We start from the raw sequence: 52,121 nt of genomic DNA, 5'->3' as shown, positions 1-52,121 counted from the left end.
TTCTATTTATGTTTCTTTAAAGATAAAATTATTAAAACACCCCTAAAGTCCCCTCAAGGGGACAGGTTCTTAACACGTTTATTTATAATGTCCCCCTGAGGGGACTTTAGGGGTGCCAATTTAAAAGCTGTTTAATCTATAGAATTCCTCGACGTGCTATGTCGGGGTAGTTCATTAGTTTTCGATATGTTTTGCTTTGTTTCGACTGCGCTCAACATGACACAAAACACTCGAACTGACATCTTGAGTGTAATTTTATTTCATATTTAAAATAGATTTTTTCATATGCATTGTTACCAACATGTTTGGTAGATCTACTACTTCGGCGATTTGTAAGTCTCCTGCTAATGAGCAAAGCGCATAAGCTTCTTCAGTAGTTAAATCGTGATTAGCTTCTAAATAATTAACCATGTATAAAGTTGCTTTTTTAGCAGCTTCATCTAACGTAGGCGCAAAGCCTGTCGTAGCGTAATACTCATCGGTTTCGTATTGAGGTTCTTTAATGGATTTGTCTTTAAGTAATTCAATTTCATAAACGATTCGAAGCGATGTTTCAATAGCAGTGCCACAAACTTCTCCTAAGCCTTGAACCGCATGTCCGTCACCAATAGAAAATAAACCTCCTTCTACAAATACTGGAAAATACATCACTGTGCCTTCACTCATATTAGGATCATCCATATTACCACCATTTGCACGTGGAGGAATAGTACTTAATAATTCGTCAGTATCTGGTGCCACTCCCATAACACCTGGAAAAGGATTTAATTGCAATTTGATGTCATTTTTAAAGGTGACTTCGGTTTTATCTTTTTCTAATTCATATAACTTTAAATATTTAACATTAATGTCGTCTACTAAAAATCCAAAACCTGGTAAAATAGCATTCCAACCCCAATCACCTAATTCAATGGTGTGAAGTGTCACTTTTAGTACATCACCGGGTTGTGCGTCTTCTACATATACTGGTCCTGTTAGTGGATGAATAGGCTCAAAGTCTAAAGCGTCTAGAGCTTCAATCGTAGAATTTAGGTTGAATTGTCCATCACTAGCTTCTTTGGTAAAGGCTTCAATCACAGCACCAGATTTTACTGTTAATACAGGTGGAATAGAGTTACTAAATTTGTTATGTGTTTGTTCTGTGGTTAATGTGTGTTGTATTTGAGGTTTAGATGAAGTAACGACTTCAACTTCGGGTTCAATTGTAGTTTCTTTTGGTTGCTCTTTACAGCTATGTAGTCCGATGAAGATAGCTAAGCTCGGAATTAAAATTGTTTTTTTCATAATATACAGGTTGATTTTATAGAAGTTATTTATTTGACTTAGTGGTTTTTGAAAAACTTAAAGGTATAAAAAAAGCGCTTCAATATGTTGAAACGCTTTTTTATTTAAGCTGTAACTTTTTCTTTTATAGAAACATCTATTTCAATTTGATTGTTTAAGATATCTTCAAAAGTTTCACGTTTTCTTATTAGATGCGCTTCACCATTGAGTATAAGTACTTCAGCAGGTCTGTATCGCGAGTTATAATTGCTCGCCATTGAGTAACAATAAGCACCTGCATTTTTAAAAGCTAGGATATCTCCTTCATTGATTTCGTTAATACGTCTATTGTTTGCAAACGTATCGGTTTCACAGATATAACCAACCACAGAATAAAAACGTTCTCTACCTTTAGGATTTGAAATGTTTACAATTTCGTGTTGAGAGCCATATAACATTGGGCGAATTAAATGATTAAATCCCGAATCGACTTGTGCAAAAACAGTTGAGGTAGTTTGTTTTACCACGTTAACATTAACTAAAAATACACCAGACTCACTAACTAAAAATTTACCAGGTTCAAAGGCCAATGTTAATTGTCTTCCATAGGTTTTACAAAATTCGTTAAAGCGGGTACCTAGTTTTTCTCCTAGTTCTTCAATATTAGTTTCAATATCTCCGGTATTGTATGGTACTTTAAAACCTGATCCAAAATCGATAAACTCTAAATCTTTAAAATTTTTAGCGGTTTCAAATAAAATCTCGCTAGCGTACAAGAAGACATCGATATCTAAAATATCACTACCTGTATGCATATGAATACCATTAATATTCATATTTGTGTTCTCTACAATACGTAATAAAAGTGGCATTTGGTGAATAGAAATCCCAAATTTACTATCAATATGGCCTACAGAAATATTGGTATTTCCACCAGCCATAACATGAGGATTTATACGTATGCACACAGGAATGTTTGGATGTTTTGTTCCAAATTGTTCTAGTATAGAAAGGTTATCGATATTAATTTGCACTCCAAGTTTTGCAACGTTCTCAATCTCTTCGAGCGATACTCCATTTGGTGTGAAGATTATCTTTTCTGGCTTAAAACCCGCTTTAAGGCCTAGTTGTACTTCTTGTATAGATACCGTATCTATACCAGAGTCTAAGCTGTTAAATAATTTTAATATAGATATATTGGATAAAGCTTTAGCAGCATAATTGAGTTTTAATTGTTTAACCTTACTAAACGCTGATGTTAAACGATTGTATTGTCTAACAATAGTATCAGCATTATATACATAAACAGGACTGCCGAAGTCTTTAGCTATTTTTAATAGTTGAGTATTACGCATGAATAATTTTTTTACAAATGTATTTTTTTAATGATACTTAATAAAGAAATAGAATAGATTCTTGCACATTTTAAACATATTGTTAATTATTTAACAGCAATAAATTAATCATGTAATGAATTTTTTGAAAACCAGACAAATACTAAAGTTAATATAAAAAGCATTATTCTAATTTAAAAAGTATTTGAGATACGCTTTAGGATGCTTATTTTTGCAACATTAAAATTTTAAGCATAATATAGACGCTTAAAATGATCATATTAAATTTCAATTCATAATGAATTTACACGAATATCAAGGAAAAGAATTATTAAGTAGTTTTGGTGTACGTATCCAACGTGGTATTGTTGCTCAAAATGCAGATGAAGCAGTTGCAGCTGCTGAAAAATTAACAGAAGAAACAGGTACTGGATGGCATGTGATTAAAGCGCAAGTTCATGCTGGTGGTCGTGGAAAAGGAGGTGGAGTTAAACTCGCTAAGAATTTAGAAGAAGTTAAATCTATATCGGATCAAATTATTGGTATGGATTTGGTAACACCACAAACTTCGGCAGAAGGAAAACGTGTACATCAAGTATTAGTAGCTGAAGACGTATATTATCCAGGAGAAACTGAAACGAGTGAGTTTTATATGTCTGTATTACTAAATCGTGCTAATGGTCGTAATATGATAATGTACTCTACAGAAGGTGGTATGGATATTGAAACTGTTGCTGAAGAAACTCCACATTTAATATTTACTGAAGAGATCGATCCTGCTAGTGGTCTTTTAGGGTTTCAGGCACGTAAAATCGCTTTTAACTTAGGATTATCTGGAGCTGCATTTAAAGATATGACAAAATTTGTGTCGGCATTGTATAGAGCCTATGTAGAATCAGATTCTTCATTGTTTGAAATTAACCCTGTATTAAAGACAAGTGATAATAAAATAATGGCGGTTGATGCTAAAGTTACCTTAGATGATAACGCATTATATAGACATAAAGATTTGGCTGAAATGCGCGATTTGCGTGAAGAAAACCAAATTGAAGTAGAAGCTGGAGCTTTAGGTTTAAATTATGTAGACCTAGACGGTAATGTTGGTTGTATGGTTAATGGAGCAGGTTTGGCTATGGCTACTATGGATTTAATTAAGCAAGCCGGTGGTGAACCAGCTAACTTTTTAGATGTTGGTGGTACAGCAGATGCAGCTAGAGTAGAAGCGGCATTTAAAATTATATTAAAAGATCCAGCAGTTAAAGCTATTTTGATTAATATTTTTGGTGGTATTGTACGTTGTGATCGTGTGGCACAAGGTGTTATAGATGCTTATAAAAACATGGGTAATATTGATGTGCCTATTATAGTACGCTTACAAGGAACCAATGCAGATATTGCAAAAGAGCTGATAGATAATTCTGGTTTAGATGTTATGAGTGCAACAGAATTTCAAGAAGCTGCAGATAAAGTACAAACTGTATTAGCATAAGTATTTTTATTATATAAATAGAGAAAAGCTCCTAAATTTTAGGGGCTTTTTTTTGAGTATTTCATATCACTATCAAAATCATGATTTTTAAATTCTAGATAAATTAACAACATATAATTGAGTGGTATAGTTTTTGATGTATCTTTAATGAAATCAATTATTTATTAACTTTATTAAATAGAAATATTTAATCTAATACTTGTTACTATGAAATTCTATACATTTATTTTCTCTTTTTTTTTAACTGTTAATTTTAGTTATGCACAACTGTCTTACAGTAGGGGATTTTCAAATGCAAACGAGACATCGGGGCCATCGCCAAGTGTAAGATATGAAAATAGACTTGTAAAAGCAATCGAAGCATCAGACGATTTAAAATGGCAACAAGCGGATTTATCTATTAATGGGAGTGTAAAACCTGTTACAGCAAGATATAATGTCTTTGAAGGTATTATAGAGATAAAAGCTAATGACAAAATTTATCGGCTTAAGAGAGATGGTGATTTAAGTATTAGATTTATAGATTCTGACCTTACTTACCAAGCTAAATCTTATATTGGTGACGATGGAAATACGTACACTTCATATTTTATAATTGATGATTACACCTATAATTATAATATTCTAACTAGAAGTAATTATGAATTGACACCTATCAAAAAAAGAAAAAAATATCATAATACTTTATTATCTCGGGAGATTAAATTAGAAAAAAATAAAGTTTATTACCTGTTAGATAATGATAAGTTATTTCTATTAACAACAAAGAATAGAGCAATAAAGAAAATGTTTCCAAAAGAAGCTTCTCAAATTAAAACTTTTATAAAAGAAAATAAGTTGAGTAATGAAAGCTTAGAGGATTTAACAATTTTGGCTAATTATATAACAGATTTAAGGTCTAAAAATAATATTTAAGACTTAGTATAATTTATTAATAATAAAAAAAGCTCCTGAATTTTAGGAGCTTTTTTATGTTTTTGAATCTTTTTTAGTTTGAGGCTTCTGCTCTTTTTTAGGTAATGGACCACGTAAATGAATAACTAGTCCATTTAAGAAATTTCTTAAAATTTGGTCTCCGCATTCTACATATTTGGGATGGTTTTCATTTCTAAAAAATGAATTAATTTCACTTTTAGAAATTCTAAAATCAACCAAAGCCAATATATCTACAATATCAGTATCTCTTAATTTATGCGCAACACGTAGTTTTTTAAAAATATCGTTATTAGTTAATCCCATACAAATATGATTTGATTGCGAAAGTAGGAAACTTATTTTTTAAAATTTGAATTTTTAATAAATGTTAATTTCTTTTGGTAAAAATCTATGACTAAAACAGCTTTTTTGATTCATATGAAAACAAAAAATAAAATTTAAAGTTCTTGTAATCAGTTGATTAATAATTTATATATTATTTATGATAAATAAATTTAATAATTAAAAAACGATGTTTTCATTTAACAAAATGATTTTTAGAGACTAAAAAACCCGATAAAATACGCTCTATTTTTCGATGAGTTACATTATAACTACGATTATTTTTAAACACATCTTTTTAACTTTGAGGTAATTAATTAATCCCTTATTCTGAAGATGATAAATCGTGTAGAGAAACTTAGTTTACTTTCTGAAATGATTGCTTTTGCTCAGATAGATGAAAGTATAAAATCTATTGAATATAATTTTTTATTAGGAGTAGCAAAGCAATTAGAAATATCTCAAGAAGATTTTGATTATCTATTTCAACACCCTGTAACTTATGTTCACCTAAAATCATTTAGTGAGCGTATTGTACAATTTCATCGTTTAGTTTTATTAATGAATATTGGAGAAAATATGAATGGTAAGCAATTGGCTAAAATTCATAATTTTGGATTACGCATGGGCTTAAGTCATGAATCTATAAGTCGTGTTTTAGATTTAATGGAGAGTTTTCCTAATAAAATTGTACCACCAGATTTTTTAATAGATATCTTTAAAGTTCAGTATAATTAGTTTTGTTTAGATGTTTAGATGTTTAGATGTTTAGATGAGTTATACTTTTGTATTTTTTTACCAACAGCCAACAGCCAACAGCCAACAGCCAACAGCCAACAATTATTTCACTTTTAATTTTTCAAGCTTAGTTTGATAAGCAGTTATTTCATCTCTGTATTTTGCAGCTTCCATAAAATCTAATGCTTTGGCAGCAGTTTCCATAAGTTTTCGTTTTTCACGAATTTTGACTTCTAACTGACTCTTGGTTAAATATTCGCTTTCAGGTTCTGCAGCAATTTTGGCATCTAATTCTGTCCTATATGTGCTCACCGAATTTTTAGCTAATGCACTATCTAAACTTTTATTTAATGCTTTAGGTACAATATTGTGTTCTGTATTATATGCAATTTGTTTTTCACGTCGGTAATTGGTTTCATCAATAGTTTTTTGCATGCTTTTAGTAATTTTATCGGCATACATTATGGCTTTTCCATTGAGGTTTCTAGCCGCTCTACCTACGGTTTGCGTTAAAGAACGTGTTGAACGTAGAAAGCCTTCTTTGTCTGCATCTAATATTGCTACTAAGGATACTTCGGGTAAATCTAAACCTTCACGTAGTAAATTGACACCTACTAGTACATCAAAAATACCTTTTCGTAAATCTTGCATAATTTCAACCCGTTCAAGTGTATCAACATCACTATGGATGTAACGACAACGAATAGAAATGCGAGTTAAATATTTTACTAACTCTTCGGCCATTCTTTTGGTTAAAGTGGTTACAAGTGTACGTTCGTCTTTTTCAACTCTAATTTGTATTTCTTCAATTAAATCATCTATTTGATTTAGACTAGGTCTGACCTCAATAATCGGATCTAATAACCCTGTAGGTCTAATCACTTGCTCTACATAAATACCATCTGTTTTTTGCATTTCGTAATCGGCAGGAGTTGCAGAAACATAAATCACTTGATTTTGGAGGGCTTCAAACTCTTCAAACTTTAAGGGTCTATTATCCATAGCAGCTGGCAAACGAAAACCGTATTCTACCAAGTTCTCTTTTCTGCTTCTATCTCCGCCGTACATGGCATGTACTTGAGAAATTGTAACATGACTTTCATCGACGACCATTAAATAATCATCAGGAAAATAATCTAGCAAACAGAAAGGACGTGTGCCTGGAGCTCTACCATCTAAATATCTAGAATAGTTTTCTATACCAGAACAATACCCTAACTCGCGTATCATCTCTAAATCAAATTCAGTACGTTCTTTTAAGCGTTTAGCCTCAAGGTGTTTGCCTATTTCTTTGAAATAATCATGTTGTTTTACCAAGTCATCTTGAATGCCTTTAATAGCATTATTTAAGATATCAGGCGAGGTGACAAACATATTTGCCGGATAGATATTTAAACGGTCATAAGTTTCAATAATCTCATTGGTCTGAGCATCAAAAGCTTCAATGGCTTCGATCTCATCTCCAAAAAAATGAATCCTAAAGGCGTTATCTGCATAACCAGGAAATATATCTACAGTATCTCCTTTAATTCTAAAATTTCCGTTTTTAAATTCAGCTTCAGTACGCGCATATAAACTCTGTACAAGCTGATGTAACAATTTTGTTCTTGAAATTTGCTGATCGCGTTTAAGTGTAATTACATTTTTTTGAAACTCAGCAGGATTACCAATACCATACAAACAAGATACAGAAGCAACCACTAATACATCTCTACGACCAGAAAGTAGGGAAGAAGTAGTGCTTAAGCGCATCTTCTCAATTTCTTCATTAATAGATAAATCTTTTTCTATATAAACCCCGGAAACTGGTATGTAAGCTTCGGGCTGGTAATAATCATAATAAGAAACAAAGTACTCTACAGCATTGTCAGGAAAAAACTGTTTAAACTCAGAATACAATTGAGCAGCTAAAGTTTTGTTGTGTGCTAAAACAAGTGTTGGCCGTTGTACTTCTTTAATGACATTAGCTATGGTAAAGGTTTTACCAGAACCTGTAACGCCTAATAAAGTCTGGTAAGCTTCATTATTAGTAATGCCATCTGCTAATTGTGCAATGGCTTGTGGTTGATCACCAGTAGGTTTAAACTCGGACTCAATATTAAATTGCATTTAGCAAATTTACGACAAAGAAAAACGTAATAAAAGCTTTAAAAATTAACGTCTTAATGCAAAATGACCTTTAACTGTAAAAGCGATGTCACCTCGCCGCACATCAGCTGAGAACCAATAATCTGTAGCTGGCATTAGGCTACCATTGTACATACCATTCCAACCTCTAGAGTTAAATGAGAGTTGTTTTAGTAATTTCCCGTAACGATCAAAAATATTGACAATGGTACCAGGTAGAGTTTCTACGCCAACAATATGCCAAGTGTCAAAATCTCCATCATTATTTGGTGTGAAGAATTTTGGCGCGTCAATAACTAAAATTTCTCTGGTTACTGAAGCACAACCATTAACATCTATTATGGTTAGCGTATGAAATCCTAAACCAACATTTTCAAAGAAATTAGACTCCTGAGGTTCAAAATCATCAAGTTGATAGATGTAATCTCCAATACCAGTAACAGTTATTGTTACATTATTTGGGTCAGAAAAATCAACGACTTCAACTACATCTATATTTGCAGGTTCAGATTCTATAACATTAAATATACTTGTTACTGAGCATCCACTAATGGTTGTTACGGTGACATCGTAAGTGCCAATTTCTGTAATTTCAATTTCAGGAGTTGTTTCACCTGTTGACCATAAATAAGTATCATCAGTAAAGCCAGTTTCAGCACTAACTACTAATGGGAAATTCTCCGGGCAAATCGTTTGATCTGGTATATCCGTTAGAGGTAATGGGTTAATAATAGTATTGAATGATGTGGTACTAAAGCATGAGGTTTGTGTATTTGTCACTCTAGCATATATGGTTTCATTATCACTAGTTGTATATGGACTAGATAAAGCATCATTAGATGCATTGGCATCATCTAGACTATTATGATAGGTGACCGCAAAAATAGCATTACTCTGTGTGCCTAAAATAGCAGCAGTTTGTTCTTCTAAATCAATATCTAAAAAGCCGTCAAAATTGTCATCACAGAACACAATATCATTTGGAGTATTAGCGATTGGTAATGGATTTACAACTAATTGAAAAGGATAAATAAATACACAACCTGTAACCGTATTTTCAATTCTAATATGAATGGTGTCGTTAGTAGTTTGATAGGTGTAATTTGTATCTAAAACATTGGTTTGATTCGTTGCATCTTGAAGTGTTGAGAAATAACTAATAGTTCTATCTTGTGTGTTATCAACAATAACATCGTTTATAATATTTAAGTCGAAACTGTTACCACTATTATCACAGATCTCATAACTAGAAAAATCATTAAAGCTTGGCGGTAAATTAATAATGAGCTCAATAGGAAGGACTACAGGACAATTAGAGATTGTATTGATTACTTTTATATATACGGTCTGAGGATTAGAAAAATTCTCAAAATTTTCAGGATCAGCAATTGGATTTGCATCTAATTCTGCCTCTTCTAGTGTTTCAAAATAGGAAACAGAAATATTTTCTTGTCTTACATCTAAAATATTAACTTCAGAGTCTGTTAAATCCCAATTTACTCTACCATCAAAGTTAACATCACATTGTTCAAATGGTTCAGGATCAGTAACCATTGGCACAGGAATTACATTGATAATAAAAGATGTAATCGATGTACAATTACTACCATTACTAATCTGTACAAATACTTCTTGTGGATTAGAAGTATTGGTGAACTCAGAGGATACTGCATTTGTACTTGCTTCGGCATCTTCTAATGTGGTATAAAATGTTACCTCCAAGCTTTCAGTAATACCATCAGTTACCTGAGTAGCTATAGTATCTAAATCGATAGTTTCAAAAGTATCATTAGACATGTCATCACAGATAAAAAGATCCGTAGGTTCATTAAAAGGTGGATTAGTTCCTACTTCTAATAAAAATGAAGATACGCCAAAACAATCAGGGTCAGTATCATTCTCGACACGTACAAATATCTCTTGTGGATTAGATGTGTTTTGAAAACTTGAAAACTTATCTATAGGATTATTGCCATTATTTGCATCATTTTCATTAAGAAAATAAAAGACTTGTTTATCTGTTTCACCATTTAAAATTTCAGCATCTTTAGTACTTAGTATAAAATCACCAACATTATCCGTATCATTTTCACAAATTCTAAAATCTGTGATTGTAGTAAGCTCAGGAAGCGTATTTAGAATTATTGATAATGACTGCGTAACAAAGCATCCTGTTATTGTATTTTCTATTCTGGCAAAAACATCTTCAGTTTGCGCATTATAAGTTTGTGGATTAGAAATTGAATTAGTATTAGCATCTGCATCATCTTGAGTATTAAAAAAGGTAATGCTTCTGTCTGGAGTATTTCCGATCATTTCATTATTTCTATCTTCTAAATTAATAATGAAAAAGCCATCCTGATCATCATCACATTGTATAATAGGAGATGGAACATTGACTATAGGAGCATCTACCACTTCGACTTCAAAACTTGTAACATCAGCACAAAAGGATGTGCTAGAACGCACCCTTGCATAAACAGTAAATGGATTAGAGATGTTATTATAAAATGCTGGGAGTTGATTTAAGTTATTCTCTGCATCTGCTTGAGATCCAAAGTATGCAACATCAAAACCAGATTGATTTTCAAACAACTGCTGATCAAATTGTGTTAAATCTATAGTTGTAAATCCATCTTGATCTTCATCGCAAACCACTTGTGGACCAATAGGTGGAAAGGTTTGTATTTCATTTAATATTAAATCGAATTCTGATATTTCGGTACATGTAGGACTACTTATTGATATATATATTGTTTGTGGATTGCTAGTTGGAAAGTAGTCTGCAGATTCGTCAATAGGGTTTACACCATTATCTCGATCACTCTCTGATTCATAAAATGTAACATCTAGATCAGGAATGTCAAAAACAATAATATCTTGAATACTTAAAAAACTAAAGGCTTCAACTCCATCATTATCAATATCACAAAGTGAAAAATCTAAGATATTGGTTCCTGTAAGTAGTAGATTAGAATGAATTTCTATTGGTGCAATTGACACACAACCTGTATTAGGATCAATAACTCGGATAAATACAATTTGTTCTTCAATTGTGGTGTTTGCATAATTAGTAGGGTCAGCAATTGGATTAGATCCACTAAGTGCATCTTGTTCGTTTTCGTGATAGGTTATCGACACGCCAGTTAATCCATTTAAAATATCAGCTTCTACGCTAGTAATATCAAAATTAGCAAAGCCATCTCTATCTTGATCACAAGCATCAATATAATAATTTTGTTGATTAGCAATAACTGGGTTCTCTAATAGACTAATATCTAAAGTAGTTGTACTTCTACAACCCGTTTGAGGATTTATTACACTTACAAAGACCATATCATTTGGGCTTGTATTTACATAAGGCATAGGGATAATGTTAATCCCCATATCAGCATCAGATTGTGTAAAGTGATAGGTAACTTGCAGATTAGATTGTCCATTAGTAATTTCATCATTAACCTGATTTAAATCAATTTCAGTAAAGCCATCAGCGACTTGGTCATCACAGACTAGAAGTGTAGCAGGTTGAGTAATTGTAGGCCTAGGATTTACCATAAGTTGAAAATCATTAAAGGCCAAACAACCATTATCCACATCTTCAATTCTTACAAAAATGGTTTGCGGATTACTTGTATTGGTATAGTTCCCTGAAATAGGGTTGTTATTATTTTGTGCATCTGTTTCGGAAATATGATAAGATACTACATAATTACCACCTGAAGCTACTGAGTTTATTGCTTCACTGTCTTTTGAATTAATATTGAATACATCAACACCATCATTACTTTGGTCATCACAGACTTCGATATCTGTTATTGTACTTGAGGATTGTGTATTGCTTAAATTAATAACTATTTCATCGGTAATTGTACAGGTTGAGTCAGCTAGAGGAATATCTATTTCTACACGATAAGTACCAGATACCGTTGCATTTAATGATGATTGAACCTCACCGTTTAATAGTGTATTGTCTCTAAACCAACTATAACTTGCCTGTGCATTGTTTATATTCGCATTAAGTAAAACATCACTAGCACAGGTTGTAATATCATCCCCTAATTCTACCGCAGCATTAAAGCTATTTCCTTCAATGAATACTGCAGAGTCAAAATTGACATCTCTAGTATCAGCGATTACTAGTTTAATATGGTATTGCACATTCGGAATAATTGCTGCAGTAGCGGTTAATGGTACAGTTCTACCATTGTAGTTAGTATCTCCTAGATTATTACCATCAAAGAATTGTTCATTTTCTGCATTACAGAACCCATCGATTTGACCGTGTACATTATTGGATCTAATTGGCATATTTGTGCCTGGTATTACTGCTATATTGTTATAAGCGGTAGTGCCGACTTCTCTGATTAGAAAGGCAAATCCATCAACAAAATCATCGATACAAGGAAAATTAGCAAAGTAATTTTCTGAAGCAAAAATATAATTGAATTGTACGGTATTAGAAATTGAAATAAAATCGAATTCTATAACCGTAGCATTCATGGTTTCTTCTAAATCTCCTGATGAAATACCTAATATATTTTCTAAATCCGTATCACCACCCCAAGCTATAGTTCCATCATTTAAGACATCGTTATTTGTTGTATTTCCTGCAGAATTAGCGTTACCAGATGTAAGCACCAATCCATTTTGAAAAGGAAAATTAGAACTAGCACTTTGAAAATAACCGAAGCTGCCTAAATTACTTAAGCTACCATTAATAGGAGATGTAATATTTGAAATTTCAACACAACCTTGAGAAAAAGTATCTTCAATAAGCTGCTGGGCGGATAAGGTGTTATCTACTGAAATTCTTTGTGCAAAAGTGAGGCTGCTTATTACACAAAGGCATATACTTAGAATATGGTTAGACCATTTCATTTTGTTGCGGTTAAGTACAAGTATAATCCCTTAAAGATGCTATTAAGATGACTATAAATCATTGGATTACCGTCAAATGTAGTTAAAAATTAGATAAAGAGCAAAAAATGTCGATTAAATGTATTTCTTATTAATAGATAATGTTCGTAAATAGAGGTTGAAAAAATTAATAATTAACATAAACCCAGCCATTTATAGGTTTAAAATTAGAATCATTTAGGTTTAAAATATAATAATACGTACCAACAGGGACTAAATTACCTCTGTTATTTAATCCTCTATTGGTGAAACCAGACCATGGAGTGTCATTATTGCCTTCAAAAATTAATGTGCCTAGTCGATTATAAATTTGGAGCTCGTGATTTATGAAAATGTCATACAAACCTCTAATATTAAAGGTGTCATTTCTATTATCATCATTAGGTGAAAAACCTTCAGGAATTTCGGGAGGGCAATTTTCTACAATTAGATTAAACTGATAAATTTCAAAACAAAGTGAGGTTTCTACCCTTACATATATGATTTCTGGATTTGTAGTATTGTTAAAAATTTCAGGAGAAGAAATAGGATTTATGGTATTTCTTAGATCTTCAAGACTTGTATAAAATTCAAAGGAGTTAGTTGTAACATCTATTTCAGTTTCAATAGCAGAAATTAAATTAAATTCACCAATTTCAAACCCTAAATTACAGGTTATAAGGCCTGGTAAAATTATAATATCTGGAACGATGATTAATTCGATAGAAGTATTAGCGCTATTATTAGTTTCATCAGTTTCTGTGATTATCCCAGTAGAAGTTCCATCATCATCAACGATGATCTCAAGATTAAAAACTTCATTAATAGATTCAGGAATATCTATTACAATAGTATTAGTTTCACTACCTCCAATAGGAATATCTTGAAGTGTCTGTGATTGTCCAACTAGAGTACCACCTGCATAGAAAGCTATAGGAGTGTTTTGGGGTAGTATATCTGTACTGTTGGTATTATTAACCATGTAATCGATACTAATTTGTCTACTGTCACATTCTAATACAACATCATTAATTACAATAGTAGCATCCGGTAATTGACTATTTAATACAGTTATTATATTGTTAATCATTACAAAATCCTGACCAGAAGTTAAGCTTATAGTTGCTGAAGTATCTCCAATATTGATGTTGTTTTGAATGTTATAAACATCGATGTCCATATTATATAAATCCGTAGCACCTGTAAAGCTATTGGTACCATTAAAAGCATTATTAGCAGGATTTAGGGGAAAGTTGCTAATAATATTTCCATTAATAGATAGTTGTTCATTTACTGCTAAGGCATCATCACCTTCCCAAGCTATAAAACCTATTTTTGCATCTTCATTGTCTAAAACATTAAGATTATCTAATGTTATGGTTAAAGAATCTGGCACACTTTGCAACCCATCATAGACATTAAGTTGGTTTAATGGTAATGTCTCATCTTCAAAAATTACGGTAATTGCCCAACCTCCAAAATTGGTGCCCGAAGGGCAAAACGGATCTATGATTGCAGAAATATCGAAATCTGAAATGGTGTATTCTGCATTACCTTGATTTTGAATAATAGAGGTTACATCTGCATAAGCTGCGAAAAAAACTCGGTCAGCATCTAAAGCATCACTAAAAGTACGTTCGGCAGTTATGGGGATTTCATTAATAGTGATATCAAAATCTCCAGTGCCTGATCCGGCCCAATACAAATATGCTGCAATCACGGTTTGTGAGTCTTGTAATTGTAAAGTAGCAGAAGAACTCGTTGTGATTTCGCATTGAGAAAACGGGCCATTTTCATTAAGATTTAAAGTATTTCCAATGGCTAAATAATCAAACCGACCGTTAAACTGCTGGAATAAAGATACATCTTGTGCTGAGAGTTTTAAAGCACTTATTAGTAATAAGAAAAATAAAATTGATCGTAATTTCAATGTTGATTTTTTATAAAACTAAGTTACAGTTTTTATACTTAACGTTTTAGCGTAAAATGACTTGAAAATTGCCTGCCATCTTCTAAAGTCACAGAGAACCAATAATCATTTGTAGGCATAAGATTACCATTATAAATACCATCCCAACCAGAATCTCTAGGACTAAGTTCTTTGAGTAATTTCCCATAACGATCAAAAATATATATAATGGAATTTGGTTGGAATTGAGAGGATACACCTTGTACTTGCCAAAAATCATTATTACCATCTCCATTTGGGGTAAAGAATTTAGGAAATCCTATTACCGAAACAATTTCTTCAGTAATACCACAATTGTTTTTATCACGTACAAACACAGTATGCAATCCGGGACTTACATTTTCAAATCGATTACTATCTTGATAAATTCCATTTATAAAATCTAAGGCATATTCGTAATCTCCTTCTCCAGTTACAGAAATAACAATAGTGTTGTTCTGTGAAGCATCTCTAACTTCAATATTTGTAATTGTAGCCACATTAGATGCTAATACATTTATGGTACGTTCTTTAAAACAGCCTAGAGTATTAATAACTCTTACTGTATATATGCCAGGAACATTAATTTGTATTTCAGAAGTAGTTTCTCCTGTAGACCATTCATAGAAGAAATCATTAGGATTATCATTAATAACTCCTCCAGTTAATGTAATAGTCTCAGGAAACGTATTTAAACAGTATAAAGTCTCAAACTCTGTTTCAATATTTGGTAATTCATTAACAACTAATTCTACTTGGTTGATACCAAAACACGCATTTGCATTTTCAACTCTAACAAAAATAGTTTCGTTAAAAGGAGTTGTGTTGATATAGGCATTAGATAATGGATTATTTTCTAAAAGCGCATCATTAAAATTTTGATAATATACGACATCCAATCCTGCTTGTAAACCAGCAGTAACTTCGGCATCAGCATCTGATAAATTGAATTCGAAAAATCCATCTTCAGTACCATCATCATCACAAACTGTAATTGTTGCGTCATTGGATGCTGTTGCACTAACTTCTAGAGAAACTTCTCCAAAATTAACGCAGCCAGTAATTGTATTCGTAACTCTAGTGTGTATAATTTGGGGATTACTTATATTAATATAGTTATTAGCGTTTATAGGGTTTGTCTCAGATATAGCATCTGTTGCAGATAAATAATAATCTACAGTTCTGTCTGAACTTCCACCAATAATATCATCAAAAACTTCATTTATATTAAAAGCTGTTATGCCATCTGGTACACCATCTTCATCACATTGAAAAATGGAAGTATTATTTACTTCTGGTAACGGGTTTACAGTTAGTGTAAAAGAAGCTGTACTAAAACATGTAGAATTGGCGTCATTTTCAAGGCGTACAAATATATCTTGAGAGAAAGCTGTTGTATTACTAAAATTAATAGGTAGTGGATTATTACCACTATCTGCATCTTGTTGATTGATATGATAACTAATAGTAGTCGTTAAATTTTGTAGAGGCCCAAGAAGTGTTTCATTAAATTGTGATAAATCTGTAGTAACAATACCATCTAAAACGTCACCTTCAGTATCGCAAACCGCTTGTGGAACAACATTATTTATAGTAGGAGTGTTAAAAACAGTAATAGTAAAATCAGTAATATCAAAGCAATTGATATTATCATTATTATCTACTCTTACAAAGATTTGTTGAGGATTATTTCTGTTATCATAAGGAAAGGTAATTTCATTAATACCATCATTGGCATCTAATAAAGTTTCATAATACTTAACAGAAAATTGATTTGAATCTTGGCTAGCTAACACTTGGTTAGTTTCAGAAACAAAGTCAAATGTAGAAATATCATCATTGTTATCGTCACAGATATTAATATTGGTAACTGTATTTGCGACAGGGATATCAAAAACTCCGACTACTGCATTACCTTCTATAGGACATTCTCCTGTATTAGGTTCTATAAAAACCTCATAAAAACCAGGTGTGTCAACAACCAATTCAAAAGATGTTTCTGGTAATGGATTACCATCTTTAGACCATGCATAATCTGCACCAACAATATTCTCAGCGGTAAGTGTAAAAGATTCTCCTGCACAAAGATTCAATTCTGTAGTACTGACTTCATTTTGTATAATGTCGATTTGCGTATTAAATAACGATTGAATAAAAGGAGGTAAACCAATACGGCTTAAATTTTGTCCAGTTCCACTAGGATCTATTAAAAGTCCTTGTTCATCATAACCGACAGCAGTTCCATCAGCTTCAGGATTATTAATAACACCAAGATAGCGTCCTGTACTATTAAAATTTTGAAAGTTTACTTGTGCTCTATAAATCCGTCTATCTATTCCTAATTGTAATGCGCCAGCACTTAAAGTATTAGAGGTACTAATAACTTCTAAAGAATTAGGGATATCTATTTGCTCTAAATCCCATTGTAATATTTGACTGGCACCATTTCCTCCAATACCTAAACCAATAGTAGCATATACTTTCCTGTTTTCGGAAGAGAATTCAACTCCATATGGGCTGTCATTATTTTGAGGACTGTATAATTCTTCACTATTGGAAACTGTACCAGTATCATTGTCAAAATCAAATAAATAAACACCACCACCAGCATCTTGTGCAGTAACAGTAGATAATCCAAAATGCGCCACAGCTAATTTAGAACCATCAGGTGATGCTTTTAAATAACCAAGTGCATTTCTTCGATAACCTTGAGGTGGAACATTGGGTCCAACTGTGGATATTACAGGGGTTGTACTTACTCCATTTTCATCAATTTTAAATGCATAAAAACTATCTGCAAAATGTGTAATTACCCAAAACGAAGAGCAATCATCAGCTCTAACTGCAGTAATTTTTTCAGAGCATCTATAATCTACATGAAGTGGATTGGTTGTATCGTATGTTATGAGCGGAACATTTTTTTCTGTTGGTTCTACAGCTCCCAAACCACCATTGTCATTAATATTTATTCTTGAATATGTAAGACCATCGTTAATGCCATCTCCATCCGTTTCATTAGGAAATGATGCAGAATTGAAATGGTGCGGTTCATCTACGGTGAATATATAGTAAAAATCTGGATCTTGAGGCCTAGGAACGATTAATCCAGAAGATGTACTTGAAGGATCTCCTTTTAATCCAGTTCCATTTAGCATCACTTGATGATTTCGATTCCATACTGTGATGCCATCTGAATAGAATAATAAATTACCATTAGTATCCGAAATTGTGGTACAACCCTCTAATGTATTTAGTTGGCCATCGGTAATGGCAGTAACTCTGCCGTCTACTGCATTAAACTGAACACCAGCACGTTGGCCAAAATACCAAAATGAAGCTTCATTCTGTGCACTTAATAGGTAACAATTTGTTATAAAAAATAGCGCTATATATATCTTTTTCATTTGCGATAGCCAAGGCTACCAAAGATATTATAAATCTCGCTTTTTTAATAATCGATACGATAAAAAGATAAAAAGTGCTGTCCAACCTAAAACAATAACGATTTCATGGAAGTGTAAAGCATAATCATAAGCTAAATCTGCTTTGTCAGGGAATTTAGTCATGACCATACGTTGTATAGGTTGATCTATAAGCTTATACATAGATTGTAATGGGAAAAAGTTATGAATCTTTTCAGCAATATTGTAATTAAATTGCCATGTAATAATGCCTACGATAATCCATTCTAATAGGTATAATATAACTAAAAAGGCTAATGCAAACGCAGAACGTTTTAAAAGCATTCCGAAAAATAAACATAAGCTAAAGAACCCGACGAGTTTAAGAAAATAAGCGAGTAGAAAATCTACTTCTCTAAAAATAATATTAGCTTCTGTATAGCTTGAATAGTATAACCCAATTAAAAATGTAGCAAGACCAATTAACAGAGTTGCTGCTAGAGAAAAGAATACGATAGTATAAAATTTTGACAGTATAAACTCTTTTTTACTTAAGCCATCGATTAGGTTTTGTTTTAAGGTTTTGTTGCTGTACTCATTACCAATCATACTCACCACGACAATAGCAAAAAAGAATTTAAAATACGATGCAAAAAAAGTAGTGATATGCCAAATGATAGGAAAGTTAAAAATCCCTAATTCACCAAGCTCTAATGTAAAAAAGCCAAAGACATTAATCTTTATAGAAGATAAAATAAGAACTGTAAATGGTAATATAAAAGATATAAAGATTAATATTTTACTGGTTCTGTTCAGTAAAAGTTTTTGTAATTCTAATTGTACGAGACGTATCATTTTTGATTGGTTTAATGTAATCCTGATTAGAGATTAATATATTTTGATTGATCCTTCGACAAGCTTAGGATATATTAGTTTAAGTTATCTGTTAATTGTAAAAATTGTTCTTCTAAACTTTCTTTACGTTTTACAAGATGAGATAATGTAATGTCTTTACTAAACATTAGTTTATTAAATTCTGAAGCAGACATAGGATTATTTAAAAAAGCGGTAACAATTTCATCTTCTATGGTTATTTTTCCAAATGAAGTATCTGTTTCTAATAGCTTTATTAATTCGTCATGTTTATCTGCTTTTAACTCAAAAAAACCATGACTATTAATCATTTCGTCAACGCGCCCTGAGTATAGCTTTTCACCTTTTCTAAGTACCACAACATGAGAACATACTTTTTCTACTTCGTCTAATAAATGTGATGCTAATAAAATTGTAGTGCCATTTGCCGCAATATCTTTAATGATTTGCCGAATTTGATGAATACCTTGTGGATCTAAACCGTTTGTTGGTTCATCTAAAATTAAAATTTCAGGGTCGTTTAATAGAGCAGAAGCAATAGCTAGACGCTGTTTCATACCTAAAGAAAATGTTCTAAATTTACTATTTCGTCGATCTAATAAACCTACAACTTCTAGCTTTTCTTCAACTTTACTTGTGTCAACACCTTTAATTTTACAAACTAATTTTAAGTTTTGTAACGCCGTCATGTAAGGATAAAAGTTTGGGCGTTCAATAATGGCACCAACTTTCTTTAAAGCATCATGTGTTGAGGTATTGCCATCAAACCAATGAAAGTTACCTTCAGTTTTATTGACGACATTTAATACAATACCTAGTGTTGTAGATTTTCCACTACCATTAGGACCTAAAATGCCATAGACATTACCTTTATTGATAGTAAAACTTAAATCTTTAACTGCAGTGAGATAACCAAACTTTTTAGTAAGGTTATTAATTGTTAGGATATTCTCCAAAATGATTGATTTTTTTGATCGGTTATAGAAGTAAGACGAACGATTCGTTTTTTTGTTACAGTTAGTTATAAAAAAAGCATTTCTTAATAGAAATGCTTTAGTGTATATAATGTGGAATTAAATTAATTCCAATTCTCGTCAAAATCTAAATCTTCATAATCGTCAAATTTTACGTCATCATCAAACTCATTAAAACCTTCATCATCTGTGTCTGCTTCAAATTGTTTTTCTGGGGCTTCATCTGGTACTTGACCTTGCACAAACATAAGATTTGGATAATCTAAACCTTGCGCTTCTTCTACAATTTCTGCAAGTTCAACAAAGAAGGTCCACATGTTTAAAAAATCGTAAACATAGATAAGACGCGTAGAAGCTTCATGTACTATATTTTTAATAATTGTAGTACTCATCACTTTGACTTCATTACCAGCTTCACTCATGTCAAACATAGAAATCTCTTCGCCTTGATTCCATTCATCATCACTAACATAAAACGATGCCATTTCCATACCATCAAAACCAAAAGATTGTGTTATGATATTATGAAGATCTTCCATAGTATCGGTTTCTCGTATTTCTAAATCTCTAAAAATATCCTCTTCGGTGTCGTTGTCTAAGATGACTCTAAATCTGTAAATCATATTGCAAAGTTAAACTATTTAGAGAAACGATGAAGTGTAAATACCATTGTACTTAACAATATAAATGCGCCAACTTGGTGTACAACACCTAGCCATACCGGAACTCCAAGAACAAGTGTTAATACACCTAACAAAAATTGTAAACCTACCATTATAAATAATAGGTTAACACCTCTATTTTGTAACAATGTAAGCTGCATCTTTCTTGTTTTATACCAAATAGATATGATAAAAATAACAACAATGTATGCTAAGATTCTATGCACAAACTGAACACCGCTTCTGCCTTCAATAAAATTAAGATATAATGGGTTTTGTTCTATATAAACAGTTTCGTGTATAAATTTTCCATCGTTCATTAATGGCCAGTGGTTATGTATCCAACCCGCATCTAAACCAGCAACAAATGCACCGTAAATAATCTGTAATATTAAAAGGGTTAAACCTATTCTAATAAAGTTTCTAAATTTTTTATTGTAGGTTTTCCTTTCTGGGAAAATTAGATCTAAAGCCACCCAAAATGTGTAAGCAAACGTTAAAAATGCTGTAGTAAGGTGTGCCGCTAATCTGTAATGACTAACATCTGGACGATCAACTAAACCACTCTTTACCATATACCAACCTAAAAAACCTTGAAAACCTCCGAGAACGAGTAATAGAGAAGCTTTCTTTATTGTTGCTTTTGTGAGCTGTTTTTTAATTAAAAAATAGATGAACGGAATGATAAACACTAAGCCTATAAAACGACCGATAACACGATGAATCCATTCCCAAAAATAAATATCTTTAAACTCTTCTAAAGTCATGTTATAGTTGAGTTTTTGATATTCTGGGTATTGTTTATATAAATCAAAAGCTTCGTTCCATTCTATTTTGTTCATTGGCGGAATGGTTCCAGAAATTAATTTGTAATTAGATATGGATAATCCTGAATGCGTGAGACGCGTAATACCACCGACTACGACCATTATAAATATTAAAATACAACCGATAAGTAACCAGTATATAACCTTATTATTATCTTTCTTCATGTTTTATCAATCCTAATTTTTCACCTTCTTTTAGCATTAATTGAAATGCGGCTTCGTATTCGTTTGGTATTTCGCCTTCGAGAATAGCTTCTTTAATAATTTCTTTAATAATCCCTATTTCTCTTGAAGGTTTTAAATTAAAGGTTTTCATAATCTCTTCACCACTAACTGGTGGCTGAAAATTACGAACATGGTCTCGTTCTTCAACTTCAATAATTTTATCTCTAACGATTTTAAAATTGTTATGATAGCGCTTAAATTTTTTTGGATTTTTGGTAGTAATATCCGCTTCACAAAGCGTCATTAAATCTTCTACATGGTTGCCAGCGTCAAAAACCAAACGACGTACTGCAGAATCTGTAACCTCAGTTGCTAATACAATTGGACGAGAGCTCATCAATACCATTTTTTGAACAAACTTCATTTTATCATTAAGAGGCATCTTTAAGCGTTTAAATAAATGGTAAACCATTTTAGAACCTTTAAACTCGTGACCATGAAATGTCCAACCAATTTTTTTATGGAATTTTTTAGTAGGTGCTTTACCAATATCATGTAAAAGTGCAGCCCAACGTAGCCATAAATCTTCTGTATGTTTAGATATATTATCGACAACTTCTAACGTGTGATAAAAATTATCTTTATGGCGTTGCCCTTCAATTTCATCAATACCTTTAAGTGCTGTAAGTTCTGGTAAAATATAATTAAGAAGTCCTGTTTTTTCTAGGAGTATAAATCCAACAGAAGGTTTTTTACTTAATAATATCTTATTGATTTCAGTAACAATACGTTCTTTAGTAATAATTTTTATTCGATCTTTATTCTTAGTTATGGCATTAAGAGAATTGCTTTCTATTTTAAAATCTAATTGCGAAGCAAAACGAATAGCTCTTAACATACGTAATGGGTCATCACTATATGTTATATCTGGGTTTAAAGGTGTTCTAATGATTTTTGCATCAAGATCATTAATGCCATTAAAAGGGTCGAGAAGTTCTCCGAAAGTATTTTCATTTAGGCTTAATGCTAATGCATTTATAGTAAAATCTCTTCGATTTTGATCATCTTCTAAAGATCCATTTTCTACAATAGGATTTCTGCTGTCTTCAGAATAACTTTCTTTGCGCGCACCAACAAATTCAATTTCAATATCCTCATACTTAAGCATTGCAGTACCATAAGTTTTAAAGACCTGAACTTTTGGGTGATTAGGAATTTGCTTAGAAACTTCTTGTGCTAAATCTATGCCATTACCAATAGCAACGATATCTATATCTTTGGCTTCTCCACGTTCTAAAAAATAGTCGCGTACAAAACCTCCAATAACATAAGCGTCTATATTTAAAGATTTTGCAGATTTAGATATAATCTTAAAAATATGATGTTGTAGTGCGTTTTTGTAATTCATCTTAGACTTTAGCTTTAAAATTTAAGCTAATTATTCACGGATAATTTTTAATGATCCATCTGTATTAATTTTAATAATTTTTGATGGATTTACATCTGTTTTTTCGTGTTGCAAATTTACAACATAGTCTACACCTTTAATAATGTCTTGAGTAATTTCTTTAAAGGATTGTGGAGTAGATTGACCACTTATATTTGCTGAGGTAGAAACAATAGCGCCGTTATATTGAAGTAATAATTCTTGACAAAATTTATGATTAGGGATTCGTATAGCTATTGTACTATCTTCAGCTATTAAATTATTAGCTAAATATTTTGGGTTATTATAGATGATAGTGGTTGGTTGTGTTTCTGTATTAATAATTTTAATAGCGGAATCTGGTATGTGAGAAATGTAATTCCTTAGCATAGATTGATTGGCAACTAAACATATCATAGATTTAGTAGCGATTCTTTTTTTTAAAGCATAAATTTTTTTAACGGCTTCAGCATTTTTAGCATCACAGCCAATACCCCAAACCGTATCTGTAGGATAAAGGATAATTCCTCCGTTTTTTAATACTCTTATTGTGTTGTGGACTTCTGTTGTAATAGCTCTTTGAGTTTTAGCAAAGATAATCGGTTTTGATCATTTTTTAGTTGCTGTATAAATTATTTAAGACCGACGAAAAGTTGTAATATTGCTATATGAAACCTAGTTTTACTTCTAGTTTGGTTATTTCTACCTATAATTGGCCTGAAGCTTTAAGCTTAGTACTTAAAAGTGTAAATAACCAAAAAATATTGCCTGACGAAATAATTATAGCAGATGATGGATCTAGTGATGAGACAAAAGATGTTATTGAAATGTTCAAAGGCAAACTAAAATCTCCTTTAATACATGTTTGGCATAAAGATGAAGGATTTAGAAAGTCAGTGATATTAAATAAAGCAATAGCAATAGCTAAAGGAGATTATATTATTCAGGCAGATGGAGATTGTATTTTACATCCTTTATTTGTTAAAGATCATCTTAGTTTAGCTGAAGCTAGTGTGTATTTATATGGAAGTAGAGTTAATATTCAGAAGCATTATCTTAAAACATTATTTGAAAATAAAAAGATTAGGTTTGGTGTATTCTCAAAAGGGATCAAAAAGAGAACGAGAACTATTCGTATACCTTTATTAAGTTTTTTGTATAAAAAAAGCACTAAATTTTCAAAAAAGTATAGAGGATGTAATACGTCTTTTTTTAGAAAAGATTTTATAGCAGTAAATGGTTATAATGAAGATTTTAAAGGTTGGGGAAGAGAAGATTCTGAATTAGCACTTAGGTTGCATAATTTTGGTATTAAGGCTAGACGTTTAAGATATAAAGGAATTTTATATCATATATATCATAATGAGAAATCAAAAGATAGATTAGAAATTAATAACGAAATAGAACAGAATACAATTACTAATAAAGTTACTTGGTGTAAAAACGGTATAGAGAGTTATTTAAATGAAGAATAAAATTATTCATAATAAATTTAATGATAAAGAAAGTTTTTTAGACAGTATCATTTTAAATTATAATACTAAGGGAGAAAACTTTGGAAAACAAGATAGAAATTCTATAAAGCTATTTGAATTAGATAAGCAAATCATTAATGTAAAATCGTTTAAAATCCCAAATATTGTAAACCAACTAGCATATCAATTATTTAGAAAAAGTAAAGCACAACGTTCTTTTGAGTATGCGTGTAGATTAAAAGAATTTGGTATTGGAACACCACAACCTATAGCTTATTATGAATTTTCGAAACCATTTTTATTTAAAAAGAGCTATTATATTAGTGAGCATTTATCATACGATTTAACGTATAGAGAGTTGACTACAGATTTTAATTATCCAAATCATGAAAACATAATAAGAGCTTTTACCAGGTTTACTTTTAAATTGCACGAAAAAGGAATTCATTTTTTAGATCATTCTCCAGGAAATACATTAATTAAAGCAGATAATGACGATTATCAATTTTATTTGGTTGATTTAAATAGGATGGAGTTTAAAACACTAGATTTTGAAACTCGTATTAAAAACTTTTCGAGATTAGCAACTCATAAATCAATGATTGAGGTTATGAGTGATGAATATTCTAAATGCATTTGTATGGAGTATACCAAAGTTTTTAATTTAATGTGGAAAGAGACACAAGATTTTCAGGATAAATTTCATCGCAAAAAAAGGCTTAAAAAAAAGCTTCTATTTTGGCGTAACAGATAAACGTTTAAGTTCTCTATACCTGTATATTATTCCTAAAGCATTTAATTTACAGATGTTATAACCTGCTATTCCGTCTAAAAACCCTAACCTAAAAATAAAGTTGAATATAAACTTATATAAGAATTTAGAATAGAACTTAAAAGCATTCGGTTGAGTTCCTTTTTTATGTAATTCAAGTGCTTTTAGTTTACCATAATGCTCTACTTTTTTTCTATAGCTTTCATAATCATTAAACGAATAATGAAGCATTTTATGATTTAAAAGTTCAGTCTCGCCATCTATAATTGGTAACTCATGGACGAATCGATCTTCTCTGTATTTTGTTGTTCCTTTTTTAAATAACCGAAAAATAGTGTCGGTCTGAAAACCGCAATATTTTATCTTTTTTCCTTGAATAATAAATTGCCTTTTAAATTTAAAAGCTACACTTTGAGTGTTACTACTGACTTTTTCTAATATTTCTTTTTGTAGCTCAGGAGTTATACGTTCATCTGCATCAATGAAAAGAATCCAATTGTTATTAACTTGATTTATAGCAAAATTGCGTTGGTCAGCAAAGTTTTTAAATTTATGCTGTATTACTTTTACATCGGTATATTCATTAAGTTTTTCATAAGTTCCATCATTGCTATAAGAATCTACAACAATAATTTCATCACAGAAACGAACATTAGCAATTACATCTTCTATATGATTTATCTCATTATAGGTAATAAGTAAAGCTGATATTTTAGAATGATTTGAGGTCAAATAAATGTTGATTATGAATTGGTAAAAATAACTTTTTTGATGCTATCAATAGATGAATATTTAATAAATACTTCCTATTATATCTACTATCAAGGTAGTTTATATGATTTAATAAAAGAATTAATCTTGATCTTTTATTGTAAATGGGCGATTAAAAGATTTTAATGTGTAATAATTTAATTTCTTTCTAATCTTGTATTTTCTAATTAAGTTAAGCGGTTTCTTTTTTAAATGGCTTTTGTCTTTGTGTAAAAAAGAAATTGTAGCATCAATAACTCTTTTACTTGATTTACCATCATTAAATGTATGAGAAAATTGAGCAAATTCTTCAATTTCTTTAATAAGTTGTTTAGGTCGTTTCAATGCTTTTTTAATTGAAACTTCTATATCTTCTATTCTAGAAATATCAATTAAATATGGTCCTGGCATATTATTTTTAAAAGTAACAACGGGCTTTTTTTGTAATAAAAACTCAATGATGGCAGAAGTAGTATCCGAAAACATTACATCGGCTTTTTTAAAAAGCGGTATTAAATCCGTAGTATCATAATAGGTCAAATAATCATTTTGAATGCTTTTGATTTTTTCCTTAGTACTTTCCGGTAGTTTTGGATGTAGAACAATCATAAAACGCCATTTCTTTAGTTTTGAAATACGTTGAATTTCGTTTACAACATCATCATTTAACGCTAAACTGTATTGTTTTGTAAAAGTTGATGCTATTAAAATAACAGGATTGTCAGAAATAGGTTTGTTAACTATTGGAAAAAGCGGATCTACTTTAGACCAACCAGTTTCTATTGCTTCAAAAGTTTTATTTTCTTTACTAATTTGTGTAAAAACACCTGTAGAAGATTCACCTTGTGTACAGTACAAATCAAATAAACCTCTAATTTTAAATTGATCTGTTCCTTTTCTTTTATTAGCTGGAAATCCATGAAACACTTGTACTTTTAACGCATTAATAAAATCAGGTATTATGTCAGTAATAGCTAAAATAATATGAGGTTGGTAATCCAATACTTGTTCTATAGATTCTAAAACATTATTTTTTGAATTTAATTCAACAATATCTTTGTCTCTATCAGAAAACCATTTCACAGAATATTCTCTACGTATAATCTCATTCTCAAGTGGCACTCCAATAGGAATGGCATAACGGTAAGAGATATAAATTAAGAATTTGTAATGCATTATTCAAAATTAACTAAAAAAGAATTTAATTTAGGTATTATAAGCTCTGGTTTTAATTTTAGGTAATACGATTCAGGGTTCTTTTTAGCTTCAATCCTATCTTTATTTGTATGCTCCATATAATCATTTATATGAACGGCTACATGATCATCCGATTCTATGTTACCAAACCAATTCTGTTTATTTAGGTGTGGAGAAAAAATTGTAAATGTAGATATGTTTAATGCTTTTGCCATATTGTTAGCGCCTCCTTCATTACCAATCAAAGCATTGCAATGAAATGTTATCGCTAAGAATTCTCTTAGACTCTTGCCATATACATCTATAAAAATATTGTTTTGCGTACTTTTTTTACATAGATCAAAAATTAATTCTACATCTTCTTTTTGTTTTGGCAAGTAATTAAATAGAATTTGAGCATTAGGTTTTATCTTTATTATAGCATCTAACAATTTCGCCATATACTCAAAAGGATAACTTTTAGCTAAGCTACTTCCTAAAACACTAATCATAAATAAAGGTTTATTTAAATCTATATTTTGGTGCTTTAAATAATTTTTAGCGTCTTCAATTTCGGTTTTACTTAAATATATAGAAGGTTTATATACTTTAAAAGGAACATTAAGAGGTTCTAGTAAAAGCATTCTGTTTTCTATAGCCAAACTTGCATTATAATCAGGTTTTGTTTTACGCTTTATTGGATGAGTATATATAAAAGAAGATTGCGGTTTATGATATCCAATTTTAAATTTAGATTTCGAAAAAAGTGTTATAAGATTACTACTCAATTTTCCGTAGACATCTATAATAACATCATATTTCTTTTGTTTTAAATTTTTTAAAAAACGTAAAAAAGCTATTTTATTATTTTGAACCTCTGGTGTAAAAAAAATAAATTCGTTGATAAAGGGATTGTTTTCAACTACAGGAAATGTATGCGAATTAATTAAATAATCTAATTGTGAGTTAGGGTATTTTTGGTGAAGTGCTTCAAACATCATACTGCTTGTAAGCACATCACCAATCATTTTTTGCTGAATAATTAATAGTTTCAAAATTATAGATTACACCGCTACATCGTACTCTCGTAAAGCATCATTTAAAGAGGTTTTTTTATCTGTACTTTCTTTACGTTTTCCAATAATTAAAGCACAAGGTACATTATAATCTCCAGAAGGAAATGATTTTGTATAGCTACCAGGTATAACTACAGAGCGTGCAGGAACTCTGCCTCGCATTTCAATAGGTTCGTCACCAGTAACATCAATAATTTTTGTGCTCATAGTTAGTACAACATTAGCTCCTAAAACAGCTTCTTTTTCTACACGTACTCCTTCTACAACAATACAACGACTGCCTATAAAAGCACCATCTTCAATAATTACAGGAGCTGCTTGTAGAGGCTCTAAAACACCACCAATACCAACACCACCAGAAAGATGTACATTTTTGCCAATCTGTGCACAACTACCCACAGTTGCCCATGTGTCAACCATAGTACCTTCATCTACATAAGCTCCGATGTTAACATAACTAGGCATCATAATAACACCTTTAGAGATATATGCTCCATGTCTAGCTACGGCATTAGGAACAACACGAATTCCTTTTTCTGCATATCCGCGTTTTAATGGCATTTTATCGTGGTACTCAAAGATACCAGCTTCTAATGTCTCCATTTTCTGAATAGGAAAATATAAAACAACAGCTTTTTTAACCCATTCGTTAACTTGCCAACCACCTTCAACAGGTTCAGCGACTCTTAAATCTCCAACGTCTATACGGTTTATAACTTCTCTAATAGCATCTGTTGTATTAACATCAGATAAAAGGGAACGATCTTCCCAAGCATTTTCTATAATAGATTGTAAATCTTTCATTAATGTATATTTAATTTCTGATGGCAAAGATAAGCTCATATAAAAGATCAAAAAAATATTTAGAAAAATTTGTGACCTTTATAATAAACAGGTGTCTTAGATATTAGTTAATAGAGTGATTATATTCTTTTGTAAGATGTTAATCATGGAATAATTAATAGCAGAATGAAAACGCTCCTTGATTATTAGGAGCGTTTCTTATTATATTATCTTTGTAAAATATATGGGAAGACTTTTAGCTATAGATTACGGAACAAAAAGAACAGGAATTGCTATTACTGACGAAATGCAAATTATTGCATCTGGTCTTACTACTGTTGAAACAAAAGAGCTACTAATTTTTTTAAAAAAATATATAGAAAAAGAAACGGTAGATATGTTTATTATCGGTTTACCAAAGCAGATGGATAATACAGTTTCTGAAAGCGAAGTACATATTCAAAAGTTTTTAAAGCAATTAAAACAAACCATTCCTAATATTCCGGTAGAACGTGTAGATGAACGTTTTACATCAAAAATAGCATTTCAAACAATGATTGATAGCGGAATTAGCAAAAAACGACGTCAAAATAAAGCATTAATAGATGAGATTAGTGCTACCTTAATTTTACAAAGTTATATGTCTAATCAATAGAGATCACAATTTGTTAATTAAGTCTATAGAAGTTGGTGTTTGATTTTTGAATTTGATATTTTTGCACCCGAAAACAAATACATTATGATTTTACCGATTGTAGCTTATGGTGATCCTGTCTTAAAAAAGAAAGCTATCGAAATTGATAGTAATTATCCTAAACTTTCTGAGCTTATAAACAATATGCACGAGACCATGTATGGAGCTTATGGAGTAGGTTTGGCAGCACCTCAAATTGGTTTGGCTATACGTTTGTTTTTAGTAGATACTTCACCTTTTTCTGAAGACGAAAGTTTTTCAGAAGATGAGAAGGCAGAATTAGAGGCTTTTAAAAAGGTGTTTGTAAATCCAATTATCTTAGAAGAAGAAGGAGACGAATGGGCTTTTAATGAAGGTTGTTTAAGTATACCAGATGTAAGAGAAGATGTATTTAGGCAACCTAATATTAAGATTCAATATCAAGATGAAAATTTTGAAACACATGTTGAAGAATATTCAGGTTTAATAGCTAGAGTTATTCAGCACGAATACGACCATATAGAAGGCGTTCTTTTTACTGATAAACTATCATCGTTTAAAAAGCGTTTAATTAAAGGAAAGTTGCAAAACATTTCAAAAGGAAAAATTAAAATAGATTACAAAATGCGATTTCCTGCTATGAGTAGAAAGCGCTAATTACATATACCTATGAGTTTAGATAAAATTTTATCAATTTCAGGAAAACCAGGATTATATCAAATTGTAGCACAAACACGTACAGGAGCTATTGTAGAATCCTTAATAGATAAAAAAAGAATTACTGTTGGCGCACATAGCAATATCAGTATTTTAAGTGAAATTGCTATTTATACATTAGCAGAAGAAATTCCTTTAAAGAATGTATTAAATACAATTAAAACTAAAGCTAATGGTCAGCCTACAGAAATTAGCCATAAAGCAAGTAAAGACGATTTAGAAGAGTTTTTCTTTGATGTCTTACCAGATTATGACGAGGATCGTGTTTATCCTTCAGACATTAAAAAAGTGATTCAATGGTATAATATTCTTCAAAAAAACGATCTTTTATCAGTATTAGATACTGATGAAGACGATGATACTTCTGAAGAAGAATAAACCTGTATTCCTTTCTTAGTTTGCATATAATTGTGGTAATTTTAGAATTCTAAATTTAACCAAAAAGATGCCAGATAGAACTTCGCAATTAAAAGCTTTTGATCGTTTGTTAACTATAATGGACGAGCTTAGAGCACAATGTCCGTGGGATAAAAAGCAAACCATGGAGTCGCTTCGTCATCTCACTATAGAAGAAGTCTATGAATTAGGCGACGCTATTTTAGACAATGATTTAGATGAGGTTAAAAAAGAATTAGGCGATGTACTATTGCATATTGTATTCTATGCAAAAATAGGAAGTGAAACCAATAGTTTTGATATAGAGTCTGTTTGCGATAGTATTAGTGATAAACTGGTAAGTCGTCATCCACATATTTATGGAGATATTGAAGTTAATGATGAAGAAGACGTCAAACGAAATTGGGAAGAGTTAAAACTTAAAGAAGGCAAAAAAAGTGTTTTAGAAGGAGTCCCGAAGAGTTTGCCAGCAATGGTTAAAGCCAATAGAATACAAGATAAAGTAGCAGGAGTTGGCTTTGATTGGGAAGCACCAGAACAAGTGTTTGAAAAAGTAGAGGAGGAGCTTACAGAATTAAAACAAGAAATAGCAACAGGTAATACGGACGCTATTGAAAACGAATTTGGCGACGTATTGTTTTCTATGATTAATTATGCACGGTTTTTAAATATAAACCCAGAAAATGCTTTAGAGCGTACCAATAAAAAGTTTATAAAACGATTTCAATATCTAGAAGAAAAATCAAAGGAAATTAATAAGCCATTAAAAGATATGACTCTATCTGAAATGGATGTGTATTGGGAAGAAGCTAAGTTGTTATAATAAACAGTTATTCCCACATTCGCTGGTATAACAATGTCAAAAATTTTCAAAAAAAATTGAATTAAAAAATCCAAACTCATTTTTATAACGTAACTATTATATGAGACTGTAGTTAGTTTCATAAATCTTAGTAGAATCTTAATTATATATTAAGCGAGTAATTAAGGTTAATTTAGTTTAGTTAGGGCAAAATCCACTTGTTTAAGCAAGTGGATTTTGATTTATTTCATCTGTATAGAAAAACATCATAGTTAAACGAATGTTTGTGTTAACTTTTTACGTAATGATTATTTAAGAGTATAATGGAATATAGTAGAGATTTCTTTACTTATTATGTAAAGCAAATAGTAACCTTATTATTAACAAGGGTTGTTTAATCTTTGTTAAGACTGTCTAGTAATTCTAAATATAATTTTAAAGACCTATCAGAATCTAATAGCTTCTTTAAATTTTCTGGTCTATCTGAAAGTAAATCTTTTAATCGTTTTCTTGTTAAAACACGTGGTTTGTAATCCTTTTCTATATCTAAAAAATAGATTTTACTTTTTTTCAATTTAAAACCAACACCATCTTCTATATAACCGCCTATTAAACGTGTACTGGTGAAACCTGCTTGACCTTGAATATTTCTTGGATAAGATTCATCAACTACAAAAGCACAATATCTGCCCAGAATTACAAGTTTAGAAAACCTGTTTCTAGTTACAAATTCAATATTATGTTTCATATTGTAGTATATATTGCCATTATGAGTAATGGCAATTAGCTTATTAATTTTATCATATCCATTGCATTGATTTTCTATTTTATTTACAGTTAAAAGTTTTTCTGATTTATTTTTAAATACTATATTTTCTACAGAACAAGGTTCTCTTCTTTTGAACTGTTCAAAAGTTAAATAAATACCATCATTACTATTTTGAGAAAAGCTAAAAGAGAAAAAGGTTAACAGAATTAAGTGAAAGAATGCTTTCCGGATATTATAAAACGACATAAATTTTAATTATAGTATTGTGAAAAAAGTGTTTTAAGAATACATACTACGAATCTTCTTCAATTTTTCTTGCCAAGTATCTAATGCCTTTTTGTGGTTTTCAATATTTCTATGGACATCTTTAACTAAAGGATTGTCATCTTTTACATTAGAGAAAAATTGGAGATTATTTTCTAGCTGATTAATTTCCCCTTTTACTTCATCAATTTTTTTACGAATAAAGTTTTGCTCATTATCTAACAAGCGTGTGTCATCAGGGTTTGATAAATTTTCGAGTTTGCTTTCAAATCTAATCATCTCTAATTTAGATTTGTCCATTTTTAATTGATTGAAAGTTGCATCAATAGTTTTACTGAATTTTCCATCAATAAAACGTTTGTTTTGCGGCACATGTCCAACAGCTTTCCATTCGCTAATCTTAGCTTGTAATGTAGCGACATCTGCATTAACGTCTTCCGTAAAATCAAATGATTTGAGATCTTCTAAGAGCTTTGCTTTCTTATCAAATGCATCATATAATTCTTGATTTTCAGCTTTTTTACCTGCGTGTAAACGATCAAAGTAATGATTGCATGCACCTTTAAATTGCTTCCAGATTTTATCAGAATCTCTCCTTGGTACATGACCAATTTTTTTCCATTCGTTCTGAATCTTTTTCATTAATGGAGTCACAGTTTCAAAATCTTCACTGTTTTTATTATCCTCAGCAATTTTAATTAAATCGTTCTTTTTTTGGAGGTTATTAAATTGATCCTTTTTTAAACTTTTATAAAACTTATTTTTATTTCTGTTGAAATCTCTAACAGCATTTTTAAATTTTGCCCAAGTGGCTTCGTTAACTTTTAGAGGGACTTTACCTGCGTTAAAAAAATCTTCGCGAAGCACTTCTATAGTCTTAATTTTTTTCTGCCATGCTCCATGAGAATCTGTTGTATCTTCATTTACAGTAATAATCTGAGATATAATATCTTCTTTGCGTTCAAGATTTTTTTCGTAAGCTTTATCTAGGTCAGCATAATAGGCTTGACGCTTATCGTGTATAGTTTTTGTAGCATTGCTAAAACGTTCCCAAATGTCTTCTCTATGTTCTTTAGCAACAGGACCTAATTCTTCTTTCCAAAGTTTGTGTAGTACTTGTAATTCTCTAAACGAACGGTTTGTGTTTTCATCAGCGGCTAGCTCTTCAGCACGCAAAATAATTTTTAATTTTTGATCGAGGTTATGCTTAAAATCCATATCGCGTAAATCGCGATTGAGATGTAAAAAGTCGTAAAACCGTTCTACATGATGATGGTAAGTATTCCATGCATTATTGTATTTATCTCTAGGAATTGGACCAGCATTACGCCATTTGTCTTGTAATTCTTTAAAATGCTTATATGTTGTATTTATATTCTCTTCAACATTAAGTAAGCCTTTTATCTCTTCTATAATAGTGAGTCTATTTTCAAGATTTTGTTTTAAACTTTGCTCTCGTTCTTTATAATACGCATTTATAGAGTACTTATAATCTTTGTAAGCTGTATTAAAACGTTTTTTAGTATCGTTTGTATAATAAAAATCAATTTGATTTCCACCATCAGCTATAAACTCTTCTTTCTTTTCATCTAAAAGTGCAGCGTACTTAGAATTAAATTCAGATTTAATCTCATTAACATGTGTAGAGATATTTTGAACTTTATGGTTTTTTATAAGCTTTTCAAATTCAATTACCAAAAGATCCATAGACATGGCATGGTAATCTTTGCTTTCTAGTTTGTGACGCTCAACATTAGATTCATCTTCAGCATCTTCAGCATTAGAACTTTCAATTTCCTCTACATGTGCTTCTTCTGAAGTGGTGTTGTTGTCATCTTCATCTTCTTTTGCAAGTAGAGTCTCAGAAACTTGAGTTTCGGTTTCTGATACAATTTCAAGATTATCTGTATTGGTTTCTGTAACAGCAATAGACTCTGTAGTTGTGTTTTCGGTTGGCACTGGAGTTGAATTGTTAATTTCAACTTCTTTTTTTCCATCTGCATTCAGCAGGTTATCGTTCTTAGACATCAGTCGTAAATTTTATGTGTAGGGTTAAAGATAACAAATGTGTTACAAATACAAAACGTAAAGGAATAATAGGCTAGTATTTATTAACTATTCCAGATTTTCCAAGATTTTTCAGCTTGTAGTTCTAGCATTTTTTTTCCGTTAATAGTTATTGCGTTTTGAGCGATACCACAACTCAAAAATTTTGTTTTTTCAGGGTTATAAATAAGATCGTATAGTATATGTTGATTTGTAATACCATTATACGGAATGTCTGGGTAGCTATTTACATCCGGAAATGTACCAACAGGAGTGCAATTAATTATAATTTTATGATTTTCAATAATAGATGTGTTTAACTCAGAATAGCAGAATGTTACACCTTCTTTTTTAGTGCGCGAAACAAAATGATACTCAATGTTCAATTTTTTTAAAGTATAGGCAATAGCTTTTGAAGCTCCGCCAGTACCAAGAATTAAAGCTCTGTTATGATAATTTTTTAAATGTGGTTCTAAAGATTTTTTAAACCCATAAAAATCGGTATTGTAACCAATGTATTTTCCTTTTTTAGTAATTTTTATAGTGTTTACAGCACCTATTTTTAAAGCCTTTTTATCTAACTTATCTAAAAAAGGTATTACATCTTCTTTGTACGGAATGGTAACATTTAGGCCTTTAATTTTTTTGGTGCCTTGAAGAATAGTTTTGAGTTCAGATATATGCTGAATATCAAAATTTGCATAAGTATGCGCTAAACCTTCGACTTTAAACTTTTCAGCAAAGTAGGCTCTTGAAAAGGAATAGTCAATGTCTTTGCCAACTAACCCAAACTTATATGTGTTGTCTTTTTCTTTTTTGTCCATACCAATCAAGGCTTAAAACTATGGCAATACCAATAATTATATATAGTATTGCTAAAAAAGTTTCTGTTGATAATTCTGGGAAATACCGTTTGTAATTTTCTATAATAGGAGCTCCAGTAGAATCTAAAATCGTAACTCCTTGCTCGGAGACTTTATGAATGGTTTCTTTCCATGGCCAAACCACACCTAACGATCCAATTATAAATCCAATGATCGTAGCTAAAGTTACATTTTTATAGTGTTTAAGTATATAATTTAAAATATGAGATAATGTTACCAAACCAGTAACTGAACCCAAAGTAAATACAGTAAGTACTTTTAATAATCTAACTCTAACTTGGTTATGAATAAACTCAAAATCTCCACGGAAAATATCAGCTACTGTATCATAAAGCGCATTAACAGAATCGACTAAGAGTAACACATAATTACCAAGAAGAATTAAAATAAAAGAGCCAGAAAAGCCAGGTAATGTCATTCCAGATACACTAATGATGCCACAGAAAAAAACAAAAAATAGATTGTCATTTTCCATAGCTGGGTCTAGAAAACTAATGCTAACTCCAGTAGTAATACCTATAACTAGTGCTAAAAAAGTTGTTGTTCCCCAAGCTTTAAAATCTTTATAGATGTAATAAATTGATCCAAGAATCATTCCGAAGAATAAGCTCCAGACATACAAATGGTAATGTTCTATTAAATAATCTAATATTTTAGAGATACTAAAATAACTGATAATCATTCCGAAGAATAGCAAGAATAAAAAGGTGCCATTAATATGATTGTAGAAACTTTTAAATTGCCCTTTAAGTAACATTTTAAAAGCATCTTTATTAACGCGCTGTAGCGAATAAATAAACTCTTCATAAAACCCAGCAACAAAAGCAACAACACCACCAGAAACTCCAGGAACTTTATTAGCAGCTCCCATACCTAAACCTTTAAGGACTAAAAATATGCGGTCTTTAAGTGTTTTAGTACTATTACTTTTCATTAGGCTTTGTTTTTGTCTTTACCTAGCCGTTCTATTACTAATATGGTAGCAAACCCAATAACCATAAATAGTATTGCCCATAAAAACTTATTATCTCCTTCGTAAGCAGATGGAAGTATACTTTTATCTAAAAGAGTGACTTCTTGACCTTCAGAATTAATACGTGTTTTAAGGATTTCTTTCCAAGGCCATATTTTATTTAAAGAACCAATCATAAAACCAGTGAGTATAGCTAACGTAAGATTCTTTTTATGTTTAAACATCCAGTTTAGTACTTTGCTAAATGTTTTTAAGCCGATTAATGAACCTACTGCTAATAATAAAAATTTGATCGCAGCATCTTTTAACATATCTGTATTTCCTGTAGTAATACCTTCAACTAAATGATTTATAGTATCTATTGCAACTTGATAAACACCTAAAATTAATAAAATAAATGCACCAGAAACTCCTGGTAAAATCATAGCTATGATAGCAATAAAACCGCAGAATAATAAATAGAAAGGACTATCAGGCGAAGCAAATGGTTCAGCAAGTGTTATAAGATAAGAGATAATAGACGTTATAATAATAGCGACTATAACAACTGTAGACCAATGTTTAATTTGTTTTCCTATATAAATAATACTGGCTAAAACTAAACCAAAGAAAAATGACCAAAGTAAAATAGGTTCGTTGTGCAATAACCATTTTATAAGTTTAGCTAATGATAAAATACTGATAGTTATACCAGAAAATAACGCCAATAAAAAAGAACCATTAATTGATTTCCAAGCAGTTTTAAAACCAGACTTTTTCCAGACTTTAAAGACATTTAAACTAACCTTATCAATGCTTTCTATAAGTTCTTCATAGATACCAGAAATAAAAGCAATGGTTCCACCAGAAACACCAGGAACCACATCAGCAGCACCCATGATAATACCTTTTATTCCTATAATGATATAATTAAAAAAATGTCTTTGCATTACTTTTTTATCTAAGAAATGCTAAGGTATGGATTTTTAGTTGGAAGATTTTTTAGAAGTAGAAATAATATTTTTCACCATAGGTTTATTTAATAAACATGGAAACAATTCTTCTATAATAAAATCGTAATCAGCGTTAATACGTAAGCCATTTTTAAGATGATAATGTCCTTTATCAGTTTGTAAAAGCTTAAAATAGAGACCTCCTAAACGGTATTCTATTTCTGCCGATTCTGGATAAAATTCTAGAGATTGTAATAGATTAAAAATTGAAGCTTCATATTCTCCTAAATTGATAAGAATATCTGTTCTGCTTAACCATGTATCTAATTCGTAATTTCCTAGGTCTAAGGCGTGTTTATATCCACGTTCTGCCTCTTCTAAAAAGTTAAGGCGTTGATTAATTTGGGCATACAGTTTCCAATACAATACATTGTCATTATCAATGTTTACTGCTTTATTAATAAAATATAATGCTTTCTGATAGTTTTGATGTTTTATGTAAAACTTAGTTATAGCAATCCAACCTTTGTCTAAAAGCGGATCTTCTTTAACGGTTCTATCAAAAAACTGTACAGCTAAGTCATCTTCACCTAACTTTTCATAACAATGTCCAATTCGTAATAGGGCAAATGAAGTTGGGTCATCTAAAGCCAATGTAATTTTATAATTTTCAATGGCTTCGGTATATTTTTTCAGTTTTTCTAAAACTTTACCTTTTTCAATATAAGCTCCAATAAATGTATCATCAGATATGATGGCAAAATCAAAAGAAGCATTAGCCTTTTCATATTGTTTGATAGCGAAATATTGACGACCTAGTTGATGCCAAGCGACTTCACAATATGGATTTTTATCTAAATATACATTTAAGAAATCTATGGCTTCTTGATTCTGATCTAAAAAATCAAAACAATACATTACATTATGTAGCGCTGAGTAATCAGTTAGATTAACATCTAAACATTTTTTAAAATAAATAAGTGCATTCTCAAATTGATCTAAGAACAAATATTCCATGCCAATTAAACCATATAAATCGCCATCATCATCAGGTGCTTGTGATAAATCTAATGCAATTAAAAGAGCATTTATGGCTTCTTGATGCATATCTTGTTTAGATAATACATTTGCTTTTTGAATGTATATTTCTTCGTTATTAGGCTCTAAATTATGAAGATCATCTAGTAAAGTGTTGGCATCATCAAACTTATTTTCTAGGATGTAAATTTCAATTTTAAATAAGCTAAGATTTATAGATGTGGGATGTTGTTGTAGGCCTAATTTTATAGCTTTTTTAGCGAGTGCTATTTTACCGTTTTCGAGATAGTGGTGAATAATGTTTTCAAATTCGCTAGAATCGAAAAATAAAACATCGTTTGTTTTAAGCATCGATTCAAATTTTGTCAAAGACATATCTTGAAAATCGTCGTTTGAGCTATATTCCATAGGCAGCTTTAATGTTCACTGAAATAAATTTAGTGTTATCGTTTTAAGTTTGAGTAATTTTGATTCAATGTTTTTAACAAAATAATTAACAACTGCATTTTTTTTAATTATTACAAATAACGAATTGAAGTATTTAATTATGAATTGATTAAAAATAAATTAGACTATTATAGACGGTCTAAAATCTTAATAATAACAGAGCAACCTTCAATAATTTCATCTCTACTTATTGTTAAAGGAGGAGTAATTCGTACAGCTTTTGGTTCAAAAAGTAACCAAAATAGTATTAAACCTTCTTCTTTTGCATTTAAGATTAATTGATTTGTAATTTCTTCAGAAACAGTAATTAAAGCTAGCATTAATCCACGACCTCTAATTTCTTTTATATGTTTGTGTTGAAGATGAGTTCTTATAATTTCTTCTTTCTCAAATGTTTCAGCAATAAGATGAGATGTCGTGATTTCTTTTAAAGTTGCATATGCTGCAGATGCAATAACAGGATGACCTCCAAAAGTAGTTATATGACCTAAAGTAGGATTGTCTTTTAAAGTATTCATTAATGCATTTGAAGCTGTAAATGCTCCAATAGGCATGCCACCTCCTAAACCTTTGCCAGTGACTAAAATATCTGGCACACAATTATAATGTTCAAAACCAAAAAGTTTTCCTGTTCTTCCAAATCCAGGTTGAATTTCATCTAAAATTAATAAAGCACCAACAGATTGACAACGCGCTTTTACTTTTTTTAAATAATTGTTATTAGGTTCTATAAAACCAGCTCCTCCTTGTATGGTTTCTAAAATGACAGCTGCTGTTTTTTCTGTGATAAGGCTTAAGTCAGATTCATCATTAAAATGAATAAAACGCACATCTGGCATTAAGGGTCTAAAAGGTTTTTTTCGAGTCTCGTATCCCATAATACTTAAAGCTCCTATAGTATTACCGTGATAAGCATTATGCGCTGAAATAATTTCGCTTCGTCCTGTGGCACGTTTGGCTAATTTTATGGCGCCATCTATAGCTTCTGTGCCAGAATTAGTAAGGTATGTGGTTTGTAAATTCTCGGGTAAATGTTTGGCTAATAATTTGGTTAATGCAACAGCAGGTTCTTGTATGTATTCTCCATAAACCATGACATGCATGTATTTATCGAGTTGGCTTTTTATAGCGTCTACAACTTTAGGATGACGATGTCCTAAGCTACACGCTGAAACACCAGCAACAAAATCGAGGTGAGCTTTACCTTTAGTATCATAAATATATGAGCCTTCTGCATGACTTATTTCCATAGCCAGAGGATGTGGAGTCGTCTGCGCTTGATATGTAAAGAAATCGTCTTGCATTTTAGTTTCCTGAAGTTTTCTTTTTACTAGGTAATGGTTGTCCTAGTTTTGGTTTTTCTTTTTTTGAATTAGAATCTGATTTTGCCTTAGGAAGGTTACGTGCGGCTTTATTTTCGGCCTTAGTATTTTCTTTATTTTCAGCAGATTTTATACGTTCTTTTAAATCTTCGTCGAAAAAATCTTCTGGTGGCACATAATCTTTAAGACCTTTTATCTTTTTTAAAACCAAAGGAGGATCGTCTTTAAATAAATCTTCAACGCTATTAGGACGTTCTTCTCCACGCCAGTCAAAACCTTTTAATCGACTTGTATTTTTAGGAAATAAAGATTCAGGACTTAATTCTCCATCTACTTTTTGAATTAATCGAATTTCGTCAATATTATTATTCGAAATTTGAATGTTTATACTTCCAGATTTAGATTTGTTTATACCAACCAATTCGCCTTTACCATTTCTATTGTAATAGATAACTTCAGCGTTTTTTATAATATCTACATTATACAGTTCATTATCTCTAAATAAACCTACTAAGAATTTTCCTTTAACTTGATTGTAACCATCTTCACTTAAAGTGTCTTTGCTTACTAAAAAAGCATTATTAAAAACTTTTAATGAATCTAATTTTTCTGTTTCTACATTCGAAATTAAATGTATTGTATCTCCAGTCATTTGGTTCCCTAGATTCCAAAGTACAGGTTTGCGCTTTATAGCAAAGGCATCATTATTGCTAAATCGAGCAAGGTTTATCATCTGTGCCAATCCTGTTTTATGATCTACATGTATAGAGTCTGCTTTCCCCGCTAAATCACTTTTATAAATTTTAGCATTGTAATAAGATTTAGTGATACGATGTTCTGGCGGTCCTGTAACTACAAACCGATCACTATGCATGTAAATAGAATCTTCTTCTTGAGCAGTAACAACTAGAGCTCTATTGGTAATAAATAGGGAGTCTTTAGCTTTCCATACTTCAGCATAATGACCTCTAGCAACAGTTTTATTTATTGTATCAGTCATTTTAAAATTATTAGTGGCTGATGCAAAATTTATTTTTCTGTCAAAATATATACTATCACCTTCAATTTCTCTATTGTCATAATAGATTTTTGCTTTACGTTCAAAATATCCAAAATCTTCATTGGTATCATAAAAACCGCGTTCGCAATAAATTTTATCAGTTTCGCTAACAATGGTAGATGGTCCAAAAATATAGGCATGCCCAGATTCGGTAAAGAAATCTAATCGCTCAGTATTTAATGTGTATTCAGGATTAACTAAAACAACATCTTGAACAAACTGATACTTTTTTGTATTCATATAATAGCGACCAATCTGACTTGTTATTGTGCCTGAAGTGTCTCTAACAACTTTGCCTGTAACATCATAATAAGCTTGTTGTTTAAGGCGATCAAAATGTAATTTTTCTGTAGTTAATGTAGATTGTGGTTCAGTAAGTATAACATTGCCTTTAGCAAAAGCAAGTTCGGTTTTAGTACTATATTCTACATAATCGGCAGACATTGTTATTGTGTCTCCTTGAATCATACGAACTCTACTTGGACTTTTACTATATGCTTCTATAAATTTTTCTTTAGGATAATAAACGGCTTTGTCACAATAGACATTAATGCCTTTATGAACGAAATGCACCTGTCTTGAGTTGTCTCTAAGAAACGTAGTGACATCGTTTTTAGTTGATGTTCCTGGTGAATGTTTTATAGTAATACTCTCAGTATTTTGAGCAATACCAGGTATTGTAACAAAACAGCATAAAGTAATTATAATGTATCTCAGTAACTTCAAACCTCTAATATTTATATGCAAATAACAGTATTGGATTTGCTTTAGTATGAGTTAACCTATTTTTAACACTCTAATAATTAGTGTAAAAGCTAATTATTTTCTGATAATAGTCTGCTTACGATCTGGACCTACAGATACCACAGTAATAGGAATGTTTAATTCTTTTTCTAAGAACTCTACATAACCATTAAGCGCATCAGGTAATTGCGAAGCTTCCGTCATACTTGTTAAATCTGCATCCCAACCCTTAATTTCAGTATAGATAGGTGTAACGTTTTCTGCTTCTATATTATAGGGTAAATGTGTAATCGTTTCACCTTTATAATTATAAGCTGTACATACTTTTAAGGTTTTAAAACCAGAAAGTACATCTCCTTTCATCATAATAAGTTCTGTAACACCATTGACTTGACAAGCATAGCGTAAAGCTACTAAATCTAACCAACCGCAACGTCTAGGACGACCAGTAGTTGCACCAAATTCGTGCCCAACACGTCCCATGGTTTCTCCATCTTTATCAAATAATTCTGTAGGAAATGGACCAGAACCTACGCGTGTTGTATAGGCTTTAAAAATACCATAGACTTTACCAATTTGGTTTGGAGCAACTCCTAAACCAGTACATGCACCAGCGGCAGTTGTATTAGAAGATGTTACAAATGGATAGGTTCCAAAATCGATATCAAGTAAAGAACCTTGAGCTCCTTCTGCTAAAATGGTTTTTTTAGATGTCTGTGCTTGGTGTATATACTCTTCTGAGTCAATAAATTTTAAAGATTTTAAAGTCTCAATAGCATTAAAGAAATCAATCTCGAGTTCATCTAAATCATATTGGATATCTACATCGTAAAAAGCAATCATAGCTTCATGCTTATTTGCTAAGGCACGATATTTGTCTTTCCAATTAGAAAGTTCTATATCGCCAACACGTATACCATTTCTACCGGTTTTATCCATGTATGTAGGACCAATACCTTTAAGCGTAGAACCAATTTTAGCTTTTCCTTTGGCAGCCTCACTAGCAGCATCTAATAAGCGATGCGTTGGTAAAATAATATGCGCTTTTCTAGAGATGTATAATGATTTTTTGTAATCGACATTTTGCTCGTCTAACTTATCGAGTTCCTTTTTAAAGATTACAGGATCTATAACAACACCGTTACCGACAAGATTAATTGTGTTATCATGAAAAATTCCAGAAGGAATAGTGTGTAACACATGTTTTCTTCCATTAAAAACAAGTGTATGACCTGCATTTGGACCGCCTTGAAAACGTGCAATAATATCGTATTTAGAGGTTAATACATCGACAATTTTTCCTTTGCCTTCATCTCCCCATTGTAAACCAAGTAGTAAATCTACTGCCATTATAAAAAGTTAGTTTGTTTTGTTTTGTTTCTTTGTTCCGTAAAAGTAGAGTGAGTGATTATTGATTTCAATATCAAAAACCTCTTCAATAGTTTTCTTTATAGATTGAATGCGAGGATCACAAAATTCTATAACCTCTCCAGTATCAGTTAAAATGACATGGTCGTGTTGTTTATCGAAATAAGATTTTTCGTAATGTGCTTGATTTTGACCAAACTGATGTTTGCGAACTAAAGCACATTCTAAAAGTAACTCTATAGTGTTGTATAATGTAGCACGACTTACACGATAATTTTTATTCTTCATCTTTATATATAAAGATTCTATATAAAAATGTTCTTCGCTATCATAGATTTCTTGAAGTATAGCATAACGCTCAGGTGTTTTCCTGTGTCCTTTTTCTTCTAGAAAATTTGTAAAAACACGTTTTACTATTTCTTGGTTACTTTCTCCTGTAGTTGCATTCATATTAAGCTACAAATTTAAACAAAATTTATACTCTAGTTACCTTATCAATACCATTAATTTTTTTAAGATTACTCATTAATTTTTTAAGCATAGTTTTGTTCTTTACTATAACAGTTATTTTTCCTGAAAAAATACCGTCATCACTAGAAAAACTTAAGCTTTTCATATTAACATGCATATTAGAAGAAATAACTTTAGTAACATCATTGACTAGGCCTATATCATCTAATCCAGAAAGTATAATTTGTGATGTGTATTCTTGTTGCGAAGAATCTATCCATTTTGCCTGCATAATGCGGTAGGCATAATTAGATTGTAAGCTTAATGCATTAGGGCAGTTTTTTTTATGAACTTTTATACCATCATTTATGGTTACAAAACCAAAAACTTTATCACCAGGTATAGGATTGCAACAATTGGCTATTGTATAGTTAAGTTTTTCTTCTTCTTTACCAAAGACAAGCATATCATAATTAGATGTAATTTCATCTTTATTGATATCCTTAGGAGTTTCTGGTTTACGTATTTTATTTTTTATATAACTAACAAAAACATTACTACGAGAAGCAGCGTATGCTTTAAGCATAGCATTATCTATACTGCCAATACCCATTCGATAAAACAAATCTAAGGAAGTACTTAGTTTAAAATAACTCACCAATTCATTAACGGATTTCTCGTTAAGTGTTATTTTAAGTTGTTTTAGTTTGCGGCGTAAAATTTCTTTACCTTCTTCAGCCATTTCTTTTTTGTCAGCATTGAGGTACGATTTTATTTTACTTCTTGCACGTGCTGTAGACGCATAATCTAGCCAGTTGGTATTTGGTTTTGTATTCTCAGAAGTTAAAATTTCTACACGATCTCCACTTTGTAATTCTTGACTTAAAGGCACCAATTTTCCATTGACCTTTGCGCCACGTGTTTTCATACCAACTTCAGTATGAATACTAAATGCAAAATCTAAAGGTGTGGCTCCTTTTGGCAAAGATTTTAAATCTCCTTTAGGTGAGAAAACAAAAATTTCTTTTGAATATAAGTTGAGTTTAAATTGCTCTACAAAATCTACAGCATCTGCCTCATTATTTTCTAAAGCTTCTTGCAAACGATTAATCCAGATATCAAGGCTATCTTCCTTGTCGTCTTTGTTTTTGTATTTATAATGTGCTGCATAACCTTTTTCAGCAATCTCATTCATACGTTCACTACGTATTTGAACTTCTACCCAATTACTTTTAGGTCCAACTACAGTAATATGTAAGGCTTCATAACCTGTAGATTTTGGTGACGAAATCCAATCTCTTAATCGAATAGGATTCGGTGTGAAATGGTCGGTAACTACAGAGTATATTTTCCAAGCCATAAATTTCTCATCTTCTACCTCTGACCTGTAAATAATTCTAACAGCAAATTTGTCGTATACTTCATCAAAAGACACACCTTGTTTTACCATTTTACGCCGTATACTAAAGATGGATTTTGGACGCCCTTTAATTTCATAGTCAAACCCTTCTTTGTTTAAAGAGTCTTTTATTATTTTAGAAAAGGCTTTTATATAAGCATCTTGTTCTTCTTTACTATCCTTAATTTTATTAAACAAGTCATTGTAAATTTCGGGTTCAGTATATTTTAAACCTAAATCTTCTAACTCTGTTTTTATATTATAAAGTCCAATTCTATGAGCTAGTGGTGCATATATGTATAATGTTTCTGATGCAATTTTAACTTGCTTGTCTGGACGCATACTGTCCATAGTCTGCATATTGTGTAAACGATCGGCAATTTTAATGATAATAACACGAACATCATCATTAAGTGTCAACAGCATTTTGCGGAAGTTTTCCGCCTGTAAAGACACGTCTAAATCCTTCTTTAAAGAAGATATTTTGGTAAGCCCATCAACGATTCGAGCTACGGTTTCTCCAAAAAGACGTTCTATATCTGCAATGGTATAATTAGGATTATCCTCTACAACATCATGAAGTAATGCTGCGGCAATACTAGTTGCATCCAAACCGATTTCTTGAGCTACTATTTTTGCAACAGCAATAGGGTGAAAAATATAAGCTTCACCAGACTTTCTGCGCTGTTCTTTATGCGCATCAAGAGCAACCTCAAAGGCATGACGAATTAATTTTTTATCATCTCTGCTTAAAGTTTGATAGCTTACTTTTAAAAGTTCTTTATAAGCTTTTGCAATTGCTGCGTTTTCTTTTTCAATAGCTTCCTCAGTCATAGAACTAAAGTAATAAGACCAAACGGAATACACAATTGTTTATAGAACGAATTTTCTTTTAATTAATACTATACTTTAGGTCAGTATTATTGAAGAATTACATCATGAATTTGAATAAAAATTTAAAACGATAAAAGACTCTATTGTGTGCGATTATAAAAACAAGTTATCTGCTATTTTCTTTAGAGTTTACAAATACAAATAATTGTTCTACACTTTCACCTATATTTTTGCGCATAGCTTTTTTCATAAACATTAAAATTATCATTTTTTTAATAATAGATTTAGCTTCTAAGTGAACATCAACAGTTAATTTACAGGTATTGGATGTTAAAGGGGTTATAACAAAAAACTGATATAATTCATCTACAGGCGGTGGACTGGTTGTCTTTTCTCCATAAACTAATTCACCTGGTTTTACATCTTTTATAATGGTTGTAAAATTAAAATGATCTTCGTTAATAACACAAACGTGTTCACTTCCTATTCTCGTAACTTCATTATGTTTAAATTCAAAATCATTGACATGTTTAACCCAATGCTTTCTGTAACTGTAGTTTGTAATATATTCTAATAACTGATTTGCAGAAATAGGGAACTCTTTTTCAAAAGTTAATGTTGCAGGTTTATCTAGGTTTACTGTCTTTGCCTGATTTAATGGTTTTAGTTTTAATTCGTTTTTATCAATAATAGAAAACAAATAATTAATCTGTTTACCATCGTAGGTATTATTACCATGATTAAAGTTGAAAAGTTTAGTCTGATATACTTCTGTTAAGCCAATATGACTGGTTAAATTTTCACTCAACAATACATAATTATCACTAGCTACAGAATTTTTCATTAAACGATGTGCTTCAATAACCTGAGCACCAAAAGGTTTTCTGTTATTCTGTACAGTTATATATTGTAAGTCACCACAATGCGCTACAATTTTAAGTTGTAATTTAGGTGCAGAAGAGCAGGCATTACAAGGACAGATTCTGTTTTTTTCTAAAAGCTTTAAATGACTATAAAATGCAGTAAACATGTGTTCTACTTGCGCTAGTAGTCTTTCTAAAGAAGGGATTTCGTTTTCTTTGTAAAAAAACAAGGCATCACCTTCAATCTCGGCAAGTTGCAATTGCTCAGTATTAGCTTCTATAAGAACCTCTAATAATTCTGAAATAACATGCTGACTATGTTCTACTTCAGTATTTTGAACAAATTCAGTAAATCCAGAAATATCAGGTAAAAAGAGTAAAGAAGTATTCATGTAAGATATGTCGCTTTTTATACCAGAAGTTAACTAAGACTAAGATTTTATATCTTTTTCTTGAATAATATCTGGTTGATTGATAGCATTAAACTGAAAAATATCATCTCTTGAATAATGGCCTATGACATCAAAATCTAGTTTACTATGACTAATTGTATCTAAATCTAATTCTGCAATCAACGCTCCAGCTTTATCAAACAATGGGCCTTCTATAATTTTACCCAAAGGGGAAACAATAATGCTTCCGCCACGACATAGGTTTTCCGGTTCATTTTTTACTAAAGACTTATAACGTTCAGGATACATGGATTTAGTAAAAAACTGATTACATCCTAAAACATAACAACGACCTTCTAAAGCAATATGCTGCATGGTTGCTGTCCATTCATCTCTAGAATCTGCAGTAGGAGCAATGTATATTTCAACACCTTTTTTGTACATAGACATACGTGCTAAAGGCATATAATTTTCCCAGCAAATGAGCCCGCCAAGTTTTCCTATTTTAGTGTTAAAAGCCACTAACGCATCACCATTAGCTTCTCCCCAAATAATACGTTCTGTACCAGTAGGTTTTATTTTTCGATGCGTCCCGAGTAAACCATCGGTAGGCGAAATGTAGAGCATAGAACAATACAAACTACCGTTTGTTTTTTGTTTTTCTGTTGCTCCAATAACCAAATACACATTCTCAGTTTTAGAAAGTTTTTCAAGACGTTTTAAATCCTCACTTTCTATATCTAAGCTGTTATTGTAATATTCTGTATATAATGCTCTACCTTCATCTGTTCTGCTACCAATAACAGCACCAAAAGAAAAACCTCGTGGATAACCAGGAATAAAAGATTCTGGAAATACGATGAGCTCACAACCTTGCTTGGCATATGTCTTCACTAAATTTTCAATCTTAGCTATGGTTTTGTCTTTATCGAAAAAAACAGGACTATCTTGAATTAAGCATACTTTTACTTTCATTTGTAAATCTTTATTTCTTTAATAATAATTGGCATTGCTTACCAAAGATGGCGGCTAAGCCAGCAGCGATTCCACCAATAATTCCTGTAACAAGTATTAAAACATAAGGGTTACCACCTAAAGGTAATAATACTGCAATACGTTTTGCCAAAATAAAATCATTGCCACTACTTAATGTAAAAGCATAAATACCCCAAAATATAACTATCGCTAAGAATGGTATAAAAAATACAGATGAATGTTTTAGAGGCACAAACAAAGCACTTAAAAAACCAGCGAGCATTACAGACCACCATGGCAGAAATAAAGAAAATACAAAAGCGAGTATAATGGTTATTATAAAATTAATGATAGACTTATTCATTTGGTGTTAGTGTTTGAGTTGAGATAACGCTAGAGTCTCCATTTGCGCTTTGCATAAAATTGAGCGTGTTATATTTTCCGGCAGCCCAATCATCTATATAATTATCGTAATATTTACTTCCTGGATTTCCAGATTGGCCACCTGGATATATGCCTAATGCTGTTGGTGGTGAAGTCATTTCAACAATCATACGCCAAGATGGTCCATGATTTTCAGATGTGGCGTTTACTATACTTCTTCCACCTCCAATTGGGATATTAAAACGTGAAAATGCAGGAAGTGCTTGTAATAAATGACCAGCGTAAGTGGCTTGATAGTCGCCCCATTTGTAATCTCCATTTTTAGCTTTCCATTCATTAATAGATTTTACGGCATCTTTAAAACTAATAAGGAATAAATCTTTAGCTGTTTCTTTTTCTGGTGTGTCAATAATATCCATAAAAGTATCATCTCCTTTGGTTTTGTAAAGATGCATGGTTTGTCGAGAAAATGGCCAACTTAACGCTAAGTCTTCAATATTAAATTCATCCCAAGTTAAACGATACAATTTAGACCACCAATTGCTCCATAAACTAGGCGCAATTTCATCAATGTCATTATTGTATTTCCAAGATTTTAAAATATGATACGCTTCTTTTTCTTCTGTATTTAAACTATTAATATCCATATTCTCTAACATGAATGGTAGAATATCAGCAGCTTTAAGATTATAATTATTGTTATGTAAATCTTTAAAATCTTGAATGGTAAACTTTTCTTTTGCTCTAAAAAAATCATTAATAACTCTATTTCTGTAGCCTTCATATCCATCATTATAGTTATAATATGGATAAAGCGAATCAAATGGGTGTTGATTAGCAGAGCTAACAAAACCGCGCTCTGGGTTTTTGGTATGGGCATTAAATGGCTGAGGTATGTAACTTTGCCAATCATTTTCAGATTTAGATCCATCCATTAAAAAGCGACCTTGACCTTTCCATTTGTTAGGGAATTTTCCTTGGATCCATAAAGCAATGTCTCCTTCAGTTGAAGCAAACACAAAATTTTGCGCTGGCGCCATAAAATGTTGAATAGCATCTACATAATCGTTATAATTTTTGCCACGATTCATTTTTATTAGAGTCAATTGATTGTTGCCACCCATATGGCCAACCCATTGCATAGCATAACCTGCTTTTGCATTGTCACCTAAATAATTTTTATCATAGGTTACAGGACCATGATGTGTATACAATACAGAATCTTTATAATTTTCTCTACCTTTTATTTTTATGTCTTCTATACGTACAGTGACATCTTTCCAAATACCATCATGTTTATATTTAGTTCTATCGTCATTAAATTCAATTTTATACCAATCTATAACATCTCGAGTGGCATTGGTTTCTCCCCATGCACAATATTGGTTAAATCCAGATACTACACCTAAAGCACCTGGTAAAGTGGCTCCAAAAGAATTATGCTCTGGAGTAGCCAATTGCATAACAAACCAAATAGAAGGTAGGTTTAAACCTAAATGTGGGTCGTTAGCTAAGATGGCATTACCAGAATACGATTTTCCCGGACTTACAGCCCAATTGTTACTCCCATTATCTGGGTGTGGTTTTTCTATAGTTTCTGAAATAGAATCTAATACTATTTGACTATTCGGTTGTGGAGTTTGTGGAACATCTATAAAACTCCAATCAGTGTTTGTTGGTATTACAGGATCATTATTAGGATAGTAATCCGGAAACAATATATCAAAACGTTCTTGACCGAACTTTCTAAGGATATTAGTATATTCTAAATCATCATCACCACCAGCAAGCATTTTTGTCATATACATAAGCAGGTTAGCCGTCTTTTTTGTAGTCCATGGTTCTGGAGCATAATCGAGTAATTTGTATTCTACAGGATAATCATTAGGACTTAAACTATTGATATAGCTGTTAACTCCGTCAGCAAAAGATTGCATTAGCGGTCCAGTAATTGGATCAGCAAGCATGTCTTTTAAAGTTTGTTCTGCTCCGTAACCCATGCCACGTCGACGTTCTTGTCGATCGTAATTTAAAGCTCCTTCTCCAATAATTTCAGATAATCGGCCTGCGGCTGCATACGTTTGAAATTCCATTTGCCACAAACGATGCTTAGCAGTGATATAACCTTGAGCTTTATATAAATCTGCTTCATTTTGTGCAAAAATATGTGGTATTAATTGATCATCGTAATGAACAGTTACAGTTTCCTTTAAATTAGGAATACTAATTGAACCATTAATAATCTCATCGGTTTCATTTTGCCAAACTCCAGAATAAGGATTTAAAAATTTTCCGATAGGTGGAATAGAGCCAAATTTGGTGTTTAATCCGTAGAATATCCCAGTAGTTAAGATTAAGGATATCAGGAACTTAAAGTATTTCATGTATTCAATATTATGAAGTTATGAAAATACTAAATAATTATTAATAAAAAGTTTAATAGTCTTTAATACTTCAGTTACCGTAAAACGAGTTTTGTAATAATAGCTTTGCCAATGGCTTCGTTGAGCATTTTTATAATTTTTTCATTACCATAGCTTAATTCTTCACGTAATACACTAGAGCTTAATTGTACATAGAGAGTTTGGTGTTTAAGTTCTATTGCAGTGGTGTAATTGTTAACGCCATTTCCCATAAGGTTAGCCCATGCTTCACGCACATTAACTTTGTCTAAACCAGATTGTAAATTATTAGTATCTACAAAGGCTTTGAGCACATCTTGTATAGATTGGTTATCGTTATTGCGTTTTGCCATGTTAACTTACTGCGAAGGCAGGAATCTCATATTTAAATTAATTATCTTTCAAAGGTCGTTAATTTTATTTGATAATCTAGATTTATGCACGTTGGGGTTTGTTTCGAAACTGCTATTACCTTAATACATTATACACGTCTTAAGTTTACAATCTATTACATTAGATATATTAATCAGAAAGAACAAAAGAGAGAAATAAGGTTAGTATACACGGTGAAGCTA

Annotated in this window: 41 protein-coding genes and 1 pseudogene; 9 read left to right on the top strand and 33 right to left on the bottom strand. The window is 31.3% G+C overall.

Features of this window, described 5'->3' with window-relative positions; all coding sequences use genetic code 11:
- Positions 1-255: 255 nt before the first annotated feature.
- Together K8Z87_RS11745 and lysA are read right to left on the bottom strand one after the other, a co-directional pair.
- The gene (locus K8Z87_RS11745) at positions 256-1,284 is read right to left on the bottom strand and encodes an acetamidase/formamidase family protein (RefSeq protein WP_227477760.1); all 1,029 of its coding nucleotides are present in this window, start codon (positions 1,282-1,284) and stop codon (positions 256-258) included.
- A 104-nt stretch (positions 1,285-1,388) separates the two neighbouring features.
- Positions 1,389-2,621 (bottom strand): annotated as a pseudogene (gene lysA / locus K8Z87_RS11740) (diaminopimelate decarboxylase); the annotation flags it as partial.
- Positions 2,622-2,895: 274 nt separating this feature from the next.
- Between lysA and sucC the strand changes: the two are divergent.
- A complete protein-coding gene (sucC, locus tag K8Z87_RS11735) occupies positions 2,896-4,086 on the top strand; it encodes an ADP-forming succinate--CoA ligase subunit beta (RefSeq protein ID WP_227477758.1) in 1,191 nt (396 codons plus the stop codon).
- 207 nt (positions 4,087-4,293) lie between these two features.
- Entirely contained in the window at positions 4,294-5,001 is a 708-nt protein-coding gene (locus tag K8Z87_RS11730) for a hypothetical protein (RefSeq protein ID WP_227477757.1), read from the top strand.
- Positions 5,002-5,055: 54 nt separating this feature from the next.
- On the opposite strand, the gene K8Z87_RS11725 is transcribed toward K8Z87_RS11730, so the two are convergent.
- Positions 5,056-5,325 carry a DUF1456 family protein gene (locus tag K8Z87_RS11725; RefSeq protein WP_227477756.1) on the bottom strand — a complete coding sequence of 90 codons (270 nt, stop codon included), beginning with the start codon at positions 5,323-5,325 and terminating at the stop codon, positions 5,056-5,058.
- A gap of 354 nt (positions 5,326-5,679) precedes the next feature.
- On the opposite strand from K8Z87_RS11725, the gene K8Z87_RS11720 reads away from it, so the two are divergent.
- Positions 5,680-6,081: a TerB family tellurite resistance protein gene (locus K8Z87_RS11720; RefSeq protein WP_227477755.1), complete on the top strand. Its 402-nt coding sequence runs from the start codon at positions 5,680-5,682 to the stop codon at positions 6,079-6,081.
- A 102-nt stretch (positions 6,082-6,183) separates the two neighbouring features.
- Here the strand turns inward: K8Z87_RS11720 and uvrB are convergent, their stop codons facing one another.
- The 10 genes from uvrB to K8Z87_RS11670 all read right to left on the bottom strand — a co-directional run bounded on the left by uvrB (position 6,184) and on the right by K8Z87_RS11670 (position 23,953).
- Positions 6,184-8,190 carry an excinuclease ABC subunit UvrB gene (gene uvrB, locus K8Z87_RS11715; RefSeq protein ID WP_227477754.1) on the bottom strand — a complete coding sequence of 669 codons (2,007 nt, stop codon included), beginning with the start codon at positions 8,188-8,190 and terminating at the stop codon, positions 6,184-6,186.
- A gap of 45 nt (positions 8,191-8,235) precedes the next feature.
- Positions 8,236-13,086, bottom strand: coding sequence for a T9SS type B sorting domain-containing protein (locus K8Z87_RS11710; protein WP_227477753.1), 4,851 nt, complete (start codon positions 13,084-13,086; stop codon positions 8,236-8,238).
- 166 nt (positions 13,087-13,252) lie between these two features.
- The gene (locus K8Z87_RS11705; protein ID WP_227477752.1) at positions 13,253-15,034 is read right to left on the bottom strand and encodes a gliding motility-associated C-terminal domain-containing protein; all 1,782 of its coding nucleotides are present in this window, start codon (positions 15,032-15,034) and stop codon (positions 13,253-13,255) included.
- A 38-nt stretch (positions 15,035-15,072) separates the two neighbouring features.
- On the bottom strand, positions 15,073-18,456 hold the full coding sequence (locus K8Z87_RS11700; RefSeq protein WP_227477751.1) for a T9SS type B sorting domain-containing protein: 3,384 nt from the start codon (positions 18,454-18,456) through the stop codon (positions 15,073-15,075).
- A gap of 27 nt (positions 18,457-18,483) precedes the next feature.
- Positions 18,484-19,308 carry an ABC transporter permease gene (locus K8Z87_RS11695; protein ID WP_227477750.1) on the bottom strand — a complete coding sequence of 275 codons (825 nt, stop codon included), beginning with the start codon at positions 19,306-19,308 and terminating at the stop codon, positions 18,484-18,486.
- Between the two features lie 74 nt (positions 19,309-19,382).
- A complete protein-coding gene (locus K8Z87_RS11690) occupies positions 19,383-20,282 on the bottom strand; it encodes an ABC transporter ATP-binding protein (protein WP_227477749.1) in 900 nt (299 codons plus the stop codon).
- A 122-nt stretch (positions 20,283-20,404) separates the two neighbouring features.
- Positions 20,405-20,923 carry a plasmid pRiA4b ORF-3 family protein gene (locus K8Z87_RS11685; RefSeq protein ID WP_227477748.1) on the bottom strand — a complete coding sequence of 173 codons (519 nt, stop codon included), beginning with the start codon at positions 20,921-20,923 and terminating at the stop codon, positions 20,405-20,407.
- A gap of 14 nt (positions 20,924-20,937) precedes the next feature.
- Positions 20,938-21,954 carry a COX15/CtaA family protein gene (locus tag K8Z87_RS11680; RefSeq protein WP_227477747.1) on the bottom strand — a complete coding sequence of 339 codons (1,017 nt, stop codon included), beginning with the start codon at positions 21,952-21,954 and terminating at the stop codon, positions 20,938-20,940.
- A complete protein-coding gene (locus tag K8Z87_RS11675) occupies positions 21,941-23,362 on the bottom strand; it encodes a CCA tRNA nucleotidyltransferase (protein WP_227477746.1) in 1,422 nt (473 codons plus the stop codon). Before K8Z87_RS11675 ends, K8Z87_RS11680 begins: the two co-directional genes overlap by 14 nt.
- A gap of 30 nt (positions 23,363-23,392) precedes the next feature.
- On the bottom strand, positions 23,393-23,953 hold the full coding sequence (locus K8Z87_RS11670) for an L-threonylcarbamoyladenylate synthase (protein WP_227477761.1): 561 nt from the start codon (positions 23,951-23,953) through the stop codon (positions 23,393-23,395).
- A 95-nt stretch (positions 23,954-24,048) separates the two neighbouring features.
- Here K8Z87_RS11670 and K8Z87_RS11665 point away from each other — a divergent pair, with 95 nt between their 5' ends.
- Positions 24,049-24,855, top strand: coding sequence for a glycosyltransferase family 2 protein (locus K8Z87_RS11665; protein WP_227477745.1), 807 nt, complete (start codon positions 24,049-24,051; stop codon positions 24,853-24,855).
- Positions 24,845-25,609, top strand: coding sequence for a lipopolysaccharide kinase InaA family protein (locus K8Z87_RS11660; protein ID WP_227477744.1), 765 nt, complete (start codon positions 24,845-24,847; stop codon positions 25,607-25,609). The genes K8Z87_RS11665 and K8Z87_RS11660 overlap by 11 nt, the downstream gene beginning before the upstream one ends.
- Here the strand turns inward: K8Z87_RS11660 and K8Z87_RS11655 are convergent.
- The 4 genes from K8Z87_RS11655 to K8Z87_RS11640 all read right to left on the bottom strand — a co-directional run bounded on the left by K8Z87_RS11655 (position 25,589) and on the right by K8Z87_RS11640 (position 29,433).
- Positions 25,589-26,359, bottom strand: coding sequence for a glycosyltransferase family 2 protein (locus tag K8Z87_RS11655; protein WP_227477743.1), 771 nt, complete (start codon positions 26,357-26,359; stop codon positions 25,589-25,591). The genes K8Z87_RS11660 and K8Z87_RS11655 overlap by 21 nt on opposite strands.
- A 120-nt stretch (positions 26,360-26,479) precedes the next feature.
- Positions 26,480-27,553 carry a CDP-glycerol glycerophosphotransferase family protein gene (locus tag K8Z87_RS11650; protein WP_227477742.1) on the bottom strand — a complete coding sequence of 358 codons (1,074 nt, stop codon included), beginning with the start codon at positions 27,551-27,553 and terminating at the stop codon, positions 26,480-26,482.
- Positions 27,553-28,608, bottom strand: a complete 1,056-nt coding sequence (locus K8Z87_RS11645) for a glycosyltransferase family 9 protein (protein WP_227477741.1) — start codon at positions 28,606-28,608, stop codon at positions 27,553-27,555. The genes K8Z87_RS11650 and K8Z87_RS11645 overlap by 1 nt, the downstream gene beginning before the upstream one ends.
- A gap of 9 nt (positions 28,609-28,617) precedes the next feature.
- Positions 28,618-29,433 carry a 2,3,4,5-tetrahydropyridine-2,6-dicarboxylate N-succinyltransferase gene (locus K8Z87_RS11640; RefSeq protein ID WP_227477740.1) on the bottom strand — a complete coding sequence of 272 codons (816 nt, stop codon included), beginning with the start codon at positions 29,431-29,433 and terminating at the stop codon, positions 28,618-28,620.
- Positions 29,434-29,656: 223 nt separating this feature from the next.
- On the opposite strand from K8Z87_RS11640, the gene ruvX reads away from it, so the two are divergent.
- The 4 genes from ruvX (at position 29,657) to mazG (ending at position 32,021) form a co-directional block, all read left to right on the top strand.
- On the top strand, positions 29,657-30,067 hold the full coding sequence (gene ruvX, locus K8Z87_RS11635; protein WP_227477739.1) for a Holliday junction resolvase RuvX: 411 nt from the start codon (positions 29,657-29,659) through the stop codon (positions 30,065-30,067).
- Between the two features lie 84 nt (positions 30,068-30,151).
- Positions 30,152-30,742 carry a peptide deformylase gene (def, locus tag K8Z87_RS11630; protein ID WP_227477738.1) on the top strand — a complete coding sequence of 197 codons (591 nt, stop codon included), beginning with the start codon at positions 30,152-30,154 and terminating at the stop codon, positions 30,740-30,742.
- Between the two features lie 12 nt (positions 30,743-30,754).
- Positions 30,755-31,180, top strand: a complete 426-nt coding sequence (locus K8Z87_RS11625) for a DUF5606 family protein (RefSeq protein ID WP_227477737.1) — start codon at positions 30,755-30,757, stop codon at positions 31,178-31,180.
- Positions 31,181-31,247: 67 nt separating this feature from the next.
- A complete protein-coding gene (gene mazG / locus K8Z87_RS11620; RefSeq protein ID WP_227477736.1) occupies positions 31,248-32,021 on the top strand; it encodes a nucleoside triphosphate pyrophosphohydrolase in 774 nt (257 codons plus the stop codon).
- A gap of 373 nt (positions 32,022-32,394) precedes the next feature.
- On the opposite strand, the gene K8Z87_RS11615 is transcribed toward mazG, so the two are convergent.
- From K8Z87_RS11615 to K8Z87_RS11540, 16 genes are all read right to left on the bottom strand, one after another.
- Positions 32,395-33,015 (bottom strand): hypothetical protein, encoded by a 621-nt coding sequence (locus tag K8Z87_RS11615; RefSeq protein WP_227477735.1) that lies wholly within the window; start codon positions 33,013-33,015, stop codon positions 32,395-32,397.
- Between the two features lie 33 nt (positions 33,016-33,048).
- Entirely contained in the window at positions 33,049-35,061 is a 2,013-nt protein-coding gene (locus tag K8Z87_RS11610) for a DUF349 domain-containing protein (protein WP_227477734.1), read from the bottom strand.
- An 83-nt stretch (positions 35,062-35,144) separates the two neighbouring features.
- On the bottom strand, positions 35,145-35,903 hold the full coding sequence (locus tag K8Z87_RS11605) for a shikimate dehydrogenase family protein (RefSeq protein ID WP_227477733.1): 759 nt from the start codon (positions 35,901-35,903) through the stop codon (positions 35,145-35,147).
- On the bottom strand, positions 35,872-36,897 hold the full coding sequence (locus K8Z87_RS11600; RefSeq protein WP_227477732.1) for a DUF368 domain-containing protein: 1,026 nt from the start codon (positions 36,895-36,897) through the stop codon (positions 35,872-35,874). Before K8Z87_RS11600 ends, K8Z87_RS11605 begins: the two co-directional genes overlap by 32 nt.
- Positions 36,897-37,865, bottom strand: coding sequence for a DUF368 domain-containing protein (locus K8Z87_RS11595; RefSeq protein ID WP_227477731.1), 969 nt, complete (start codon positions 37,863-37,865; stop codon positions 36,897-36,899). The genes K8Z87_RS11600 and K8Z87_RS11595 overlap by 1 nt, the downstream gene beginning before the upstream one ends.
- A 36-nt stretch (positions 37,866-37,901) precedes the next feature.
- Positions 37,902-39,314 carry a tetratricopeptide repeat protein gene (locus K8Z87_RS11590; RefSeq protein ID WP_227477730.1) on the bottom strand — a complete coding sequence of 471 codons (1,413 nt, stop codon included), beginning with the start codon at positions 39,312-39,314 and terminating at the stop codon, positions 37,902-37,904.
- 167 nt (positions 39,315-39,481) lie between these two features.
- Positions 39,482-40,657, bottom strand: a complete 1,176-nt coding sequence (locus K8Z87_RS11585) for an aspartate aminotransferase family protein (RefSeq protein WP_227477729.1) — start codon at positions 40,655-40,657, stop codon at positions 39,482-39,484.
- 1 nt (position 40,658) lies between these two features.
- On the bottom strand, positions 40,659-42,461 hold the full coding sequence (locus K8Z87_RS11580; protein WP_227477728.1) for an OstA-like protein: 1,803 nt from the start codon (positions 42,459-42,461) through the stop codon (positions 40,659-40,661).
- Between the two features lie 93 nt (positions 42,462-42,554).
- On the bottom strand, positions 42,555-43,829 hold the full coding sequence (locus tag K8Z87_RS11575; RefSeq protein WP_227477727.1) for an adenylosuccinate synthase: 1,275 nt from the start codon (positions 43,827-43,829) through the stop codon (positions 42,555-42,557).
- A gap of 9 nt (positions 43,830-43,838) precedes the next feature.
- Entirely contained in the window at positions 43,839-44,297 is a 459-nt protein-coding gene (locus tag K8Z87_RS11570; RefSeq protein ID WP_227477726.1) for a Fur family transcriptional regulator, read from the bottom strand.
- A 25-nt stretch (positions 44,298-44,322) separates the two neighbouring features.
- A complete protein-coding gene (locus K8Z87_RS11565; protein WP_227477725.1) occupies positions 44,323-46,530 on the bottom strand; it encodes a RelA/SpoT family protein in 2,208 nt (735 codons plus the stop codon).
- Positions 46,531-46,696: 166 nt separating this feature from the next.
- Positions 46,697-47,785, bottom strand: a complete 1,089-nt coding sequence (locus K8Z87_RS11560) for a DUF2652 domain-containing protein (RefSeq protein ID WP_227477724.1) — start codon at positions 47,783-47,785, stop codon at positions 46,697-46,699.
- A gap of 39 nt (positions 47,786-47,824) precedes the next feature.
- On the bottom strand, positions 47,825-48,760 hold the full coding sequence (locus K8Z87_RS11555; protein ID WP_227477723.1) for a carbon-nitrogen hydrolase family protein: 936 nt from the start codon (positions 48,758-48,760) through the stop codon (positions 47,825-47,827).
- A 10-nt stretch (positions 48,761-48,770) separates the two neighbouring features.
- Positions 48,771-49,124 (bottom strand): hypothetical protein, encoded by a 354-nt coding sequence (locus K8Z87_RS11550; RefSeq protein ID WP_227477722.1) that lies wholly within the window; start codon positions 49,122-49,124, stop codon positions 48,771-48,773.
- Positions 49,117-51,528 carry a penicillin acylase family protein gene (locus K8Z87_RS11545; protein ID WP_227477721.1) on the bottom strand — a complete coding sequence of 804 codons (2,412 nt, stop codon included), beginning with the start codon at positions 51,526-51,528 and terminating at the stop codon, positions 49,117-49,119. Before K8Z87_RS11545 ends, K8Z87_RS11550 begins: the two co-directional genes overlap by 8 nt.
- A 74-nt stretch (positions 51,529-51,602) precedes the next feature.
- Positions 51,603-51,899 carry a DciA family protein gene (locus K8Z87_RS11540; RefSeq protein ID WP_227477720.1) on the bottom strand — a complete coding sequence of 99 codons (297 nt, stop codon included), beginning with the start codon at positions 51,897-51,899 and terminating at the stop codon, positions 51,603-51,605.
- Positions 51,900-52,121 lie beyond the last annotated feature (222 nt).

The organism is Winogradskyella immobilis, assembly GCF_021887715.1.
In the GTDB taxonomy this organism is placed as follows: Bacteria; Bacteroidota; Bacteroidia; order Flavobacteriales; family Flavobacteriaceae; genus Winogradskyella; species Winogradskyella immobilis.
The sequence above is the reverse complement of the archived record's forward strand: the minus strand, read 5'-3'. Positions and strand labels throughout refer to the sequence as shown.

Coding starts and splice junctions, on each gene's coding strand:
- K8Z87_RS11605 (WP_227477733.1), bottom strand. CDS start 35,903: ATGGACAAAAAAGAAAAAGACAACACATATAAGTTTGGGTTAGTTGGC.
- K8Z87_RS11730 (WP_227477757.1), top strand. CDS start 4,294: ATGAAATTCTATACATTTATTTTCTCTTTTTTTTTAACTGTTAATTTT.
- K8Z87_RS11675 (WP_227477746.1), bottom strand. CDS start 23,362: ATGAATTACAAAAACGCACTACAACATCATATTTTTAAGATTATATCT.
- uvrB (WP_227477754.1), bottom strand. CDS start 8,190: ATGCAATTTAATATTGAGTCCGAGTTTAAACCTACTGGTGATCAACCA.
- K8Z87_RS11680 (WP_227477747.1), bottom strand. CDS start 21,954: ATGAAGAAAGATAATAATAAGGTTATATACTGGTTACTTATCGGTTGT.
- K8Z87_RS11725 (WP_227477756.1), bottom strand. CDS start 5,325: ATGGGATTAACTAATAACGATATTTTTAAAAAACTACGTGTTGCGCAT.
- K8Z87_RS11610 (WP_227477734.1), bottom strand. CDS start 35,061: ATGTCTAAGAACGATAACCTGCTGAATGCAGATGGAAAAAAAGAAGTT.
- K8Z87_RS11600 (WP_227477732.1), bottom strand. CDS start 36,897: ATGAAAAGTAATAGTACTAAAACACTTAAAGACCGCATATTTTTAGTC.
- K8Z87_RS11565 (WP_227477725.1), bottom strand. CDS start 46,530: ATGACTGAGGAAGCTATTGAAAAAGAAAACGCAGCAATTGCAAAAGCT.
- K8Z87_RS11720 (WP_227477755.1), top strand. CDS start 5,680: ATGATAAATCGTGTAGAGAAACTTAGTTTACTTTCTGAAATGATTGCT.
- K8Z87_RS11555 (WP_227477723.1), bottom strand. CDS start 48,760: ATGAAAGTAAAAGTATGCTTAATTCAAGATAGTCCTGTTTTTTTCGAT.
- K8Z87_RS11595 (WP_227477731.1), bottom strand. CDS start 37,865: ATGCAAAGACATTTTTTTAATTATATCATTATAGGAATAAAAGGTATT.
- K8Z87_RS11550 (WP_227477722.1), bottom strand. CDS start 49,124: ATGAATAAGTCTATCATTAATTTTATAATAACCATTATACTCGCTTTT.
- K8Z87_RS11585 (WP_227477729.1), bottom strand. CDS start 40,657: ATGCAAGACGATTTCTTTACATATCAAGCGCAGACGACTCCACATCCT.
- K8Z87_RS11570 (WP_227477726.1), bottom strand. CDS start 44,297: ATGAATGCAACTACAGGAGAAAGTAACCAAGAAATAGTAAAACGTGTT.
- K8Z87_RS11685 (WP_227477748.1), bottom strand. CDS start 20,923: ATGATTTACAGATTTAGAGTCATCTTAGACAACGACACCGAAGAGGAT.
- K8Z87_RS11575 (WP_227477727.1), bottom strand. CDS start 43,829: ATGGCAGTAGATTTACTACTTGGTTTACAATGGGGAGATGAAGGCAAA.
- def (WP_227477738.1), top strand. CDS start 30,152: ATGATTTTACCGATTGTAGCTTATGGTGATCCTGTCTTAAAAAAGAAA.
- K8Z87_RS11615 (WP_227477735.1), bottom strand. CDS start 33,015: ATGTCGTTTTATAATATCCGGAAAGCATTCTTTCACTTAATTCTGTTA.
- K8Z87_RS11650 (WP_227477742.1), bottom strand. CDS start 27,553: ATGCATTACAAATTCTTAATTTATATCTCTTACCGTTATGCCATTCCT.
- mazG (WP_227477736.1), top strand. CDS start 31,248: ATGCCAGATAGAACTTCGCAATTAAAAGCTTTTGATCGTTTGTTAACT.
- K8Z87_RS11700 (WP_227477751.1), bottom strand. CDS start 18,456: ATGAAAAAGATATATATAGCGCTATTTTTTATAACAAATTGTTACCTA.
- K8Z87_RS11560 (WP_227477724.1), bottom strand. CDS start 47,785: ATGAATACTTCTTTACTCTTTTTACCTGATATTTCTGGATTTACTGAA.
- K8Z87_RS11640 (WP_227477740.1), bottom strand. CDS start 29,433: ATGAAAGATTTACAATCTATTATAGAAAATGCTTGGGAAGATCGTTCC.
- K8Z87_RS11745 (WP_227477760.1), bottom strand. CDS start 1,284: ATGAAAAAAACAATTTTAATTCCGAGCTTAGCTATCTTCATCGGACTA.
- ruvX (WP_227477739.1), top strand. CDS start 29,657: ATGGGAAGACTTTTAGCTATAGATTACGGAACAAAAAGAACAGGAATT.
- K8Z87_RS11660 (WP_227477744.1), top strand. CDS start 24,845: ATGAAGAATAAAATTATTCATAATAAATTTAATGATAAAGAAAGTTTT.
- K8Z87_RS11695 (WP_227477750.1), bottom strand. CDS start 19,308: ATGATACGTCTCGTACAATTAGAATTACAAAAACTTTTACTGAACAGA.
- sucC (WP_227477758.1), top strand. CDS start 2,896: ATGAATTTACACGAATATCAAGGAAAAGAATTATTAAGTAGTTTTGGT.
- K8Z87_RS11540 (WP_227477720.1), bottom strand. CDS start 51,899: ATGGCAAAACGCAATAACGATAACCAATCTATACAAGATGTGCTCAAA.
- K8Z87_RS11710 (WP_227477753.1), bottom strand. CDS start 13,086: ATGAAATGGTCTAACCATATTCTAAGTATATGCCTTTGTGTAATAAGC.
- K8Z87_RS11625 (WP_227477737.1), top strand. CDS start 30,755: ATGAGTTTAGATAAAATTTTATCAATTTCAGGAAAACCAGGATTATAT.
- K8Z87_RS11665 (WP_227477745.1), top strand. CDS start 24,049: ATGAAACCTAGTTTTACTTCTAGTTTGGTTATTTCTACCTATAATTGG.
- K8Z87_RS11545 (WP_227477721.1), bottom strand. CDS start 51,528: ATGAAATACTTTAAGTTCCTGATATCCTTAATCTTAACTACTGGGATA.
- K8Z87_RS11590 (WP_227477730.1), bottom strand. CDS start 39,314: ATGGAATATAGCTCAAACGACGATTTTCAAGATATGTCTTTGACAAAA.